This window comes from Halomarina oriensis (assembly GCF_009791395.1).
In the GTDB taxonomy this organism is placed as follows: domain Archaea; phylum Halobacteriota; class Halobacteria; order Halobacteriales; family Haloarculaceae; genus Halomarina; species Halomarina oriensis.
Genome location: NZ_WSZK01000015.1, coordinates 1 through 54713, shown reverse-complemented (window position 1 = coordinate 54713; position 54713 = coordinate 1). Strand labels below are relative to the sequence as shown.

Sequence of the window (54713 nt, the reverse complement as noted above, 5' to 3'; positions counted from 1 at the left end):
GAGAAGGGGAACTGACGAGGGCGTCGACAGTCGGTCTCGAAACCCCGGACACGAGTTCTCGTGGACGGCCATCGCGCCGGAACCACTCCCGTCGCGGGGTGCCGGCGTCGTCAGACGGAGTGCGTAGGTCTACCGAGAGAGGACGCAACCAGACAACCACTGACGACGTGCTCCGAGACTGTTCGTATTGTCTGACACCCTCGATGTTCGGTTGCTTACCTGACACTATAACACGTCGTTCGGTGTCGAAGGGAGCGACTATCTGTCGGACGGGTGTTGTCGTATTTACTCGCTCACGAAGGTGGATGAGTTGTAGAGTGCGTTCTCGCAACGCTCCGAGCGAGGAACCGCGTCGGTGCTGTTCAGCAGCAGGTGGGGAACCGTGCCTCTGACATGTCTCGGTGGGGACCCCGACGCGACCCCCCATTCTCAACCCACTCGAATCAACCCGTGAGCGACTGATGTTGCCAGACAAAAAGCGCGTTCCGGTGGGGAGGAACGCATACGCCCCGACCATCGACCGTCGGGACGGCTAGCAGGTGGGTGAGTACCGCCCAGTAGTGGCGGTTCCTGACGACGGTCGTGTCTCGGGTGCCTCCGACGTACTTCCGAAGGAGTGAGCCGTCGTCACGTTCGACGACGAAGTGGCTACTGGTCTAACTTTCCCACGCCAGCCCTGACAGTCAGGTATCGGGAGTAGCCGTGACTGGGCTCTACGAGCGGTTCCGACTTGCGTCAGTCGTCGTCACCAGCCGGTTCGTCGTACAGGAACCCGACGACGATGATGGCGTTCTCCATCGCAGCAGTGATGCGAGCGTTGTTCGTGAGAATCGCCTCACGCTCGGACTGGTACTCGATGAACCCCAGTTCGTCCAGTTTCGGCAGGTGAGTCCTGTGCAACGCCGTTCGGACGGCTTCGACCTCTACCTCGGCGGGAACTGCTGTGGGGGTCTGTTCCCAGCGGGCGATTCGCTCGGCGAGGTCGTCGAGTTCGATGGGGTTCTCGTACTGCTTGAAGTACTGGAGCGCGAGCCGTCGTCGGTTGTGACTCAGCCCCTCGAAGATATCGTCGACCGACACGTGTTCGTCGGACTCCATAGGAGAGAGTCACCACCCTAGCCGTACATAGCTTACCTTCGGTAGCAAGCAATCAGTGGGGTTCCAAACTTCAACTGCGAAGTGAACCCTGGCTGACGGTCAGCGATTGTCGGTGTCGACGTTCCACGACACTGGATCGGCGCGCTGGCCACGGTGGCCGAACTCGGGCATGAGCGTCTCGGCGATGAGCGAGGAGATGCCCCGGCGGATGCGCTGGGAGAACGCGCTGTCGCTCACTCCGAACCCGGCCGCGAGGTCGCTCATCTTGCTCGCGCGGGGAACCTCGAAGTATCCTGCCCTGAACGCGGTCACGAGCGCCTCGTACTGTTCGTTGGAGAGCGCGCCACTCTCCTCGGGGAGCATCGGGTTGTAGAGTCGCCGGAGCGTGAGCGAGATCTCCGCGTCGGTGCACAGCCTGCGAAAGTGTGCCATGTCCGCCCGTGTGTCGAACTGGATCCGGAAGTCCCAGATATCGGCGGTCCCTTCGGCGGCCAGCAAGCGCGCGTCGGAGCGCAAGAGCGCCTGCACGAGCCCGTTCACCTCTGGCCCCCACTCGACTTCGAACAGCACTCTGGAGTTGGTCTGAGTGAGCCGAGTGACGGAGTTCGTCAGCGGGTCGTCTCTGAGCGTCTCCTCGATAGCCGCCGAGTCGCCGTCGGAGACCCAGAACAACGGGATGATGCCGTCTTGCAGCGGGACCAAGCGTTCCAGTTCGATTTCGACGGACGGGTAGGCCTCGAGAATCCGACCGAGGGGAAACTGGTCCGCCGAGACGCTGATGTCGGCGATAACTATCATACTACGATACTCGGTCACGGACCGGCTAAAGTGAACTGGTAGGCGAACTGATATCGCCGGAAGCGGTCGGTACGGTTCGTAGTCGACGATACTCCTGAACGTGTGTATGCTACCTCATTGCAAATAAGTCGCTTCGGGACCGAAGGAATCAGTTATGCAGGCTCCGTGAGTCGGACGGATTGCTTACGGATGGGCTGAGGAGTGGGGACTGTCTCAGTCTCGCGTAAGCGGAGTGCGAGAGCCTGCGATGTGCCATCGTCGTGCCTCTGACAGCCTCCGCGGCTCTCTACTTCTCACTACCCTCTGGGCGGCTACAGTGTTTGATCGGCAACCACACGACGATGGCCGGGTCCAGTGACACACACGCGGCACGCGGCACACGTAACAGCTGAACCGGAGTGACCCCGCGTGAGAGACGTTGTGTGCCGGTCGTGGCTGTCGTGAGACACGGCGTCTGTGTTGGTCGACGCTGCGAGTGCCGGTCAGAAGACGACGCCCAGCGCGAGGAACCCGCCCAGCGTGAGCGCCCCGACGGCGAGCGTCCCGACGAACAGCAGGACGTCGTCCCGCGCCGTCGCGTGCTGCCGGAACCGACGACGTCCCACGGGCGAGAGCGCGAGCGCACCGCCGAGGAGGCCCACGCCACCGACCGCGGGGAGGAAGGCGGTAGGGACGCCCATGAGCGCGTGGACGGCGGCGATGCCGAGCAGGCCGAGGGCGAGCGTCAGTTCGAGCGCGCTGACCGTGTAGCGGGCGGCGGAGACGACAGCCATAGCCGTCGATAGACCTGCCGCCGTTAACTTCGTTCCGATTGTTCGGGTCAGCGATAAAATGCGTCGCGCGTGTGGTCGCGGTTCGACTTACAGTTCGTTCAGTTTGCGGAGCAGTTGACCCTTGTACTCCTCGTCGGAGCGCATCCCCTTCATCTGGACGACGTTGCGTTCGAGTTTGTCGAGGGCGACACGGAACGCCGACTCCGCGCCGTAGCCCTCGCCGGACCCGGCGACCTGGCCGTGGGTGGTGCGCAGGCGAATCTGACACTGGATGAGCGGGGTGCCACGGAGCTTCTCGCGGTGCTGGTGGAAGCGGACGTGAGCGTGCTGGACGCTCATCTCCTGGTACTTCTCTGCGACCTGCTCGATGGACTGGCGGATGTCGTCACGGGTGATGGTGTCCAGCACTTCGACGTTCGTGATCTGGACGTCCATATGCTCCTCCTCGGTGTAGGTGAGCGCACGGAGTACGTCGGTCTTGGTGAGGATGCCCGCGACCAGCGAGTCGTCGTACTCCGGCGTGACGACGAGGCCGGCGTAGTCGTACTCGAACATCATCTCGACGGCGTCCTTGACGGAGTCTTCGAGGTCGATGGTGCTGACGGGACTCGACATCTCGTCGTACACCGGCAGGTCGAGGATGCGCTCGATGTCGCCCGCACGGTCGCCCTGGGTAGCCTTGTCCATGTTGCGGACGGCCACGTCGACGATGTCGTGGGTCGTCACCATCCCGGTGAGCTGGCCGTCCTCGTTGACGACCGGCAGTCGCGAGACGCTGTTCTCGCGCAGGAGGTTGATGACACGGCCGAGGTGGGTGTCCTCGGTGATGCTCACGACGTTGTCCGTGTATATCTGGTCGACCGTCAGCACGTCGAGGTTGTCGAGGACGGCGCGGAGGATGGCGTCGGCGTCGATGATACCCCAGAGGTCGCCCGCCTCGAAGACGGGCGCGACCTTGGTGTCGCCCTCGACGAGCATCCGGGCGACGTCACGGACGTCGGCGTTTCGCTCTATCTTGGGCGCGGACTTCACCATCGCGCCGGCTTTCGTGTCGTCCTCGATGTGCGACTGGAGCAACTGCTGCTGGGTGATGACCCCGCTGTAGTCGCCGTCGTCGGTGACGATGACGCCCTTCGGGTTCTCCCGCTCGAAGATGGAGCGGACCTTCGAGAGGCGCTGGTCGGCGTCGACCTCGACGAACTCCTGAGTCGCGATATCTGCGATGTCCATTGTGCTCTCCCGATATGTTCACCACCCGCGGTTATGAAGCTAGGCCGACGACGTGGCAAGCACGCAGGACTTTCCCGTCGGAAGGCCAACACGACACATGGACATCACGGTCTTCGGCCCGTACACCTACCTCGTCACGGAGGTGGCGTGGGCCGTCGTCGCGGTGGCGTTCGTCACCTACGCCGACGCGTGGCGTGCGGCCGCCCGGACGACGCTCGTGCTCTACCCGTTCGCGTACGTCTGGGACTGGTACACCCTCGAGGTCGGCGTCTTCGAGATACCGCTCAGAACGGGCGTCGAACTGCTCGGCATCCCCATCGAAGAACATCTCTTCATGCTGTTGATTCCGACGATGGTCGTCGGCGTCCACGAGACCTTGCGAAAACGCGACCGCACGCGGGAGTCGTCGAGCGTCGAGAACGCGCCGCAGTGACGGCGGCGGCCCGCGACGGTCACCCGTCGGTCAGTCGGTCACCCGTCGGCCCGTCGGTCAGTCGTGGTGTGTCGGAACCGTCTCGTCGACACCGACGCGGTCCTCGCCCGCCCGCGTGAGGCCGAGGACGCTGTTGACGAGACCGGCGTGTGCGAACGCCAGCGGGTAGTTCCCGAGCTGTTCACCGTTCATCGGGTCGATCTCCTCGGCGAACAGGCCCAGCGAGGAGCCACGGTCGAGGATGTCCGAGAGCACCGTCGCAGCCGCGTCTCGCCGCCCCGCCGCCGCCATGGCGTCGACGAGCCAGAACGTACAGAGGACGAACGCGTGGTCCCGGCCCGGCAGTCCGTCCGGCCCCTCGTAGCGCTGGACGAGGCCGTCGTCGACGAGCAGGCGGTCGACGATGGCGTCGATGGTCCCCTGGACGCGGGGGTCGTCGGCCGGGAGGAACCCGACCAGCGGGATTCGTAGACAGGCGGCGTCGAGCGCCTCGTCGGCCTCGAACGAGCGAACGAAGGCGTTCTGCTCCTCGCGGAACCCCCGCTCACAGACCGTCTCGTGTATCTCCTCGCGGGTCCGCACCCAGTGCTCGGGGACGGACTCGCCGCGCCCGGTGGCGAGTTCGATGCCCCGGTCGACGGCCGCCCAGCACATCACCTTCGAGTTGACGAACTGTTCGGGCTGGCTGCGGACCTCCCAGATGCCGTAGTCCGGCTCCTGCCAGACCTCACAGACGTGTTCGACGATACGGTGAAGCCCCGCCCACTCCTCGTCGGAGAGCGTCACGCCCGCCCCGACGAGTTCGCTCGCGCTCAGCAGCAGCTCCCCGTAGATGTCGAGCTGTTTCTGGTCGTAGGCGGCGTTGCCGATACGGACCGGTGCGGAGTCACGGTAGCCCGAGAGGTGGTCGAGCGTGATCTCGGTCGTCCGGACCGTGTCGTCGTCCGGATAGAGGTCGTACAGCGGGTGGAACAGGACCTCCTCGCTGGCCGGGCCGTACTCGTTGAGGTGGTCGAGCCACCAGTCGAGGTTCGCGCGGGCGGCCTCCGTCGCACCCAACCGCGAGAGCGCCCGCGAGACGATGGAGGAGTCGCGCATCCAGTGGAACCGGTAGTCCCAGTTGCGGACGCCGCCGATATCCTCGGGGAGCGACGTGGTCGGGGCGGCCGCGATGGCTCCCGTTCGCGCGTTCGAGAGCAGGCGCATCGTCACCGCCGAGCGAGCCAGCAGGTCGCGGTGTTCGCCGCCGACACCGGGTAACGACCCGACCCACCCGCGCCAGTGGTCGAGGGTCGCTTCGAGACTCCGCTGGCAGTCCCCGTACGTCGGCCGCGGTCCGTCGCCCTCCGTGAGGACGAACCACCGCGACTCGCCCTCGGTCAGCGTGACACTGCCCGTCGCGTCGCGTCGGGTCAAGTCGAGGTCCGCGTCGGTCCACAGCGAGAGGGTCCGCTCGCCGCCGGTGACCCGGTAGCCGACGATGCCGCCGTCGTCGGTGCGGCCGTCGCCCGCGTGTGACTCGGCGATGCTCTCGATGGTCGTCTCGCCGCGCGCGTAGTCGAACCGCGGTCGGAACGACACGTCGAGCGTCTCCTCGTCCTCGACGCAGGTGACGCGCCGGACGAGCGACCGTTCGGTCACCGTCTCGGGGTGGGTGATGCCGTGTGGCGGCATGAAGTCGGTGAGCGTCAGCGTCCCGTCGCCGCCGTGGAACGTCGTCCGGAGGACGGACGTGTCGTCGAGATACTCGTGGGTGGACTCGAAGTCGCCGATGGGACGCAGACAGAACCACCCGCCGATGTCGACGTCGAGGACGCGGGCGAAGACGCTCGGGGAACAGAGGCGGGGAAACGGCAACCAGTCGACGCTGCCGTCGGGGCCGACGAGCGCACCCGTCTCGCGGTTCCCGACGAGGCCGTAGGCCGCTATCGAACGGTACTCCATTGTCCCCGTTACGCGACGACGCGACAAAGGAGTGTTCGTCCGTGCAGACCTGGCCGCCGTGACTGTAACGGTCGTACACGACGGTCGTCGCTCGTCTGACTCGTCGTGACGGCTGTACTCCGCGTCCCGTGACTGGCCGGTCCAGCGTAGTGTCCCCGACAGCAAGACCGCAGGTGCCAGTCCGTTGGCGGGCCGGCTGCCACGGGGTCGGCAGAGACTGGGAAACCGCTGTCTCGACCCCGTGACGACGAGGTGCGTCGTCGTCGTTGAGCACGCGTGAGCCGCCCCTTCGCGTTCTCGGGTCGGCTGACGTTCGACGGCGCGCCTCACACGCCAGGTTTCCCCATATCCACTTATAGATTCGGTTCAGTGCAACAGTTGTTCTGGTATCTTCGCACTTCAGTCACAAAACTCACTGTATGCGGCTGATTTCTTTAGATTCGGTGGGTAGTGCTGCCCGGCGTCCTCCGAAAAGGGTCGACAGGCGTGTTCGATGCCGGGCACAGGACTCGACGTCGTGAGGAATCGGAGACGAGTCGGGGCAGACCCGAACTCCGGTCGCTCGCTCCCTGCTTCGAATCCCCGTGACCATCTCGCGTCGCTCGGAGTCGTGGTGACGCGAAGGATGGATCGAGGACGATTCGAACTTCGGTCACTTCGCTCCCGAGTTCGAACCGACCGTTTCGCCGTTCGGTGGCGCTGGCTCCTCGCTCCGCTCGTCGCGTTGCGCCACCAGAGATGGGTTGGGGCAGATTTGAACTGCCGACCTCCTCCATGTCAAGGAGGTGTCATAACCAGCCTAGACCACCAACCCTCGCACTCGTTCGTATCCGGCGATGGTACTTGAACCTTTCCGAACGGCACGGCGGTGCGCCCCCCGTGCCGTGGGACGGTTTCCCGCTCGAAGCGTCGAGAAATCGACCCACCGCGTCCCCGAGCCGACGACAACAAGGTTAAGTCTGTGTACACACTTGTACATCACAGACCAACAACGCTCATCACCAATCTATGATGGACCACATCGAGCGCGTCACGGACGGCGCGGACCTGACACAGGCGGAGGCACGCGAGGTATCGACGGCCGTGTTCGACGGCGCGACGGACGCACAGATCGGTGCGCTGCTGGCGGCGCTCCGGGCGAAAGGCGAGACGGAAGCGGAGATCGCCGGGTTCGCCGAGGGGATGCGCGACGCCGCGCGGACAATCGATCCCGACCGGACACCCCTGGTCGACACCTGCGGGACCGGCGGCGACGACTACGACACGATCAACGTCTCGACGACCAGCGCCGTCGTCGCCGCCGGGGCGGACATCGCCGTCGCCAAGCACGGCAACTACTCGGTCTCCTCGAACTCCGGCAGTGCGGACGTGCTCGACGAGGTGGGCGTCGACATCGCCGCCGAACCGCCGGCCGTCGAACAGGCTATCGAGGAGCAGGGTATCGGCTTCCTGCTCGCCCCCGTGTTCCACCCCGCGATGAAGGCCGTCATCGGCCCGCGCCGCGAACTCGGGATGCGGACGTTGTTCAACGTCCTCGGGCCGCTGACGAACCCCGCCGGCGCGGACGCGCAGGTCGTCGGCGTCTACGACGCGGACCTCGTCCCCGTCCTCGCCCGTGCGCTGGCGAACCTCCCGGTCGACCGTGCGCTCGTCGTCCACGGCGACGGGATGGACGAGATCTGTCTCCACGGCGAGACCGTCGCCGCCGAGGTCCGCGGCGAGTCCGTCGAGGAGTTCACCGTCACGCCCACCGACCTCGGGCTCGACCACGCCCCCGTCTCCGCCGTCGCCGGGGGGACGCCCGAGGAGAACGCCGCGGACCTCCGGGGAATCGTCGCCGGCGAGGTGACCGGCGCGAAACGGGACATCATCCTCGCCAACGCCGGAGCGGCCATCTACGTCGCGGGCGAGGCCGCCTCGCTCGCCGACGGTGTCGACCGCGCCCGCGAGTCCATCGACTCGGGGGCCGCCAGCGAGAAACTCGACGCCCTCCGTGGCGTCACGGTCTCCGTGTGACCCTGCGATGACGCGAACGAAACTCTGTGGCATCACCTCGGCCAGCGACCGCGACGCGGCGGTCGCCGCCGGGGCCGACGCCCTCGGGTTCGTCGTAGACGTGCCGGTCGAGACGCCCCGTGAACTCACCGCCACGGACGCCGCCACCCTGGTCGCGGACGTGCCGCCGTTCGTGACGACGGTGCTCGTGACGATGCCCGAGACACCCGACGACGCCGCCACACTCGTCGAGGAGGTCAACACCGACGTCGTCCAGGTCCACGGTCTCGACCCCGCTGCCGTCTCGGACCTCGCCGCTTCGACCGACGCACGGGTCGTCGCCGCGACGGACCTCGCGGGCGACCACGCGGCCTACGCGGCCGCGGCCGACGCCGTCCTCGTCGACTCGACGGACGCCGACGGGGCGGGCGGCACCGGCGAGACTCACGACTGGACGCGGACCCGCGAACTGGTCGAGACGCTCGACGTGCCCGTCGTCCTCGCCGGCGGACTGACCCCCGAAAACGTCGCCGAGGCGGTCGGCACGGTCGGCCCGTTCGCCGTCGACGTCGCCAGCGGCATCGAGGCGACCCCCGGCGAGAAGGACCACGACGCGATGGCCGCGTTCGTCAGTGCCACACGAGGTGGCGAACCGTGACGGGGTCGCCCGGCGAGACGGGCGTCACGCTCGACTGCTCGCGCGAGCGCTTCCGTGACCTGGTCACCGACGGACCGGCCGTCGTCCACGCGACGGCGACACTCGACACCGACGTCGAACCGCTCACCGCCTACGCGACGCTGCGTGCGGCCAGCGACCGCGAGTACGGGTTCTTGCTCGAGAGCGCCGAGAAGGTCGCCTCCTCGGATCCGGACGGCGCGTTCGCCCCCGCCGCCGACCTCGCGGACACCGCCGACGAGAGCGCCGAACGACACGCGCGATACTCCTACCTCTGCGTCGACCCGGCAGCCGTGGCGACCGTGGGTCACGCGAGTGAACGCGCGGGGGGGCAGCGGGCGACCGGAGAGAGCGACCGTGGTCCCGACGAGCAGGGCGAGTCGGAACCAGGGAGCGACAGCGACCGTGGACCGTCGAGCGACGTCGCGGTGTTCGACGACCGCTACGCCGACCTCGGACTCGCCGAGGGCGACACGCTCGACGCCCTCCGCGGGGCGCTCCCGGACGTGCCGACGCGCGGGTTCCCGGACGGCGACCGCCAGCGGTTGACCGGCGGTCTCGTCGGCTTCCTCGCCTACGAGGCCGTCTACGACCTCCACCTCGCCGAGGTGGGTGTCGAGCGGCCCGACACGGGGACGCCCGACGCGCAGTTCGTCCTCGCCGACCGGGTGCTCGCGTTCGACCACGCCACCGATACGCTCGAACTCGTGTTCACGCCGCTCGTCCGGGCCGACGAGGACGCGGACGCGCTGTACGACGAACTCCTCGCCGAGGCCGAACGCGTCCGGGACGTGCTCGCCGACGCCGACGCCCCCGAACTGGGTGGGTTCGTCCGCGAGGCCGAACGTGCGGGGCCGCGCGAGGAGTACGAGGACGCCGTCCGGGCGGCCAAGGAACACGTCCTCGACGGCGACGTCTACCAGGCGGTCGTCTCCCGCGAGCGCGAACTGACGGGGGAGTTGGACCCGCTGGGTCTCTACGCCTCGCTGCGCGAGGTCAACCCCTCGCCGTACATGTTCGCACTCGACTTCGGCGACCGGCGACTGGTCGGTGCGAGTCCCGAGACGCTCGTCTCGGTCGGCGGCGACCGGGTGGTCGCCAACCCCATCGCGGGCACCTGCCCTCGGGGCGCGTCGCCGGTCGAGGACCGCCGGCTCGCGGGCGAGTTGCTCGCCGACGAGAAGGAACGCGCCGAGCACACGATGCTCGTCGACCTCGCGCGAAACGACGTGCGCGTGGTGTCCGAACAGGGGAGCGTCCGCGTCGAGGAGTTCATGAACGTCCTCAAGTACAGCCACGTCCAGCACATCGAGTCGACGGTGACGGGGCGACTCGCTCCCGACGCGGACGCGTTCGACGCGACCCGCGCCTCGTTCCCCGCGGGGACGCTCTCGGGTGCACCCAAGGTCCGGGCGATGGAGGTCATCGACGACCTGGAGATGTCGCCGCGAGGACTCTACGGCGGCGGCGTCGGCTACTACTCGTGGACCGGCGACGCCGACGTCGCCATCGTCATCCGGTCGGCGACGGTCGAGGAGACCGACGCGGGCGACGAACGCGTCACCGTCCGTGCGGGTGCGGGCGTCGTCGCCGACTCGGACCCGACCAGCGAGTACGACGAGACCGAATCGAAGATGCGCGGCGTCCTCGCCGCTCTGGAGGCCATCGAGGAGGTGCCGTCGTCACCCACCGACGAACGCCGTCGCGGGAGTGACGAGGCCGCCGCGGGCGACACGGCCGCCGACGCCCCGGAGGCGTCACGATGAGCGCCCCGACCGTCGAACCGACCACCGCCGACCGCCCGCGCGTGCTGTTCGTCGACAACTTCGACTCGTTCACGTACAACCTCGTGGAGTACGTCGGTGACTACGCCGACACCCACGTCGTCCGTAACACCGCCTCGCTCGCCGACGTGCGCGAGTACGCCCCCGACGCGGTGGTCGTCTCGCCGGGACCGGGCCACCCCGAGAACGACCGCGACGTGGGCGTCACGATGGACGTCCTCCGTGAGGTGAGTCCCGACGTGCCGACGCTAGGGGTCTGTCTCGGCCTGGAGGCGGCCGTCTACGCCTACGGCGGGTCGGTGGGCCGTGCGCCCGACCCGGTCCACGGCAAGGCCCACGCCGTCGACCACGACTGCGAGGGGGTGTTCGAGGGCCTCCCCTCGCCGCTCCGGGCGGGGCGGTACCACTCGCTGGTGGCGACGGAGGTTCCGGACTGCTTCGAGGTGAGCGCACGCACCGACGACGGCCTCGTGATGGGCGTCCGGCACCGCGAGTTCCCCATCGAGTGCGTGCAGTTCCACCCCGAGAGCGTGCTCACCGAACGCGGTCACGACGTGGTGGCGAACTTCCTGCGGCTAGCGACGGCCTGAGTCGCCGATGTCGGGGCGGGAGACGGCGGCCACTACAGCAGCGCTGGCAGCTGAGGGAGGACGTCCGTCATCCCCGTGACCCACAGGCCGGCGAGGACGACGAGCGCGAGGACCGCCACCTTCCAGGCGACACGGAGGACCAGTCGGGCGACGAACAGGACGACGACCAGCGCGACCAGCGCCAAGAGGACGTCGGGGAGCGGGACCTGTCCGAGCTGCGAGACGACCATGGTAGCGTTTCACCCACGACGGGAATAAATCCGTCGGCTGTCGGGACCGACAGCCCCCGTCAACACCCTCTCCTTTCGACTCGAACCGGCCTCACTGCGGGCGATTTCTCGCTCGCCGGGGCACTTTCACTCCGGTCCGCCAACGGTTAATATCGGACCGTCCAATCCCTCGAACGGACACCGTGAGACGGCTGGAACCGTCTGACGGTTCGAGAATCAGACACTACACCGGGCAGCAAAATCTCCGGACCCGATGGGTTGAACTTGCTGGACGGTAAGCACTCGTCGTTACCGATGACTGGACACCACACTACTCCGACGCCAGAACCGACCGCCGTGGGGGGCCTATGAGCGAGGCCGACCTCTCCGCGGACGAACTCGTCTTGCCCGTCAAGCGCACCGACGGGGAGACGCTCGCCGACCGTATGACGAGCAACGCCTACGACAACATCCTGCCCGCGCGCTACCTCCAGCGCGACGCCGACGGCGAACTCACCGAGACGCAGGAGGAACTGTTCGTCCGGGTCGCCAAGAACGTCGCCCTCGCCGAAGTCGTCTTCGAGGCGGGCAAGCGCGACGAGACGGTGACCGTCACGCCCGAACAGCTCAAACCCGACCACCCACGGCGCGACGAACTCGCCGCCGACGTGTTCGGGGCCGGCACCACCGCCGACACCGACACCGAGACCGAACTCTCCGTCTACAACGTCTCGAAGTTCGCCTACGACACCGTCGTCCCGGAACTCGACGCCGACCTCCGTTCGCACGTCGAGAGCGTGCGCGAGGACTTCCAGGAGACGATGGAGCGCCTCTCTTTCATCCCGAACTCGCCGACGCTGATGAACGCGGGCGGCGAACTCCAGCAGCTCTCGGCGTGTTTCGTCGACTCGCCCGAGGACGACCTGACCGACATCCACCAGACCGCCAAGGAGGCCGCCGAGGTGTTCCAGTCCGGCGGCGGGATGGGCTACGCGTTCTGGCGACTCCGACCGTTCGGCGACGCCGTCGGCTCCACGGGGGGTATCGCGTCCGGCCCCATCACGTTCATGCGAACGTTCGACCAGATGTGCGAGACCATCGCGCAGGGCGGCACCCGCCGGGGCGCACAGATGGGCGTCATGCGCATCTCTCACCCGGACGTCATCGAGTTCATCCACGCGAAGAACAAGGACGTGAGCCTGGCGCACTGCCTGCGACTCAACGACCCCGACGACTACACCTACACGACGTTCTCAGAGGCGCTGGAGGAGGCACGCGGCCTCATCGACGAGGACGGCCGCGTCCCCAAACACCTCCGGAACGCCGTCGAAGGCCACCTCTCGAACTTCAACATCTCCGTCGGCGTCACGGACGAGTTCATGGACGCGCTGTACGCGGGTGAGGAGTACGTCTTCGAGAACCCGCGCACCGAGGAACCGCACGTCGCCACCGAGGAGACCAGGGAGATGTACTCCCGCTACGGGCTGGGCGAGTACATCGAACCGGGCGAAGAGATGTCGATTCCCGCCGACGTGCTCTGGGACCGCATCGTCTCGGGCGCACACGAGAACGGCGAACCCGGCGTCGTCTACCTCGAACGCATCAACAAGGAGCACTCCTTCGACGTCGAGGAGCACCCCGACCACCGCATCCTCGCCACGAACCCCTGCGGGGAGCAACCGCTGGAGGAGTACGAGGCGTGTAACCTCGGCCACATCAACCTCTCGACCATCGTCGCCGAGGACGCTCCCGACTGGCGCGTCTTCCGCGAGAACTACGACGGTGACCTCGAATCGGCCGTCGACGCGTTCCTCGAAGAGGCCATCGACACCGAGGCGTTCGAGGGGCGCATCGAACTCGGGACGCGGTTCTTGGAGAACGTCGTCACGATGAGCGACTTCCCGGTGCCGAAGATCGAGGAGAAGGTCCGCGAGATGCGGAAGATCGGACTGGGCGTCATGGGGCTCGCTCAACTCTACATCCAGCTGGGCATCCGCTACGGGAGCGAGGAGGGCAACGAGGTCGCCCGTCAGCTGATGATGCAGATCAACCACGGCTCGAAGGCCGCCTCCCACGACCTCGCCGAGGAGCGTGGCTCGTTCGACGACTGGGCCGACTCGAAGTACGCGAACCCCACCGAGTACCGCGAGTGGTTCGAGCACCAGACCGGCGAGTCCGCCGACGACTGGGCCGAGGGCTACCCCATCCGCAACCATAACACGACCACCATCGCCCCGACCGGCACGACGAGTATGGTCGGCAACACGACGGGTGGCTGTGAACCCATCTTCAACGTCGCGTACTACAAGAACGTCTCCGACGACGTGCAGGGCGACGAGATGCTCGTCGAGTTCGACGACTACTTCCTGCGCACGCTGGAGGCCAACGACATCGACGTCGAGGCCGCCAAGCGCGAGGCTCAAGAACAGATGGCGAACAACGAGTTCGACGGCGTGACCGGACTGGAGACGGTGCCGAACGCTATCGGCGAACTGTTCGTCGTCACGTCGGACCTCTCGGGTATCGACCACGCGAGCGTCCAGACGGCGTGTCAGCAGGGCGTCGACTCCGCCATCTCGAAGACGTGTAACTTCCCGAACAGTGCCTCGAAGGAGGACATGGACGAGGTGTACCGCTACATCTACGACCACGGTGGGAAGGGCGTCACCGTCTACCGCGACGGTACTCGCTCGAAGCAGGTGCTGACGACGCGCGCGGACAACGCCGAGTTCGCCGACGAGGAGGAGGCCGCGGCGGCCATCGTCTCCCAGATCGAGGAGATGTTCGGTGGGCTCGACGGGTTCCTCGACGACGAGAACGTCCGCGCGGCGCTCGACACCGAGATCGACGCCGTCATCGGCGGCGCGGCGGCCCCGGACTACGCCGAGAAGCAGGTCCGTCCGGACGTGCTCCACGGCGTCACCCAGCGCATCGACACCGGCTACGGCAAGATATACGTCAACATCAACGAGGACGACCACGGTCGCCCGTTCGAGCTGTTCGCCAACATCGGCCACTCCGGCGGGTTCACCAACTCCTTCACCGAGGCGCTGGCGAAGGTCATCTCGACGGCACTGCGCTCGGGCGTCGACCCCGAGGAGATCGTCGACGAACTGCAGGGCACCCGTTCGCCGAAGGTCGCGTGGGACAAGGGCGAGCAGATCCAGTCCATCCCCGACGCCATCGGGACGGCGATGCGTCGCTACCTCGACGACGAGATAGACAAGCCCTACCCCAAACAGCAGAACCTCACGGAACTCGCCGAGGGCGACGTCGACAGTGCGCCCGAGACCGACGGCGGACTGGCCGCCGAGGCCGACACCCCGCCCGAAGGCGTGCAGAACGGGGCCGCGACCGACGAGAACGCCGACATCACCCAGGACCTCATCGCGGCGGGCGAGAGCCCCGAGTGTCCGACCTGTGGCTCGATGTCGCTGTACATGAGCGAGGGCTGTAAGACCTGCCAGTCGTGTGGCTGGTCCGAGTGCTCGTAATCTGAACTGTCGCGGTTCTCTCCGCTTTTCGACCCCGTCGAGCGGCGAGGCTTCGCACTCCTGTCGACGAACTCGGCACGAATTCTAGAACCACTCGTGACACATCCTATAGGATGTTTGAAAAATCCTCATGCCCCCCTCCGGCGCAGGTCCGGGTGCAGACCATGACCGACGACACACTCGACGGGACGGAGACGGACAGTACAGTATCACGCCGACGGTTCCTCGGCGCGACGGCGCTCGCGGCGGGCGGACTGGCGCTCGGTGCGAGCGTCACCGGATTCGGGGCGGCCAGCGAGGGAACGATGTTCACGCTCCGTATCGAGAACGTCTCGACGGGGTTGACGCTGACGACGACCGACGAGGAGGCCGCCGAACAGCCAGTACCGCTCTCGCCGGGTGCGTGGGCGGTCCACCGCGACGGCGAACCGCTCTTCACCCCCGGGGAGATGGAGCGAAACAACGGCCTCGAAGAGATCGCGGAGGACGGCTCGCCGATGCGACTCGCAGAGGCGCTGGGCCACGACGAACACGTCAGGCACAGCGGTGCGTTCACGACACCGGTGGGTGCGGACGGGCCGGCACCTATCGGCCCCGGCGGGGTCTACGAGGTCGAGTTCGAGGCGGGAGCGGGCGACTACCTCTCCTTTGCGACGATGTTCGTCCCCTCGAACGACCTGTTCTACGCGCCCGACCCCGAGGGCATCGCGCTGTTCGCACGCGACGGTGACGCCGTCTCGGGGAACGTGACCGACCTCGTCGCGCTGTGGGACGCGGGGACCGAGATCAACGAGGAACCGGGCGTCGGTGAGAATCAGGTCCAGCGCCAGCGTGGGGCGGGGGTCGGCCTCGTCGAACGCGGCACCGTGGCGGCCGTCGAGGACGTGAACGGCTACGAGTACCCCGCCGTCGCCGACGTGATTCGGGTGACGCTCTCGACGGAGTAATCGGAAACGCTTCGGCCCTCACTCTTCGTCCGATGGCGAGAACTGCCGTCGGCGGCATCCTCCGACTACTTCACCGTGACGTAGGTGAGGAACGCCAGTGCGAGCGCCTGCAACCCGCGCAGCAGTGCGACCACCTGCTGGACGCCGGGGTCCATCGAGTAGAGCGACTGCATGCTGAAGAAGAAGTAGATGGCGACGGCGTTCTCGACCAGCATCACCGCGCCGAAGGCGACGAGGCCGGCGACCATCCCCGACCGGAACGTCCGGTAGTTGCGCACCCAGACGGCGGTCAACACGCCCAGAAGGACGAGGTTGACCGTTGCGAGGGCGCTGGCGACCATCACCCAGGTTCCCATCGTGGTCATCAGATGTGCTCCGTTATCTCCTCGAACCGTTCGCGGTGGTACTCGAAGCGGTCGGTGAGGAAGTAGAGTTTCCCGTAGTCACCGCCGCCGGTCTCGACGACGTCGTGTTCCAGTAGCATGTCCAGGTGGTGTCGCACGGTGTTGTAGTCCACGTTCAGGCACTCCGAAAGCTGGTTGGCGTTCCGGGGGCGCTCGGAGAGCGCACGGATGATACGTGCCCGGTTCGCGCCGCCGCGGGTCCCCGCGAGCAGGTACCAGAGTGCCTTCTCCATCCGTCAGTAGGGGGTTCGTGTGTGGTGGTAACTCCATCGGTCGCTACGGCGAGGACCGGAGTCCGCGGTCGGACGGCCCGCCACGTCACGGCGACACCGTCCGCGACACCCACCCCGACGCGCCGCTGGGGAAGGCGTCGGCCTCCTCGCGTGGCTGCATCCTCCCGTCGCCGTCGTACGCACGGACGACCACCTCGTGTTCGGCGTCGGGAGCGTCGTACTCGTAGGCCCACTGTCGCCAGGCGTCCTCGGCCGGTTCGCCGTCGGCCCCCGACAGCGGGTCGGAGAGGTCGGCGTCGGTCCAGGTCTCCCCGCCGTCCGTCGAGACTTCGACCCGGGAGATGCCACGGGTCCCCGCGTAGGCGTGGCCCGCCACCTCGACGGTCCCCTCGTTCCGGTTGAGGACGTGGAGTTTGGCGACGGTGTTGACCGGACCGGTACCGTGCCAGCCTCGCTCCTCCCAGTAGCCCGTCGCCTCCTCTTCTAAGAGTTCGAGTTCGGTGAGCCACTTGACGTTGATCTCGCCCCAGTGACCGGGAACGAGTAGGCGGGCGGGTGCGCCGTGACCGCGGGGGAGGGTCTCGCCGTTCATCGCGTAGGCGATGCGGGCGTTCCGGAGGGCCGACAGCGGGAACTCCTCGTAGAAGCCGTCCGCGGCGCGGGCCATCACACAGCAGTTCTCCTCGCCGACGCCGGCCTCGTCGAGCAGCGGTGCGACCGGAACGACCTCCCAGAGCGCGGTGTCCATCTGCGTGCCGTTGAGCGGTTCGCCGACACACCGGAGCGTGACGAACTCGGGGGTGGACTCGCGGGCCGTCAGGTCGTCGTAGTCGATTTCGAGGTCGTTCTCGACGGCCCCGGTGACGCGCATCGACCACTGCTCGGCGTCGAGGTCGGGGTCGACCGCGTTGATGTCGACCTGGTAGAACGCGTCGCTCACGAGCGGTTCGAGTCCATCGACGCCGAGCGACCGCTGGCGGGCCTGGTCGAGCAGGCTGGCGGTGTCGGCGCTCCCCACCTGGACCGTGGGGCCGGCATCGTCGCTCGCGCTCCCGAGGCGGTTGCCGACGTTCAGGCCCAGTGCGCCGAACGCGAAGGCAGCGGCCAGTGCGCCCAGCGCGCTCCGGCGGTCGGGGTCGACCGTCGTGTCGGTCGTGCGCCGACCGAACAGGTCGACCGCAGCCACCGCCACGGCGACCGGGAGTCCCGTTCCGACGCCTGCGAGGGGCGTCCCCGTCACGAGCGCCGCGGCGACACCGACGACGAGGCCGGCCGCGAGCGCCCCGACCAGCGGCGGCGCACGTCGACCGACGACCACGCCGCCGAACGCGACGGCCGCGATAGCTCCGACGACGAGTAGCGTCGCCGCGAGGAGGTTCAACTGCTGGCCGAGACTGCCGAACGTCGTGATGGCGAACGTCACCACCTCGCCGGGCATCGCCCGGGACAGCGCCCCCTCGACGGGCGCGACGACGTAGCCCGGTGTCGCTCCCGTGACGGCGTAGGACCCGGCGACGCCGGCGACCCCGGCGGCCAGTGCGACACCGACGGCAGGGAGTGTCGCTCGCACTCTCGCTTCGTACGCGCTCATGAGTTCACGGAGGGACGGCCGACGTAAACGGGTTGTCCGAACTCGTTCTAGAATTCCCCCCGAATCCCAACGGCCTAAGTCTCGCGCGACGAACGACGCACCATGACCGAGCGCAGTGGTCGGCCCTGTCCGTTCTGTGAGGCCCCGATGTACAAGCGCCACTGCAAGTACGTCTGCCCGAACCACGGCGTCGTGGTCGACTGCTCGGACCCGTTCGTCTGAAACGTCCGGCAGCAGTCCCTCTCCCCGCCTACTCCGGCGTCCCCGCCGAGAGTCGGCGGTAGACCGGGCCGCCGAGCAACAGCGTGCCGACGGCGAGGCCGCCGAACACGAGCGGGAGACCTCCGGAGAGACCGTCGGTACTCAGCGTCTCCATCGAGTGGCCGGCGAGGAGGGCGGCGACGACCCACGGCGACTCGCCGAGTGCCGTCCCCAGCAGGTACGGGCGGACGGGGACCCGCGAGAGGCCCGCGCCGTAGGAGACGACGTCCGTCGGGAGGGGGGCGAGGCGAGCGGCGACGACCCCACGGGTGTCGCCGGCCGTCTCGAAACAGTCCGCGCCGGCCGTCCCGACCCAGCCGAGCAGGCCCTCGGTGGGGCGGTAGCGTCGCGCGAGGAGGTACGGGAGGACGGCCGTCCCCGTGGCGACGGTGAGGCCGAGCGTCAGCGCGGGGAGGGTCACGCCGAAGACGTAGCCGACGACGCCGACGAGCGGGGTCATCGGCCACGCGACCACGGGTCGGCAGAGGGCGAGGACGAGGACGACCAGCGTGAACGCGGCCGGGTCGGCGGCGACGGCGACGACGCGTTCGAGCACGCGCTGTGGCGACACCGCCAGTGACGCGACGACGACGACACCCACGGCCAGGGCCAGCCCCGATAGCTGTCGTCGCGTCGCGCCGTCCATACGCCTCGATTCCACGGGCCGGGTAAGTTCCTTCTGGTCGTCGGAGGGTCGACACGGCCCGCTCGTGGCCGTCGTCCGTCGCCCGCCGGCCAACGCCGGGCGGACCGTTTAAGCTACCCGACCATCTATCGGCCGACGTGACCGACGAGACGGTCGAACTCGGCGTCCAACTGCTCGAACGCCTCGAACACGAGGAGCTCTCGCTCGCCGAGTGTGTCGACCGTCTCGAAACCATCACCAGCAACCCGACGACGACGCGGACCATCCTCGACACCGCCGAGATGCGCGGCGTCATCTCGCGTGAGGACGGCATCGTCCGCCCGACGGGTGGCCGGTTCCTGCAGTTCCAGAGCGAGGTGATCGAGAAGCAGGGCGAGTTCACCTGCAAGCGCTGTGGTGCGTCCATCTCCACGGGCTACTTCATGCGCCTCCAGGCGGGCGAGCACGGCCCGTTCGGGTCGTCGTGCATCCGGAAGGTGACCGGGCGGGAGTCCTGACCCCGCGAGACCCCACCCGTGAGCCGTGTCGTAGCTGGTGTTGCGTCTGACTCCCCCGAGAGCGCCGACCCAACGCTGTTGACGCTCGGACCGTCACGCCGTGTATGGACATCGGCCGGGCCGTAGAGTCGTGGTTCCGAGAGCACGTGGCCGTCTGGTTCCTGGCGCTCGCGCTCCTCACGGGCGCACTCTACGGTGGTGGTCAGTTCCTGCTCGGCGGTTCGACGACGGTCGCACTCGCCAGTGGCGTGGGCTGGGGGGTGCTCTGGGCTGGAGGGTTCCTCGTCGTCCGGGGCCTGCTCTCGGAGTAGCGTCCGTCAGCGACCCTGCCGAAGTTCCTCGATGAGCGTCTCGATAGTCTCCTGCTGGCGCTCGATGAGGTCGGTCTGGTGGTCGACCGTCGCCTCCAGCGCGTCGAGGCGGTCGAGCACCTCGTCGCTGTGGATCGTCGCCGTTCGCTCGTCGATAGTCGTCGTGGTCCCGTTCGCCGCCGCGTGCTCGGTCCGCTCCTCGCTCGCCCCTCCGTCGGTGACGTCACCGAGCAGCGGTTCGACGGTCCGGGTCGGAGCCTCCTCCTCGTCGGTGGCGGCGGTATCGTCGGTGTCGTCGGTCCCACCGGTGTCCCCGTCGGCCTCCTCGTCGTCGGCCGTGGTCTTCGTCCGGAGTGCGACCAGCGAGTCGACGCCGTGGTAGTCGAACAGTGCACGCTGGAGGGTCTGACGGACCGCACCCGCTCGTTCGCTCGGGGCCTTGATTCGCTGTGGCCGGCCGTCGACGGTCAACACGAGTTGGGTGGCGACGCTCCCCTCTTCGACGCTGAAGTCGGTGACGGCCTCGAACGGGAACGACTCGGCGTCCGTGTCCCAAAGCGCGGTCCCAACGTGTTTGACGACCCGTCCCTCCGTGACGACGAGCGTGAGTTCGCTGAAGCGGTAGACCGCGAGGACGGCCTCCTCGTCGCTGGTCTCGCCGGTGGTACGGAGGACGCCGCTGAGGAAGGGCGTGAGGACGTCGTCGAGACGCTTGGTCGGGACGGTGAACTCCTGGTCGCCAGCCATCGCCGTCGTGGCGATGGTCGTCTTGCGTCGGCCCTCGGTGACCTCGACCCGGTCGACGTCGTGGGTGACCGTCTCGACCGTCTCGTCGCGCAGCAGGCCCTCGGAGCGATAGACGAGCGTTCGAGCGGGGGTGACGACGAGCAGGTCGTCGCCGCCGAGCGGGACCTTCGCGTCGACGGCGTCGTCGCCGAGTTCGGTCGAAAGCAGGCTGGGGGTGTCCATGCCACGCGGTCTGTCTATCGTCTCATAAAACCCTGGGAGAAGATGGGAAGAGTCAAGTGCGAAACGGCGATATTCGGAGACAGGCCGGGTGGCTTAGCTGGACATAGCGCCGCACTCATAGGGTTCACACTCGCGCGGCAACTGCCCGCATCCCGTGGAGTCCCGCCGGACTCCACACCTGGGACATGCGGAGATCGTGGGTTCGGAGCCCACCCCGGCCACTTCTCGTTCAGAACCGCTTCGGAGAGCGACGCGACCGTCCGTCCGGTCGCCTCACGCGCCGGGGACGCCGAGTGCCTGGAACCCGACGAGGTCGAACGTCGCCAGTACCCACAGCAGGCCGACGGCGACCAGCCACGCCACGATACCGATAGCGGCGGCCGTGACCCACCCGCCGGGGTACTGCCAGTTGATGAGCGTCACGAAGATGACCAGTCCGAGTATCGGTCCCAGCACCGGCACGCCCGGTAGGAAGAAGACGACGAGCGCCCACACGACGGCACCCACGAGCGCGGTGATACCCGCCCTGACGTAGCCCGTGTCCCGGTCGACGACGAGCATCGCGCCGAGGTGGATGGCCCCCGTTCCGACGATGAGGTTGATGGCGAACACCAGAATCGTCGCCGCCAGATCACCGTCACCGGTCGCCTGAAGGACGCTCATCGGGACACCTCGTGGGTGCTGGTCGTGCCGCTCACCGTATCGAGTCCGTCGTGGCCTTCCGGCACTGTCGAAAGCATCATCACCGTGCCACCACGAACGTGCGCTACACTTATCGTGTTACTGCCGGCGGGGGCACTCCCGGCCACACCGACCCTGCCGGCGGTAAAACGACGCGACAGCGGCTCTGCGGCCCGGTTGTTCGAGCTGGGTGTGACTTTCACACTTAATTTAGTGTTTAATTTCTAAAATCTATTTAGTAAAATTGATTGGTTCATGGCGCATCGTACCATCTGTCATGTCCGACACGAACGTCTCGACGTACATCGCAGAGCACCCGAAGATGGCCGGCGTCCTGTTCACGATGCTGTTGTTGCTGTCGCAGGCCGGTTCTGCGGCGGCCAGCGCCGGCGCAATCCGCGGTCCATAATCAATCGCGCTCGTTTTGAAGGCAACTGAGCAACTCGTCGCTCCAACTGAGTCGCTGTTCGACGAACACTGGTAGCTGACTCTGTGAGAGATACTCCTCCAGTTCGTCCTTGGTAACGAGGAAATCGCCAGCCGGTCCCGAGTTGAAGTAGCAGTCGTCGTTGTCGCCGATATAAGGCACGCAGAGCGCTCCGAGTCTGGTTCGTGCCGTGGGATACGCGAAGACCGACGCCAGATACTGGTCTTCGCGTCGCTCTATCTCCGTATACAACGGCACTCCCCCTCGACTATCTGCTATCTGTAACTGCGCGTCGCCGACGACGGTGTACTGCCGGCCGGTAATCGTCTCGCTCCGGAGGACGTCCATCGCGCCCGCCATCGAGAACCCGGCGTTCAGGAGTCGAGCGAGCGTCCGGCCGACACGCGTCGCCGGTTCGTTACCGACCTCGGCCAGCGTGACGATGCCCGCGATGGCTCCCTTCTCGACGAGTTCCATCCCCTGTTCGTAGGAGCGACAGGCGTTGAGGACGAACGCGCGTGCCCCGACGTAGTCGAGCGTGGTCGCGTCGAGCGGACCGTCGGCACACTGCATCCCGTCGTCGTCGACGTGGCCGACGTAGTGGACGAAGTCGTAGTCGTCCGCGAGGACACGCGTGAGTTCCGTGCCGGTGAGGTCCTCGAAGATGTCGATGTCGAACGCGACGAGTTCACGGAGACCGTACAGGTCACGGACGTCCATCTCGGCACGCATCTCCGGAGAGTTCGAGACGACGGCGACTTCGATGGCACCGCTCGGTCGGGCTTCGAGGCGGCGCTTGCACGCCTCCAGCGTCGGTTTCGACGCCCCCATCGGTACCCCGTCGCCGACCCACGCGTGCTCGATGGTGTCGGTCGGTTCCGGCTGGACGACTCTGACGTCCTCGCCGAAGGGGGTCTCGTTCGGGCCGGGGCGTCTGACGACGCCACGAACGAGGCCGCCGTCGCTGCGGTAGAAGTCCTCGATGGCCTTCGACTCCTCGTCGTTCGACGGTGAGAGCGCGGGTTGCGGACACCGGACTCGCGCGAGGTCGGCGACGGCGAACGGGAGGTGGACGAGGTGTTCGGCGGCCGGTGCGAGGTCGACCGTCGACTTCCAGGTGGGGATGGCCGGTTCGACCGTCTCGTGGGGAGTGTCGAGGTAGGCGCGAAGCTGTTCGACGAGCGAGGCGTCGTACATCGCCGCCGGGTCGAACGACAGGTCGTCCTCCACGACGCGCCGTGCGTGGAGGTCGACCGGGTACAGCCCCTCGGTTCTGACGACACAGTCGAGCGTGAACAGTCGCTCGAGCGTCCGGTGGACGGTCCGCTCGAACCCGCCCGGTCCGTCCAGCGGGTACTCCTCGCCGTCGACGAGCAGTCGCGGCCCGCCGCCGACACGCACGGTAGCGTCGGTGTAGTACGCAAGCGGTGCGACCGGGAACAGCGAGGAGACGGTGGGCGGCACCTCGATACCGACGGGGGTGTCCGTCCGCTCGAACTCGGGCGGCGCGTCGAAGCTATCGCCGAGTTCGAACAGCGGCGGGTGGCCACGGAGCGTCGGCCAGGACCGTTCGGAACTGGTCGTCTTGAGCGCCGACCCGAGACAGGAGAGTGCCCGTGCGAGGTCGGCGGGGTCGTCCGTCGTCGTCACCGTCGTCGCGGGGAACTCGTGCATCGAGCGGATGCCCAGGCGAAGGTCGTCGGCGTCGTCGACCAGCAGTCGTCGACCCACGTCGTCGGTCGTCGACCGGAGGCGTCCGTCGATGGCGAGGTAGGTCTTGACCGCGAGGGAGGTGACTTCGACGACGTACTCGCCGTCGGGCAACGAGAGTTCGTTGCGGTTCGCTGCCTCCGCGACGACGCGGCCGTCCATCTCCCGGACGATGAGGTTGACGTGCTGTGGGATGCGGAGCGCGGTCGTGTCGAGTCGAACCGCGGCGTCGACGGGGAAGACGAACCCGCTCGGCTCACACGGTTCGGGACTGACCGCCGTCGCCGTCTCCAGGCGGGTCGTCACTCCCTGGATGTCGTCGGCGAGTTCGACACCGACCGGGTCGTCGGTGGCGGCGATGGTCAGATAACGCGCGCTCACACTGGCACTTCGACTCGGCACCTATAACAACATCCACTCGGTCCGTTCGTCGGTCTCCGGGAACGACCAGCGCTGTTCCGGTGGGAGCCCCTCGCGGTGGCGGAGTTCGACGTGCACGTCGAACGACGGCAGCAGGGCGTCCACGACGGCGGCGTCCGACGCGGCGGCGACGTGGCAGTGGAACATCCCCCGGTCGGCGACGACCGTATCTCCCAGCGAGCGGAGCATCCGTTCGCTCCGGTCCAGTCCGTGCCGGTCGACGAGCGCCCCGCCACCGACGACCCCGACACGGAGCGTCGCGGGCGCTGGCGCTCCGTTCGCCCGTCGGTCGGCGGCGACGGCCGCGAGGACGTCCTCGTAGAACGCCGCCATCGAGTCCGTCGCGGTCTCTCGGGGTGGTAGCGGTTCGGCACGGGCGACCGTGGCCGACCGAACGTCGCCGCGGTGTTCGACGACGGCCACCCGGTCGGCGGCCGTGGGAGGTCCCTCGGGGAGATGTGCCGACGGCGAGGAGTCGTCGGCGAGCGCGAGGATTCGAGCACGGTCCTCCTCGGGCGACCCGAGCAGGTGGCGCGTCTGCTGGGCCCGGACCGCGGCGCTGACGGACCCGGTCACGAGCAGTCGGGAGCCCGCACGCTTGAGGCGTTGGAGGGTCTCGACGACCGTCGAGGCGTCCTCACCGTCGTCTCGCGTCGATTCGTCCACAGTCTCGATTCGACATAAAATGATAAATAACTAACGTCAGACGGGGAACAAACGCTCGCACATCGGGTATCAGTGGCCCGGTCTGGGTTCGGATTTATTAGTGCCCCGTGAGTGGCCGGTGTCGTATGCACGTATCACGGTCTGCCGACGGTCGGCCGGTTCGAGCAGTGCGGTTCCGTCGTGTGGCGGAGGGACGTGAATGACGCTGCTCCAGCAAGGTGACGGCGGTGGTGACTTCGTGATTCCCGAGACGACGGAGGGGTGGCTCGACCTGCTCAGCGGCGTCATCGGCGGCGCGGCGAAGTTCGTCGTCGCGTTCGTCGTGGTCTACCTCGTCGGTCGGCTCGTCGCCGTTCCGCTGCTCAAACGTGCGCTGAAGGCGCGCGGGTTCAACGAGAGCATCCGGAGTCTCGCAGACGACGTCTTCGGCATCCTGGTGCTGTTCGCGGCACTGGCCATCTCGTTGGCGCTGGCCGGGTTCGGGTCGTTCCTCGCCGCGTTCGCCACGCTCGGTGGTGCGCTCGCCCTCGCAGTCGGGTTCGCCGCACAGGACCTGATAGGCAACTTCGTCGCGGGTATCTTCATCCTCAAGGACAAGCCCTTCGAGGTCGGTGACTGGATCGAACAGGACGACGTCGTCGGCCGGGTCGTCGACATCGACCTGCGGGTGACGACGATCAAGACGTTCGACAACGAGAAGATAACCGTCCCGAACTCCGAACTCGCGGACAACCCGGTCAAGAACCCGGTCGCGTACGACAAACTCCGCCAGAAGTTCGTCTTCGGCATCGGCTACGAGGACGACATCGACCACGCCAAGGAGGTCATCCTCGACGAGGCGAGCCAACAGGAGGAGATTCTCGCCGACCCCGCCCCCGACGTTCGTGTGACCGAACTCGCCGACTCCTACGTCGGTCTCCAGACCCGGTTCTGGATGACCAACCCTTCGCGCTCTGACTTCATGGCGGTTCGTTCCGACTTCGTCCAGGCGGTCAAAGAACGCTGTGACGCCGAAGGTATCGACATGCCGTACCCCTACCTGAAGGTCATCGGTGGCCTCGACGTGGACATGGACGGCGAACTCGCCACGCGCGAACTCCAGCAGTCGGCCGACGACTGAGGCGAGAACGACTCCCCCGGACGACGACCCGGCGACCGACGGCTAGCGCTCTCGTCGTGTGGTGCCGGGACTGAAACCCACTTTGCGGTTCGGCCCGTCCCTCCCGTGTGGACAGCGCCCTCGCTCGCCGCGTCCTTACGACGACGTTCCCGGAGCGTCGGGTCTCGGACCCCTCGGCGCTTCGAGCGGGCAACGTCAAACGGACGTTCACCGCGACGGTCGACGGCGACGCCGTCGTCGTCCAACTCCACTCCGACCCCGCCCGTCTGCACGTCGAGGCGACGCTGACCCGTGCGGTCGGCGACCGGACGTCGCTTCGCGTGCCGACGGTTCGAGCGACCGGAACGCTCGACGGCCACGGCTACCTCCTCACCGACCGCGCGCCGGGCGAGGACCTGCACGAACGGTTCACGGCCCTCGACCGGTCGGAGCGGCGGTCCGTCGTCGCCACGTTCGGTCGCGCACTCGGTGAACTCCACGAGGTGTTCCGCTTCGACGGACACGGCCCGGTCGGTGTCGACGGCGACGACCTCGTGGTCGAGACGTCCCGGTCGTGGGCAGCGTGGTTCGACCACCTGACCGCGACGGGCCTCGACGCGTTCCCGGAGGCGCTGGCGGACCTCCGGCCGCGAATCGAGCGTGCGCTGGCGGACCGACCGGCCGCCGACCACCGCTCGACGCTGTTCCCGTGGGACCTCAGACCCGGCAACGCCCGGTACGACGGGTCGGTGACGTTCCTCGACTGGGGCGGGCCGATGACCGCCACCGCGGAGTGCTCGCTGGCGAAGACGGAGTACGTCGTGGTCGACTGGTACACGCCCTCGCCGGCCCTCCGCGAGGCGTTCCACGACGGCTACCGTCGGTCGACGACGCTCGCGGCCGACTACTGGGGCGAACGACGACCGTACTACCGACTCGCGGCCGTCGTCCGGACGGCCGTCGACTCACGGGGCGTCGTCACGCGACCGGGCTACCCGGAGCGAGACGGTGACGCGGCGGTCCGGTTCCACCGCGACCACCTCGAAGCGACGCTGGCGGCCGTCGAGTCCCGAACGGAGTAACGGGTGTCTGCGGTGTGGTTCTCGCCGGTTCAGTCCCGACGGAGCAGCAGTGCGCTCGCGCCGAACGCGACGAGTGCGGCGAAGACGCCGAAGCCGGGACCGAACCCGCTGGACGTGGTGGTCTCGCCACCGCCGATGACGCGTGCGGTCTGGTTCCCACCGTCCGTATCGGTCGTCTCGGTCCCGTTGACGGGTGCGCTCGGCCCGGCGGGCGCGTCGGTCCCGCTCTCGCTCGTCGTGGTCGTCGACTGCTGTCCGTCCACGGCCGTCGTCGGTTCGTCCGTCCGTTCGACGGTCGTCTCGCTCGGCTCCTCGGCCGCTTCGGTCGTGGTGTCGTCGCCGGCCGAGTCGTCGGTGTCGGTGTCCTCGCCGGTGTCGTCGTCGTCGTCACCGCCGTCGGCCCCACCGGCCGAGTCGTCACCGTCACCGGCCGGGTCGTCGCTTCCCGCGTCACCGTCGTCGGCCGGTTCGTCCGTCGGCTGGTCGACCGTCGGTTCCTCGGTCGGCTGCTCCGCGGTCGGCTCTTCCGTCGGTGGTTCCTCGGTCGGGTCGCTGGTCGGCGTCTCCGTCGGGTCGTCGCCGACGAGTTCACCGCTCCCGGTTCGCGGGTCGGTCACGTAGTAGGGGTCGAAGCGGACGCCCTGACTGACGCTGTCGCCGTCACCGTCGGCGAGTCGCCCCGTCGCGGGGTCCTCGACGCCACCGGACGGGCCGTTCTCCGCGCCCCACCAGTTCTCGCGGGCGTCGACCTGCCCGCCCTGCGCGGTGACACCCGCGCCGTTCCCCGAGATGATGGAGTATCGGACGGTCGCCGAATCCGGCGAGGCGACGCGGATACCGGTGTTGCCGTTGTTCTCGACCGCGCTCCGCTCGACGGTCAGGCTCCCCGAACTGACGCGGATGCCGTGGTCGTCGTTGTTCGAGACCGTGCTCCGCTGGACCGTGTAGGCGACGTAGAGGCCGTCGAGGCCGATGGCGTTGTCCGTCACGTCCACGTCGGTGAGCGTCACCTGACTGTCCTCGGCGACGACGCCGACGTCGTTCCCGGTCAGTGTGCCACCGGAGATGCTCGCGCTCCCGGTTCGCTGGACGTTGACGCCGTACTGGTTGCCGCTGAGAGTCGCTCCCTCGATGGTGGTGCCCTCGGCGTCCACGACCCGGACACCGTCCTGCCACCCGGTCGCTGTGAGGTCACGAACGACCGCGTTCCCGCCCTGGACGAGGACGCCCGTCGTCGCTCCCCCGCCCGTGTTGTCGATACTGTTCCCGTTCCCGTCGATGGTCACGCCGCTGGCAGCGACGGTGAGACACGCGCCTCCGGAGCGTTCGCGCCGATGTCGGCTGCGAGCGTGTACTCGCCGGACTGCTCGATGGTCGTACAGCTAGCGATGGTCGACTGTGCAGTACCCGGCGTCGCCGCGACGGACGCGACGGGGACTGCAACGAGGGCGGCGACGAGTGCCACGACGGCGACTCGTTGCCCGTGCGATGCTGTCATCGACGAGAACTCCACTACCGAGGTGCTTCGTTACCCGCGCGTTTATATCGGAAGAACGGTCGACGCGATACCGGAACCGACGGTGAGGCAGTGGCTACAGTCGGTCTCTCGTCGGGCGGTTGCAACCGGAAACGGTTGCCGGTGTGATGCGTCCGCCTATCGTCGACGTGTGGCGAGGAGCGCCGTCCCCACGAGTGCGAGTAGTGCGGCCAGGACGCCGACCCCGAGACCGGACCCGCTGGACGTCGTGGCCCCGCTTCCACGATGACACGCGCCGTCTGTCGGTCGGTCTCCGTCGCTGTCGTTCGCGCCGCCGTCTCCGGTCAGGCGGTCCTCGCCGGACGCACCGACGGTCGGACACGACCGGACCCCGGTGACGGACGGGACGCTCGCTACCGTGGGACCCACTCCTGTAGAGGCGACGACCATGGCCACGACCGGGACACGTCGTCGTGACCGACCGGCCGTATCTCCCGGCGCTCGTGTCGCGCTGTCGGGTGCCCGTCGATCGGCGAGGGGCGAACGGTGTCTCCTGTGACGAAACGGTGCTTTTCGGTCGTTAACGACCCGTGAACCGTCGGGTTAGGTGAACCGTATCGTCCCCTCGTTCGGGTCGACGTCGACGCGGCCGCCGACGGGGAGGGGGACCGTCGGGTTCGTGTGCCCGAAGTCGAGGTCGAAGACGACGGGAGCCTCGGGGTTGTATCGCGCCAGTTGACTCAGAACCGCCTCGCGCTGGTCGCGGCGGAACCGTTCGCGCGTCTCGCGGGACGGGCGCTCGAAGCGGTTGCGCGTCTGCGGTCGGCCCACGAGGACGGCGTCGAACCGTTCGAGCAGTCCCCGTTCACCCATGCACATCAGCGACCAGCGCACTTCGGCGGCGCTCGGCAGGTCCTCGGCCGTCTCGATGGCGAGCACCTGCCCGTCGAGTCGTTCGAGGGCGGGGAGATACCGGTCGCTGGCGAGGTGCCAGTCGACGATGGCGAGACAGCCACCCCAGACGCGGCCCTCGACCCGTTCGTCGCCACCGGCCCACGTCCAGTCCGGTGCGGGTTCGTACTCCGGGGTCGTCTCGGCGTAGTCGGGGTCGGCCCACTCGACGGTGTCGTCGGTCCACCGGGGTGCGCTGTCGAGGTCGCCGAGCGACTCCTCGAACAGCGCTCGGCGGAGGTAGCGCTCGCTGAACGCCGGGAACCGACCGGGCGTGCCGACCTGGTTCAGCAGTTGCCCGCCGTTGTACGAGACGACGCCCTCGCGCCAGAGATAGAGGTTCAGGTTGGTGTTGTCGCTCATTCCGAAGAAGCGCGTGGGGTGCTCGCGCAGGACCGCGGGGTCGAGGTAGCGGAGGACGCGCAACTGGTCGTCGCCCCCGATAGTGGCGAACACAGCCCGTATCTCGGGGTCACGGAACGCCTCGTGGACGGCGGCCGCCCGCCCACGGGGGTGGGCGGCGAGGAAGTCGTCGCCCTGTCGGGCCGTCGGGTGGACGACCGGGTCGAGGTCGAACCGGTCACGGAGGCGGTCGAGTGCCAGCGAGAGGACGTGCGGGGCGGAGCGTGCGCCACCGCTGGAGGGGGCGACGACGGCGACACGGTCGCCCGACGCGAGCGGCGGTGGTGTGACGAACGCCATGTGGAAGTGTGGAAATCGACCGGCAAAGCCGTTCGGGGGCCGTGAGAGTCGGTGCCGAGGGGCCGCCCGTGCCGCACCGCCCCGGCGACCCGTCGTGATTAAGCCGTTCCCGCTCGCGCGGTCACTGCGTGGACCCGACCGCCGTCCGGACGCTCGTGGTGACGGCCGACGACGTGGTGAGCGCCGCGGAGGCCCGACGGAACGGCCGTCCGGTGGTGCTGCGGGCGACGCCACCGTTCCACGGCCGGATGCGTGCACGACTGCACGTCGCCTCTCCCGCCCGGTCTGCCCCACCCGACGGGGCCGACGAGTCGGTCGACGCGTGGACGGTCGTCGACCCGGCCGCCCTCCACGTCGACCCGTGGGGACTGTTCGACGCCGACGCGCCACCGTATCCGACGCCCGCGGCGACCGAGGACCGACTGCGTGCGAGCGGTCGCCCCTTCTCGACCGAGTCACACCGCGAGTACCACGCGACGGCCGTCGCGGCGTGGCGTCGCGCCGTCGCTCGTCACGTCCGCGGGGAACTCACGCTGCTGACCGACGCCGGGCCGCGACAGGTGGACGTCGGTCTGCTCGGCTGAGCCCGACAGCCGCCCATCCTGACCGTTGCCGAACGACGACACTCGCTACGAACTGACTGTCAATAGAACGGAGCATAGCGCTCGATAAAACTTCTAAGCGTTCGTGAACTCGTCGTGAAACGTCGTTCACCGTCTGTTAACACACGATGAACGGTCACAAAATACGACGAAAGCTCTGCTGGCTATAAGCCCCCGGAGGATGCAGTGAGACTGTCGCCCGCCAATGTCGACCGAAACGCTCCGTTCCGACCGAACGCACGCCCCCTCCATCCCCGAACGACTCGTCCAGACGACCCTCCAGACGGTCTCCGCCGCCGCGTTCTGGCTCGCGGTGGCGCTCCCGTTCTGTTACCTCCCGCTGCTCGTGACGGGACTCGACTCGACGACGACACAGACCGCTTTCGGCGTCCTCCTCTCGCTGAACGCCGTCTGTCTCGTGTTCGGTCACGCCCACCACCGCGACTGAAGGCCCCGCTCGCCCCACCCACCCGTCGTTCCCTACCCTCCACGCTCGCCCTCCCGACTCCCCTCCTCCGAGTCACCCGTCGTGTGACACCGTCGGGCCTAAGACCCGTCCACGCGACGCCGGCGGTATGGAACTCGACACGGTACCGCTGGGCCGGACCGGGACGTCCGTCTCAAGCATCCCCTTCGGAACGTGGCGGTTCGGCCGCGAGACGGACGCCGGCAGCGTCGAAGTCGACAAGGACCAGGCGTTCACGCTCCTCGACGCCTACGCCGAGCACGGCGGCAACTTCATCGACACCGCCGACATGTACGGCGACGGTCTGAGCGAGGAGTGGATCGGCGACTGGCTGGCGACCCGTGACCGCGAGGACTTCGTCGTCGCCTCGAAGGTGTTCTGGCCGACGCGCGAGGACGACCCGAACGGCCGTGGTATCGGCCGCAAACACCTCCGCCGTCAGATTCGCCTCATCTGCCAGCGTCTCGGGACGGACTACGTCGACCTGCTCTACTGTCACCGCTTCGACGACCGGACGCCGCCCGAGGAGTTCATGCGGACGCTCGACGGGTTCGTCGACGACGGCCGGGTCAACTACCTCGGCGCGTCGACGTTCGAGCCGAACGCCTGGGAGGTCGCTCGTGCCAACGAAATCGCGGATCGACGGGGCTACGAACCGTTCACCGTCGCTCAGCCACGCTACAACCTCGCCAACCGTGAGATAGAGTACGATTACGTCGACATGTGCGAGGCCTACGACGTCGGCATCTGCCCGTGGTCGCCGCTCGCCGGCGGGTTCCTGACCGGGAAGTACTCGCGCCAGGCGGACCTGCCCGAGGGAACGCGTGGCGCGGAGTCGAGTCAGTTCGCCGACCGCTATCTGACCGAGGAGAACTTCGCGGTACTGGACGTGGTTCGTGCGGTCGCCGAGGAGGTCGACGCCACGCCCGCGCAGGTGAGCCTCGCGTACCTCCAGCGCCACCCGCAGGTGACCGCGCCCATCGTCGGTGCACGGACCGTCGAACAACTGGAGGAGAACCTCGCCGCGGACGACGTCTCGCTATCGGACGACCAGTTCCGACGTCTCGCCGACTCGAAGACCGTCTCGTTCATGGAGTAGCCGCGGTCCCGACCGGTCGCGGCCGAACCGCAGCACGGCCGAACCGTCCTCTCACTGGACCGTCCCGCGTCGCTACACGGTCCGGATGTTCGACCGGACCATCTCGACCGTCTCGTCGTCGAGGTCGAGGTCCGGATGTTCCTGCTGGACGTGCGTCTCCACCTGCGCCATCACGTCGTCTTCCGATTCCGCTTCGATACTGGCGGCACAGCCGTCGACCACACAGTCGAGGTGTTTGGTCATGGTCCGCCCGAACTATGGTCCTCGTTGACATCAGACTGTCGTGAGTCGGTGTCCGTGGTCCTCACGAGACCAGTACGGTCGGGAGAGCGGAACGGTAGCCCCGCCCCCGACGGTGGCCGGTCGGAGACCCCCGTCTGTTATGCTCCACGGTGCCCCAGCACCACGCATGGAGCTAGGCATCGTCGCACAGCGGGACAACCCCCGAGCAGCGTCGCTCGCGGGCGACATCCGTGATGCCGTCGACGCCGACGTGGTGGTCGACGACGCGACGGCCGACGCCGTCGAGGCGGCCGGTGTCCCGGTCGACGAGATGAGCACGCGTGATCTCGTTGTCAGTATCGGCGGCGACGGGACGTTCCTGTTCACCGCCCGTGGTGCGGGCGCGACCCCCGTCATGGGCGTCAACCTCGGCGAAGTGGGCTTTCTGAACGTCACCGCACCCGAGGACGCCGTCGACGCCGTCGGCCGAGCGGTCGAGCAGTACGAACGCGACGCCCTCCCGATTCAGGACCTGCCGCGGGTCGGGGCGACCGGTGACGACTGGGCGTTGCCGCCGTCGCTCAACGAAGTGGTCGTGATGGGCGAGCAGCGTGGTCACGGCGGTGGCGTCGAGATAGAGGTCCGCGTCGACGGGTCGCTCTACACCGGCGGCCGGGCCGACGGCGTCCTCGTCGCCACCCCGACGGGCAGTACCGCCTACAACCTCAGCGAAGGGGGGCCGCTCGTCCACCCGGACACGGCCGGCCTGGTCGTCACCGAGATGTGCGCCGCGGAGGGGATGCCGCCGCTGGTGGTCGGTCCCGACAGCGAGGTCGTCGTCCGGGTCGACGGCCCCGAGAGCGCCGTCGTCGTCGGCGACGGTCGGCGTGTCCAGACGGTCGAGACGCCGACGGACGTGACGATTCGCCGCTCGGAGACGCCGATGCGCATCGCCGGCCCCGACCTGGACTTCTTCGCGGCGCTGGGAAAACTCGACTGAGTCGGCTCACGGATTCCGACGTTTCAGCGCCGACAACCCGTAATTCTCGGGAGTTCCGGAACGCATAACCGACTGGCAAGCCTGTCGTTTATCGATGAGCAAACAGCTGCCGGACGTTCAGGCATCCAGCCCGGACGTCACGGTCGGGCTCAACCGAGTCGGTGTCACCGGCGTCGAGAAACTCGTGAAGTTGGACCGCGCTGACCAGCGTCCCATCGTGCTGATGGCGGAGTTCGAGGTGTACGTCGACCTGCCGTCGTGGCGCAAGGGCGCGGACATGAGTCGGAACATGGAGGTCATCGACGAGACGCTCGAACAGGCCGTCAGCCAGACGGCCTACCGTCCCGAGGACGTCTGTGGCGACGCCGCCGAACGCCTGCTGGAGAAACACGACTACACGAGCGAGGCCGAGGTGCGGATGGAGGCGACCTACGTCACCCACGACCGGACGCCCGAGTCCGACCGCGTCACGCAGTCGACCGCCGACATCATCGCCGCGGCGACGGCCACCGATGAGGGCACCCGCGAGACCATCGGCGCACGCGTCGTCGGCATGACCGTCTGCCCGTGTTCGCAGGGGATGTCGGAGACCCGCGCTCGGACGACGCTGGAGGACCTCGGCGTCGAACGCGAGACCATCGACGAGTTCCTCGAACGCGTCCCGCAACCGGGCCACTCCCAGCGCGGCCACGCAACCGTCACCATCGAGTCCTCCGGGTCGCCGGACGTCGAACTCACCGACCTCATCGGGGTCGCCCGCGACTCGATGAGCGCACGCATCTACAACCTCGCCAAGCGCCCCGACGAGGACCACATGACCTACCAGAGCCACGCCGACGCGAAGTTCGTCGAGGACTGCGTCCGGGCGATGGCCGACGGCGTCGTCGAGCAGTTCGACCACCTCCCGGACGACGCCGTCGTCACGATGAAGCAGTCGAACGACGAGTCCATCCACCAGCACAACGCCCACGCCGAACGCGTCGCCGAGATGGCGACGCTCCGCGGCGAGGTCAACGGCGACGACGAGTAGACACGGCGCGCTCACCTTCTCAGATCACTCGAATCGCACAGTACGCATCGAGTGGCTGAGAGTGGGTCGTCCGCCCCGGTGCTCACGTGCGATACCGCAGAGAAGCCACAGCCGAAGTGGATTGCCGGTTTTGTTAGACACGTGCCACGAGTATATCGTTCTCCACAGAAGATATTTACCACCCGTTGACCGAACCGTGATATGAAGCGCCGTGCCCTCCTCTCCACTGTCGGGACTGGCCTCACCCTCGGACTTAGTGGGTGTACATCGACAGCCGACCCTCGGTCAGCCTCGACCAATTCGACTCAGACCTCATCGCCCACAACCAGTGACTCGCTCGCAGTCACGGACGCTGGTACGCAGTCGTGGGTCGTCGGGAACGACTTTCCCGATTCAAAGGCCGTGTTCGGTGAGCAAGGGAAGCAATTCCTCGTATTCAAGATGGGTGTCGATGGCGAATCGATGGTCGCCTACGACGAGTTCGAAATCGATGCGGGCACGACGTACACGCCAACAGAGTATATCGGTATCGCGGAGACCAGTCCATCGCTACCGTACGGACCACAGTACACTCCCTCGGCAGGCGGGTGGGTTGCGTTTCACATCCCGGAACCACTCGATGCAGACGCAGTAACGCTTCGGTGGCCCGAGGGTGAGTACAGAGTCGAACGCGCACTTCTCGACGAATTAGCGACCCCACCAGCAGAGTTCGCGGTCCGTGAGTTCAGTTTCCCGGAGACGTACGAAGCAGAGATGACGGCAACGCTGACGGTCGAAAACACTGGGGACGTGGACGGAACGTTCATCGGTGCCATCAATCAGATTGGTATTGATGTGGATATCACCCCCGTCGCCGAAATCTCGTTGGACGTTCCAGCCGGGGCGAGCGAGTCGTGGACGTACTCAACGACCGTTACTGGAAGTCCCGGCGAGGAGATGACGCTCGACCTACGATGGTCGGGAGGCGAACGTGAGGCAACCGTCACCGTAGAGTAATCGACGACCCACGTTTCATGCCGACTGATAGACCCACGCTCTCTGTCTATCAGTACCGGCAAACGATGAACAAGGATTGTTTTCACGCAGGTTCGTGATGACGCAGCTGTTAGACGTGTGCCGCGTGTCTATCACATACCTCAGGAACAACGGTCCTCTGTCAGTGGTTGAGAGAGTGCGCTGCGCGGCCATCTTGGTACTGGCTGCGGATGAAATAGGCGGATAGCACCACCAGCTCAATCACTAACGTGTTCACCAGTCCGACACCGAAGAACGCGAGGGCGAATGGTAGTACAATCGCCGCGAGAGCGGCCAGTAGTGCCATGTTCCATCCGTAATCCCGGACGCTCACGTAGACCAAACCGGCAATTGCCACGTGAGCGACGAGGAATTGGACCTGTGAAAGACCGAGTGAGACCATATCTTGGTGATTGCTGTGTGTTTGAATATACTTTCGGGAAGATACGTTAGACTCACGCTCTCTATCTAACAGCTGTTCCAAGCGAAGACTGACTGAAAAATCGCGTCGACGCGATTTTGGGCCGCTAAAACGACAGCGGCGTCGCGGCCGCCCAGCGCGGTTCGAACTCGTCGCGGATTTCGCCGGCGAACTCGCGGTCCTTCAGGTCGATCATGGCGAACGTCCCCACGTCGTGGAGCGGGTGGGGGACCTCGATACAGACCTCGGTGCCGTCGACGACGGTGAAACTGCCCGTCACGTCGTCGCTGGTGCGACACGCGAACCGCTCGTGTGGCGAGAGGGACTCGCGGTAGCGCTGGCCGACGGACTCGGGGAGTTCGTCGACGAGTTGCGGGCGCATCAGGAGCGACACCTCGACGCCGCGGTCGAGTGCGCGTTCGAGTTCGAGCGCGACCCGTTCGCCGAGGTCGTCGACGTCGAACCCCTGTGAGAACGTCGAGGCGACGACCTGTACTCGCTCGTCGGCGGCGGCGATGCGCTCGACGAGGAGGTCGGCGGTCTCGACCGGGCCGACCGCCGCGGTCCAGAACCGCTCCTCGACGGCGTCGCTCGTGTCGAGACTGCCGACGAGTTCGTCGACGATACCCTCGTACTGGGTCTCCTTCTCGGCGAGTTCGCGCTTCTTGTCCTGGAGCAGACGGTCGAGCGCCGTCTCGGGTTCGACGGCGACGTACTTCTTCGGGCGGGAGGCGCTCTGTGAGCGGACGAGGTTGTACTGCTCGATACTGTTGAGCACGTCGTAGATACGCCCCATCGGCACGTCACTGACCTGTGACAACTCCTTTGCCGTTGTCGGACCGGTCGTCAGGAGTGCACGGTACGCCCGTGCCTCGTACTCCGACAGGCCGAGGTCTCGGAGGCTAGCCATTACCCGGTCGTAGACCCGACCGGACAAAAACCATTCGGGAGTTTAGTTCAGTTCGGAGACACGACGCTGTAACTCGGCTGGAGTGTCGGCCAGCGCGCGCTCACCGTGGAGGGTGACGCAGGCGAGCGGACCGTCGTCGTCGCCCGTCTCGCCGTCGAGCGTCGCGTTCGGGACGACGACCTTCTCGTGGTCGGCGATTCGCAGGGCAGCACGGTGGAGGTCGCTCCCCGCCTCGCTCGTCACTTCGACGGTGAGCGGCCGGGAGACGACGCGACTGACCGCGCTGGCGTACCCCGCGACGTCGACGCCCATCCGGTCGCGTGCGCCGGCGAACGCTTCGAGGCTCTCCCGAGCGACCTCACGGTAACGCTCCTCGCCGGTCAGCCCCGCCAGGTCGACCAGCGCGTCTGCCACCTCGACGGTGGTGTCGATGGGGCGGAGCGGCCGGTCGAGGAGACCGAGCGCCTCGTCGTCCGCAGGCCCGTCGAGGAACGTCCCGCCGACGAACAGCGTGTCGAGCGTCCGGTCGGCGACTCGGACGGCGGCGTCGACGTACCGACCGCCGCCCAGCACCTGCGCGGCGGTCGTGAGTGCCCGGAAGAGGCGTGCCTGGTCGGTCAGTAGCCCTTCGGGGCCGCCCTCGTGGTGGGCGACGGTCCCCTCGCGTTCGAGCGTGTCGAGGACGGTGTGGAGTGCCGTCCGCGCGTACTCGCGGGCGACGGCGTCGTCGGTGTACGCGTGGTACCACAGGAGGGCTTCGACGGTCAGTCCGTTCCGGTCGGCGAACACCGTCTCGTCGACGCCGGGACTGCCGTCCGGGCGGTCCTCGGGTGGCTGCTCGAAGTACGACTCCTCGCCCGCCTGACTACCGGCGAACGCGCCGGCGAGGTCGGTGGTCCCACCGACGTCCGTGTCGCGTGCCCAGAGCGTCGTCGTCAGGTACGAGATGGCGTCGTCGGCGACGTCGCGGTACCGTTCGTCGCCGGTGTGTAGGTAGGCGTTGGCGAACGCCCGGACGAGCGCGGCGTTCTCGTCGAGCAGTCGCTCGTAGTGTGGCTCCGACCAGTCGCGGTTGGTGGCGTAGCGGTAGAAGCCGCCATCGGGGTCGGCGAGGTGTCCGGCGACGGCGTCGAGCGTCTGGAGCGCCCGTGTGCGGTCACGTTTGAGCGCGAACTCGACGGTCCGGGCGAGCGGGAACTTCGCTTCGGTCCCCCACCCGCCGTACTGCTCGTCGAAAGAGACCTCCAGTTGGCCGGCCATGTGGGACTCGATACGGTCGTCGAGTGCCCCTCGCGGCGGGTCGGGGTCACGCAGCGCTCGTGGGACTCGGCCGGCGTCCGACCCGCGTTCCTCCCACATCTCCCGGACCCGTTCGACCACCGAGCGCAGCCCCTCGGGGTCGAGGTAGGTCGCCCCGCTCAGGAGGCGGCCGTCGGGGGTGAGAAAGACCGTCGACGGGAACCCGCCCATCTGGTAGCGCTCCCTGACGGCCGGGTGACGGTCGGCGTCGACCCGAACCGGCACGAACCCCTCGGCGACGTTCGCGGCGATCATCGGACTGCCGAAGCCCTCCGTCTCCATCCGGTCACACCACGTACACCACGGTGCGGTCAGGAAGCCCAACAGCGGCACGTCGCGGTCCTGGGCCTCCGCGAACGCCGCCGTCCCCCACTCACGCCACTCCACTAGCGACTCGTCGGTCATACCCCGCCGTCGGGCGGCGGCGGTTCAAAGGGTTCTGATTCGGGGGCGTTCGAGCCGACCGGGTCTCACTCGTGGCCGCCGCGAACTCACGGGAGTCGCTCGTCCCGAGCGCCGGGCCGGAACACGTTTGCGTTCGGACGAACTACGAATCCCCATGAGTATGCTGCGTATCATCGGACTGCTGCTCCTCATCCCCCTGATGGACGTGGTGGTCCTGCTCCTCCTCGCCGTCCCCAACATCGGGGCGACGGCGACGATTCTCCTCGTCGTGCTGACGGGACTCGTCGGGATGCTGCTCGTCCGCGCCGAGGGGAGACACACGCTCAGGCGCATCCAGCGCAAACTCGCCCGTGGGACGCTGCCGGAGGACGAACTCATCGACGGCGCACTCCTCGTCGCCGCGGGGGCGTTTCTGCTGACGCCGGGGCTGGTGACGGACCTCCTCGGGTTCCTGTTGGTCCTGCCGCCGACGCGTTACCCGGTCCGGGTCGCGGTCCGACGCTGGGTCGTTCGCCCGTACGTCGACGCCAAGACCGGCGGCTTCGCCACCGGGCGGGTCTACACCGGCGGATTCCCGAACGACGACGACGATCCGTACGACCTCGACGACGACGACTACGAGATGAGTCGAGGCAGCGGCAGCGACAACTGACGACGCGGCTGGGACGGGGTGACAATCGACAGCCGGCGGTGCCGAAGCGACACGCTTAATTGTATCTCGCCGGTACTCGCAGATGCGCCCTGACGGGTCGATAGCTCAGTTAGGTTGAGCGCTCGGCTGATAACCGGGAGGTCCGCGGTTCAAATCCGTGTCGACCCATCAGGAAACAACTCGTTTCCTGTCCGAAATAAAAACGGGGCGTTACCTCCCCAGCCACCTACTCTCGGACGATACAACTTCTCAGGAGCACCCGCTCAATGTTGAGTTCGATAGGTTTCCTAACGGACCCCTTCGCAGTCTGGTGGCTACCGTAGCCGAAACCGGGGGTGCAGCATGAGACATTGCCCGAGCTGTGGCTCCCGGCTGGTCCGAACCACCCCTCGGTTCGGTAGTATCCCCCGTGACCTCTGTCCGAGTTGTGACGACCAGGAGGTGACTGCGTGACCCCGCTCGACTTCGAGGGCGAGCGCGACGACGCTACCACGTCGTTCGAGCGTGCCGACCCGCGCCGAGCAGCCATCTGGCGCGAGGCGTGGGACACGTGGCGGGTTGCGCTCCCGGACGGCGAAGAAGTCCACACGGCGCGTCTCAGGACGGACCACGGACGCTACGAAGGTGAGTGCGACTGCGCAGGCTTCGAGCACCACACGGGAGCCTGTGCGCACCTCTGCGCGCTCCGGAAGGCCACGACGGTCGACTACCCCGACATGGATGGCGAGCCCGTCCGCGTCTTCGACGTCGAGCACGTCGCCGACGATCGGGCCAGCAACCACGTCGAGCGCATCATGGCCGACGGTGGCCGTCGTCTCCGAGGTGAGTGGCGGTGATGGCCTCTCGTGCGCGCACCCGCGCCCTCGCGCGCGAGTCTCGCGCGAGAGGGGGAGGGGGTGGTACCACTACTGTCTTCGTCCGTACCACACCCGCCACGTCTGGCGGTTTTTGGGTGGTACCACTAGCCGACAGAATGGTACCATTCACGGGGTGGTTGGCGTGAGTACCGAAGGCATCCCCGGAAGCGAGGGCGAGCCACGCGGGACGAAGCAGGTGAAGGTCCGCGTTCGTGAGGACGTCGCCGACGCCTACGACGCGGTGTGTGAGCGTGACGGGAAGAGCCGCGCACAGAGCCTCCGCGAGCACATGACCGCGACGGTCGAAGCGGACACCGACGACCGAGAGGACGAGGACGGCCGCCAGCCGCCGAGCGACCCGGAGCTCGCCGAGGCGTGGGACCATCTGAAACGGCTCTCGCGTGGCCGCCACCTCCGACGCAGTCGGGCGTGTGCGTATCTCGCAGTGCGGATGCAGGACATGGACGCGGACGAAGCATGGCGACTCATCAGTCTGCTTCGTGACCGTGGCTACGCCCGCTTCTCGACGGACCCTGGACTGTCCACGACCTACGTGACGGTGCGAGCATGACCTCGTGGGAGCGTCGGCAGGCGAGACTCCGCCGTGCCGAGCGCGCGTTCATCGACCCACTCCAGATGTTCCTCGACGATCGGGACGCCGAGTGGGAGTGTGCCCTGCCTTACCTGTAGAGCCCTCTTGTCATCTCTTGTGAGTGGTGCTAATACACCGGGTCGTCGTTGAGATTCGACTGCTTGACGTCGTCCTTGCTGAGTTCGCTCAGCGATTCAGTAACTGTCTTGACTACAGACTCCTGCCAACAGTCCATGCCCGGCGATATGTATACTTCGTTTATCATTTCATCAATGTCAATCGGAACGTAATCTACCTCGACAATTTCTCTTGAGGTTTGACCATAATTTTCTATATCTGTCTTCAAAATATCGGAATTTCTGTGGTATTCTGCAGCTTTGAGGAATCTGGGTACTTCTTGAATGGCGCCCCGAAATTCATTCTCGTGCTCGTAGCTTTTGCGTTTGTGGAATGCAGGAGAGAGACTGCTGTACCTAGGGGCAGATTCATTTCTGTAGTCAATGTAATTCAGGGCGCCAGCATACGTTTCGTATCCACTATTTTCGAGACTATTCATATACTGCTCTACTGTCGTGGTGATTGCAATTCCATTTCCTCTTGTCGTATAGAGGTCCCACATCGCTACCGATTCTAGCTCATTGATGTGCCAACAGTCAACGAATGTGTAGTAACGAAGCTCCTCATTCAGTAACTTCCTGTACTGTCCGATTGAGTCGGTATCTGAGTTATCTCCTTTGCGTAGATCCCGAAACGTGAGGTTTTCCGAGGGTATTGAACCCTCAAAGGCGTCGCTGAGACCTGCGACTTGACTGAAAAAGAGTGCTTCTTTCTCCAAGAGTGATACGAACTTCGTGAGGTCCATATACTTCCATAGTACGGATTCGCCTTCGGGAGCCTCCTGAAATTCCATCATCCTGCATGACATGTCGTCTACTCTGGCATCTGCCCAGTTAGCTTTAGGGGGTTGGAATGCCAGTGAGGGCTCAACTCATAAGAACCGCATACTACGCGTACGCCTCCGGCACGGGCGCGTACAACGTCAAGTCCTCGTCGCGGGTGCCTTCCATCAAGAAGAGGTGGTACGGGGCACGTGCCTCGGCAATCGTCTCGTAGTGGTTGCTCATGCCGTTGGCGCGGAACCAGTGACGGTAGTCCTCGCTCGTCGGCCCGACCCAGAGTTTCGCCGGACACTGCTTGATGACGGACTTCTCTTTGATGTCCGTGGGCGACTGGGCGATGACGAGACTCTTGCAGTTCACCCCGTCCTCCTGGCCGTAGATCCGGACGAACCGAAGGAGGGAGTCGCCGAGTTCCGGTGCCTCGTCGTGGACGACGAGTTTCGACATGCTGCGGGGGAGCTCGGCGACGAACTGTGCGAGGCGGTCGTGATGAGCTTCCCAGTCCGCGGTCGCCGGCACGAAATCGAAGTGGCGCACGCCCTCGCGCATCTTCTGTGCGAGGTCTTGCACGGTGCTCACGCGCTCGCCACGGACCGCACTACTGCCTTTGGCGTTGAAGAACACGCGGAGGTCGAACGCCTTCCCCGGTTCACAGAGCCACCAGTTGGCCGTACTGGTCTTCCCACCCATGTCCGAGGCAGAGCCGGTGATGCCGCTGATGAACACGTGCGTTCGGTCGGTCCACACGCCCCGGCGGTTGGGGTCACTCACGGCCGGGCACCCCGCTGGGACGATCGCCGTCGCTCGACGTGCTCGACGACCCGGCCGTCGCCCGCGACCGGAGCGTGAGCGCCGTTCCACCGATGATGTCGAACAGCGGTGGAATACCGCCCGTGTCCGCGACGCGAAGCGTTCCGCGGAGGGCCATCGTCAGTCCCCGCGGGAGGTCGTACTGTTGCCGGAGTTCGCCCATGCTCGGTCCCTGTGCCGTCCCGTCGAACAGGCGGGCGAACACGTTCGGGACGTCGGGGGGGCTCGACGGCGCGGCCGCCTCCCCGTGCTCGGCCGCGAGGTCCTCAACGGGATCGCTCGTCGCTTCAGCTGCCAGCGCGGTGGCGTCGAAGCTCTCGCTCTCGCTCATCGCTGGTAGTCCTCCCGGGCACGCTCGGCGAGTGCGTCCGCGACGACCACCTTCTCGCCGTCCGTGAGGTCATTCCGGTCGGCGAGGTCGTCCAGGTGCTCCCGAACGGACTCCGCCACGTCGGTCATCGCCTCGGCGTCGATCACGCCTGCACCTCCCCGCCACAGTCACCACAGGTGCCAGTCTCGCCCGCCAGGTGCTCGGCCGCCTCCTCCGGGGTCATCCCGAACCCAGAGCCACAGTGCGGGCACGTTGCCTCGTCCTGCTCGCCGTCATCCTCGTCCGCGTTCTCCTGGAGGTCGTCGAAGTTGGGGACGTCCTCGACGCTCCCACCGTCGGGGAGGACCACAGCCCCCTCTTCGTTCGGAGTGTCGGGGGCTAGTGGGATGGGACTAGCATCGTCCGTGTCAGCCACTTCCTCGGAAGTGTCGGGGGCTCGGTCGTCACGCTCGTCTTCGACCGCGAGGCCATCCTCCCGAACGACCGTCACACCGTCTGGGAGCTCCGATACCGGGCAGTGCGCTTCGTGGTTGTGGATGCCCGTCTTACTGAACCAGAGCGTGCAGTGCTCGCACTGCTGGTCGCTCGGATGTTCCCGCGAGAGACTCGCTCCCGCCATCAGAGGAGTCCCCCCACACTCGCAATCGTATCGCCCACGACACTCCCTGCGGGGAGTCCCGAGGAGACGATAACGTACACTGCCCACGCTCTGACGGTGAATTTCGCCTTTGCGCCGTCGGCAAGGAGCCGCGCCAGAATCGCCACGACCGTCACCCCGGCCAGTCCGATAAGTGCCATAGTTCTGTCGCGGTACTGTCTAGACTTAAATACAACACTAGTGGTGGGGGACTAGAAGGTGAGGGCGAGCCGGTGGTGTCCCACTACACTTCGAGTTTTTACGAAACGGGCCAGAGCGAGAGTCGCACACGAACTATGGCAAACCTGGACAAAGCAACCACCGCGCAGATGCCCTACGGACTCGGCACGGTCGACCTCGCCAGTCTCTCTGGGCTGATGACCGTCTTCGCGATCATCCTCGGCTTCGTCGTCTTCCACGCGACGAGCGCTGTGGGCGCGAACATCGGTAATAGCGCACTCGACACGGCTGGACAGTACCTTCCGAACGGCAACCCTGCACAGGCCGGCGACGGCCCGGAGGGCGTCTGATGCGATTCGATCCACAGCTCGCCCAGGCGGGGACGAAGCGCGTCATCAAGGCCGGCGACTTCGAACAGACCACGCTCAAATCGGGCAACGAGGTGACCGTGTACGCCGAGCAGGTGAAGCAGGACAAGGTTCTGTGGCACGGCCACGGCAACATGAATCGGACTACCGGGAACGTCGCACACATCTACGCGGCTCTAGTGGCGTCTGGCAACGGTTCGGGGACGGCCGGCGACGCGATTGAGGGCGAACTCGTCGCGGCCATCACCGACTCCGACCAGCGTCGGGTGCTGGCGTCGACGACCATCGACGATCTCGGCGAACTCGCAGACGCCGAGGCCTCCGAGCGCACCGAGCGCCCGATGCATCCCGCACTCGAACCGTTCGCCAAGCCCGGTCGACACCTCGAGCTGCGTATCCTCGCCGCTCCGGAGAGCGACGGGGTCGAAGTCGACCCGGCGAACAGCAACGCCCGGCTGTACTACAGCGAGGCGTAACCCCCATGTCGATTTTTGACGGCAGCAACGGCCGCTACAGCGTTCGCTTCGCCGAGACCGTCGAACCGGGCGAGACTGTCGAACTCACCGAGGAGGTTAGTCGTGACGCCACCGTCGAGCGCGTCACCGTCCGCATCTATCTCGGTGCGGAGTTGGACCTTCGCGTGCGTCCGTTTGTGACCGAATCGCAGTCGCGCCGGCCGCTCGTCGTCTATCAGGGCAAGCAGTACATCGACGGCGACAACGACGTCTACGAGTTCGCACTCTCCGAACCAGTTGCGGGCGGTGAGAGCATCGGTGTTGAGGTGGAGAACCGCGATGGGACGAACAGCTACGACTTCAGCATGACCGCGACGGTCGACCACGACGGCGGTCTCAACAGAGCGGTGAGCGCCCTGTTCGGAGGTGCCTGAGATGGGAAGCAGGCAGTTCCAGCAGACGATTCGGACGGATACGGACGTCTCTGTCAACGTCAACCGCGCGACGATCAACGAGGCAGTCGGTGTCGAGGAGGACGGCAGCGCCTACCCCTACTCGGTCGACCCGAGCGGCGACATCCGCGAAATCGTCGTCACCGACTGTGGTGATGTCGTGATGCACTGCGTCGGAACTGGTGGGACCGAGTGGGACGTCCCGCTCAACGGCGGGACCGGGTCGTTCGACCAGTGGGAGCTCGAGCGCATCGAGTTCCGTGACCCCAGCGGCACAGGGGCGGCACTCTCGGCGGTGGTGAGCCATGAGTGACTGGTCCGGTCCGACGTCGTCGAGCGGCGACGGTGGCGGCGGCGATGGTGGTTCGACATCCGTCACCCACCCGCCGACGAACACGCACCCGCGAGAGGGAGCGATTAGCCCGCGAGAGGTGGCGACGGTCACCGACGCGACGAATCTCCCCGACCCGAAGTCGGTGGCCGTCTACGGCAACTACGCGGTCGTCGGGAACAGTAGCGGTGGGTACTCGACGTGGGACGTCTCTGATCCGACCGCTCCGACGAACCTCGGCTTCCTGTCGGGGTACACCGGCGGGACGCATTGGGCCGGCGGCGGTGTCCTGCTCGGTGGCGGGGGCAACATTGAAGCTATCGACGTCTCCGATATGGCCGCTCCGGCGGTCATCAACTCCTACTCGTCGGGACTCGACGACGAGTATTCGGTCGGGCATCCCCACCCGCAGAAGCCCTACTGGTTCATCGGAACCACGTCGGCACTGTACGCCTTCGACGTCTCGGACCCATCCTCGCCCACCCAGATTGGTTCGCTCACTGGGTTGAACAACTCGTATCCGGACGGTGCGGCCATCACATCGAACGACCTGCTGGTGATGACGCCGGGCAACACCGACCCCGGTGAACTGGTAGCGTACGACGTTTCGGACCCGACCGCGATGAGCGAGGTGAGTCGGATTGCTTGCCCGCCGCAGTACGGCGGGAGCAACTTCACCGCCCGAGGGACGCGCGTCGCCGTCAACGACGCCGACACGCAGGTCGGTGTGGTGGATTTCGCCGATCCCGCGAATCCCGTCAGCTACGGGGCCGTGACGGTCCCGAACGTGACGGGAATCACACCGATGGTGTTCGGCGAGCAGTGTCTCTACGTCGGCGAAGAGTACACGCCACCGTACATCACGGCCTATCGGTTCGACGGCCAGTCGCTCACCCAGGAGTGGCAGACGCAGGCCAGTACCGGCGAGTACATCTACGACATGGCGCTCAATCCGACCGACCAGTCGCTGTACGTCGCGGTGAACAGCACGAGTCCCAACTTGGCGGTGTTCCGATGAGCAGCTTCGAGAAGGACCTCAACGAGCGCCGCGTCGAGCGCGGTCTGTCGCCGGTCGACACCGACCGCGACGGTCGTGTCGAGACGTGGGGACGCACCGACCAGCAGCACAGACGCGAGCAGCGAGCGGACGACTACGGCCTCCCGACCGACACCGGGACTGACACAGACGACATGAGCAACTACGACCCACGCAGAGACCCGAGGAACTGGGACGGCGATAGCACGAACGCACCCGAGGAGGGAAGCGAGTACATGGAGTGGCCCGACGGGTTCGTCGGCGTCGAGGACGGCGACGGCGGTGTCTTCGTCCCTGGGAGCGGACCCACCGAATCGACGAACCCCGGCGGCGATGATACGATGAACGACTGGGACGACGTCCGCGAGAGTGTGACCCCCGGCGATGGGTCGGACCCATCCGGTGGGATGGCCGTCCTGGCTGTCTTGGCGTCCGCACTTGTGGCTGTCGCCGCGCTCGTGGGGAACTGAGATGGGGAGCTGGCTACGAGCCGGCTACGACCTCGTGGCCGGCACTGGCGACCACCTCGCGGGCGACGTCGACGAATCGATCGGCCGGCAGTTCGACGACCGGCCGGGTGGTGGGTTCGCCGACCTCGCGCCAGAAGGCCACGACCCGGAGGCGGACGGTGCTGGGAACCGGTTTCTGTTCGGGCCGACGCGCGATGTCTACGACACGATCGTCGACTACGACGGTCGGCTCAACGGCTCGGAGGACAGCGCGGACGTCCTAGGGCCGTCGATCGACGAGGCGACCGACCCGTTCATCTACCAGCCCGGAGAGGACGTCGGCGCGCTGGAGGGCACGCTCCGCTCGCTGTTCGCCTCTCCGGGGCGTATCCTGGTGCTAGTGGTCATCGTGGGAGGGTTGTGGTTGGTCCGACCACTCCTCGAGCTGGCGAGCGAGGTGAGCGACACGTGAGCGTCTTTCTCGACGCGCTGTTCACGCTCGCACAACCCGCGGCCGCTGCTATCCTCGGCTATGCGGCGTACGAACTTCGCGACGTTGCGCAGCGGTTAGAACAAGTCGAGGACCACGACCGCGCACTCTATGGGTCACGAGCGACGCCAGGACTGGTGAAACGGGTAACGAGATTAGAAGACCGGGACGAGTAGTTTCGCTGGTCGGCTGCTGGTTTACAGAGTTGTAGGACTGTAAACCTCGCCGAAGCAGGCGCTCGCTCGCTTATGTACCCCAAAGATTCTAGGTCAACTACGGTTTACACCGCGACATGGCGTGGAAACGCGAGCCGCTTGAAGAGACCGAGTTGGACGAGCTGTTGACCGCTGCCGAACGCCACAGCCTTCGCCACGAGATGACCTGCCGGACGCTTGCCTACACTGGCCTAAGAGCGAACGAGTTCGCCCATATGACCGAGGAGTGGGTTGACTGGCAGAACGAACAGATTCGGGTTCCACCCGAGCAGTCGGGATGGACACCAAAGACTGCTCACGCAGTGAGAACGATTCCGGTTCGAGAGCCTGCTGCACTCCGCACACTTCGCGACTACTTCAAACGCCACGAGAAGATTGGCGTCTCACGACAGGCCATTACGAAGCGTGTGAAGGCTGTCGCCGCTGACACCGAATTACGCAAGAAAGTGACGCCGCACGTCCTCCGGCATACCTACGGAACACTCATCGCTGCTCGAGGCGCAACGCCACAGTATATTCGTCAGACGATGGGTCACGCCGACTTGTCGAGTGCGAATGCTTATATTCAATTCACTGGGTCCCAATTGAATGAAGAGGCCAATGTCATTTGGAAAGTATAATAGCCATGTTTTCCCTAGTGAGAGTAAGATATCTGAATGGATAATCTAACAGACATCCAACAGTCAATAGTTGATTACGCCTCGACCCACAACGAGGCTCCTCCATCAGAAATTGCGGATGTTGTTGGGTGTTCACCGTCTTATGCCGGAACAATTCGCAGTCGATATCTTCCCGCAATATTGGGCGATATTGATTTGTACGAGTCAAATATTATACCAAGCTATTCTAATCCATACTCAATTTTTGCCGACAAGTGCATACTGAGCAACTCTTCACTCGAGATTGGGGATTTAGCAGAAATCGTAATGGAGAACGAGACCGATGAACTCACCTATGCATTTCCATTGCAGGATATAGAGGAACTAGATTCGCTAACTGAGTCACATCCTTTATTGATTGCATTGGAGCGAGATTCTTCAATATGGATAGATGGCCTGAATCAACGGTTAGAGAAATTCCAATCTGACGATGGCTATAATATATACGACTCCGGGGACTTTTCTGATTTCGTCGATGAGGTACTGGAATTCGTAGAATCATCCTTGAAAAACGCGGATTTAGTGATCGGCTGGCAAATATTCAGAAATTTGGCTGACAATGAGTATGACCACTTTAATAGAATTAATATCCCAGAAGGGCTGGTCCCCCCCGAGTATTTTGAAGCCAGTTATGCTGGCGACTATAATCGGATTCTTGATTTAAAAACGTATACTGGTGACATCTCCGAGCCCGATGAGGCATACTTCACCACTCACCGGCCGATCAACAATATGGACTCCAAAGCAATTGCGGACATGGTGAAGAATAGGCGATATTTTGATACAAATATACTTCACCATTTTGAAACAGAGGACATCCATGGGCCAATCGTGAGGGGAATTCCCTCAAGAGTTGTGGATTTGAAAGATACGGGTATTCACATTAACAAACACTTGATAAGAACCGACAGCGAGGATGGCCTATCCGTAGAATATGCCGACATCAAACAAATAGTTGAAGACACCGATTTTTACATCCAGAGTGAATCCGACGATGAAGACGATGTTCTTTTGCAACCTTATTATTTCCCTAATACCAACTCCATCGCATTCTCGTTCGGTAACGTAACAGTACGAATTGCATCTGTTTCAGATGGGATAATCACATCCTATCCCAATATCAACGGATACCCACATATTGCCGAGTCGATCATTGAAGTTGTAAGAGAAAGACTTGAGATAGCCTCTGACCCCGAGTTCAACACCTCAAAAGCGTCGGATAAGAGTACTGATGAGTGGATTTGGGATACCAATGCCCTGTATCATGAAATTATAGATGAACGCGGTTCGTGCGTCTTGAAGTCGGTCTTCACAAATGATACCTTCTTTTACTCAAATATTGTTATACCTTGGATTTCATTGTACGAGATTAACAAGCATAAGGATCGAGGAGGACCAAGCACTACTGTACAAAAAAAGGGTATCGACAACATTGATGTCTTCCGTAAGCTAGCCGAAATTGGTCTAATTCAACTAGAAATTGATGGAAAGATTGGCAAGAATGCAGGTCCGGTTGACGAGGCTGATATTGCTGATATGCTTATTCTCGATGAGGCCTGTGAACGCGAGAGCGCTGGTATTGTGAGCGGTGATGATCGCCTTCGTAAGTTGGGCGAATTTGCTGGAATTGCCTCTATGAACATTCGAGATATTGCAGATGTTACAAATACCCCTGATTTAGATGATGCTATCAAAAACGAAATCCTCCCTAAAATTGGTGATATACTTTCTTCCGAGACAGATTTGAGGGGGGCAATAAATGAAGAAGTTGAGCAACAAATCCAGCAAAAGATGCCACGGGAGAAAACAGATGCCCCCGAGAGTGCGAGTGCATACATTAATCGGTGGTTGGATGACAAGGAGATTATTGCATTTCCTGATGGTGATTCATTGAGGTATGATCACGGTGTTCCTAATGACCTTGTTATTACACCGACTGCTGCTGTAGAACTGGGGAAGCATATCGAAGAAGGACCGGATGGGCGGTATTTATCTGAAGAGTGTATTCTGCACTTGGTCCCCAAACTGCGAATCAACCAAAGGGGAGTGCCATGGATCACGTTCCATGTTCCTATTTCCGCTATCATCGCATCTCAATCAGCCGCAATCGGTGGCATCAGCACAGAAGCAAGGCATCTTCACCAACTAAACCAGTTAAAGAATGCTGACTACGAGACCGCAGAACTCTCTGAGGCAATATCGAGACAAGAAACTGTTCACGATTCTGTACTACTCGCACGTGAAAAGAGTCTCCCTCTGTTATGTGCAGACGCAGACGATTATTTAACAACTATATCGCAGCTACTGGACGTCAAAATTTTAGAATTCGAGATGTAGGTTGTTTCTATGAGAGCTCTCTCGTGTACTCTTTGTCTTTGGTCCGAACAATGATTCTGCAGCCTTCCAGGTTTTCGGGGAGCGGCTGCTCAAGTGCGCTCTCTGAAACCTGTTCTATTCGGTTCATTGTTTAGGCTGGCTGGTTCTATGTGACTCTCAATTATAACGTCTTTGATGGAGCCGTTCCCTTGTCACAACTGCTGGAATATTCTAATTTGGATGGCAAATGAACAGACATCTGTGTTTGCACCTATCAAACCTGATATTTCGATGGTCGATTGAGTGGTACCAAATTAGCGTTGAGATCTTCATCTAAGTACCGTAGTCCCTTCCTAGATATCTCAAATACTTCACCCCATAAGTGGGAAATCAATTCTGCCTCAGCCAACGCTCTTAGCCTCTCACGCAACCGACCTATCGACACCTGTAGTCCTTGGAATGGTCTCCGCGACACCATCATACGCGGTGATGACCAGGGTTCTTCTGCTAAGTACTCGAGGATTCGCTCGTCCAACAACACCATCCACGTCGCCGACTTTCGCATATTCGACAGACAGTGGGTTGACCTCATAACCGCTAGAGTGTCCGTTCCGATAATTCTGATTGTGAGGAAATCTGCTTTAGATGAACTAACACACTCTAACGCTGGCGATAAGTCGATTTCCGATACCCCCCCAGTGAGGGTAACGAATCTGCTCAGGTGCCATTAGTTCCCGACTCTTTCCCTTCAGTCGCCGGCTCGCTGTCCATCTTTGGTATCTGGTCTGGCTGATTTTCCGCCGCGTTGAGTTCACCAGCCAAGTACGACTTGCCACGCTCGGTGATTACGTACACCCCATTCCCAACCCTAGCGGTGAACCCATGCTCGGCCAGTCTTTGGCATCGTCGAGAGACCGTGGGCTGAGAGACGTGGATGTACTCGTTCTCCGCGATCTCGCCGACTGGAGATGGACCGTTTTCTTGGAGATATTCAAGAATTCGGTCATCCCAAATCGACATCCAGGCGGCAGAGTGCCTCATCTAAATGCGAATTTGAAACATAGGCTCGTTAGTTGTACGATATATGCACTCTAGAATGTCCAATACATATTTGTATAGGTCATACATTGTAGCTACTGGAACCCCCGGAGCACGAGACACAGTAGGCACACAACGAGCGTTGTAGGACATACAGGGGCGCTGGCACGCCCCTGCGGGTGGTTCCACTGCCAATATGCAAGCGGACACCTTCGCGGGGCTGGAACCCCGCGCACGGCAAGAGGCATCGCCTACTCTAAAACCCGACGACGCAACCCCGTGCCACTCGTGCGAGGCGAAGGCCGTCGGTCACGACGCCCAGACGGGCCACGCGACCTGTCGCAACTGCGCACGGAGCGAACGGTGAGCCTCGACTGGCCGCCGGAGTTGGAGCGAACCCCTCTACGGGACCGAAAGCGACGATCGAGCTTTCGTGTCTCACTCGGTCAGACGACCGAGGAACTCACGATCGAGATAGACCGCCTCGACCCCGATGAGTGGCGTGCCTCGACCGGCTCGGGCGGCGCGCACACGAAGGCGAACGGGCTGCCGAAGTACTCGGCAAACCCGGACGACCCCGGATTCGTACTCCGCTGGTCGAAGGACGGCGAGCAGTTCGCCGTCGCCTGTGATCGTTACAGCAGTCTCCGCGACAACGTTCGCACCGTCTACCTGTGGGTCCACGAGACGCGGATGCGTGGACAGCGCCCGGTGGTGACCGGCGGCGCGGACTTCGCTGCCGCTCGGCTCCCGGCGGGTGACGTCGACGTGGGGACCGACATTCCGCCGCACCAGATACTCGACGTTCCTCGAGACGCTGACGATGCGACGGTACGAAGCGCTGCCCGCGACCTGGCGAAAGAGACGCATCCGGACGCCGGGGGCGACCGTGAAGCGTTCCAGCGCGTGCAGTCCGCGAAGGAGGCGATGCTCGATGGGTGACGAACTCGACCCCATCGCGCCGGAGGCGGCGCTGGACCTCTACCTTAGCCAGCGAGCGAGCGAAGTGAGCGACCAGACGCTCCAGACACACCACTACCGGCTGGAGCGGTTCATCGACTGGTGCCAGCGCGAGGACATCACGAACCTCAACGTCCTGACCGGGCGCGACCTGCACGCCTATCGCGTCTTTCGGAGCGAGGAGGACGGACTGAAGCCTGTGACGCTACAGGGGCAACTCTCCACACTCCGGGTGTTCATGGGCTTCTGCGCATCCATCGATGCCGTGCCAGAGGGCTTACGGTCAAAGATTCTGCTCCCCACGGTTTCCGGTGCAGAACAGGCCAGGGAGACGACTATCGACCCAGCACGGGCAGAGGCCGCGATCGAGTATCTCGACCGCTACCAGTACGCGAGCCGCCAGCACGTGGTGATGCTTCTGCTGTGGCGGACGGGGATGCGAACCGGCGCGATTCGGTCACTCGACCTCGAGGACATCGACCTGGAGGACGACTCGCTGGAACTGAAGCACCGACCGGAGACGGATACACCGCTGAAGAACCAGGAACGTGGGGAGCGCTGGGTCGCTCTCGCGCCACACGTCTCGCGGGTGGTCGAGGACCACATCAACGGCCCGCGAATCGACCGCGAGGACAAACACGGGCGTGAGCCGCTGCTGACGACACGAGAGGGTCGCGTTCACTCGACGACTATCCGGCAGACCATCTACGGCGTGACGCGCCCCTGCAAGTACGGCGAGGGGTGTCCGCACGACCGCGACGTCGGCGAGTGCGAGGCGACGAGCTACGATTCGTCCAGCAAGTGCCCCTCGTCACGGTCGCCGCACGAGATACGCTCGGGGGCCATTACGGCCCACCTGCTCGACGACGTGCCGACCGAGATTGTGAGCGACCGCATGGACGTATCCGCGACGGTGCTGGATCGACACTACGACCGGCGTACGAAGCGTGAGAAGATGGAGCAGCGGCGGAGGTATCTGAGAGAATGAACCCAGCGACTACAGTCCGAACTAACGAGACGCACTGCACACTGTTTACCGAGAAGCGGAGAACCGTGTCGACCCATCCGGATACCACTCGCTCGGTATCCGACACCGAAACGGGGCGTACCTCCCCAGCCAACTCACTTCGGACGTCACCTTTCGAGCCACGGCGTCGCCTCGTCGCCCCTCCGACCGAGGAGTCGCCGCCGGGTCTCGGCCTCGAGGTTCTCTCGGGCCGTCTCCGACCCGTTCATGTTAGGTGGCAAGGCTATATGGTTGACAGCTCTCCGTCAGGACGGCGGCAAACGGGGTACTGTCAGAGGCACCCGCCGTCTCTCTTCGCCGGCCTGTAGTTCACTCGGGGAACAGTTCCCGCTCGGTCTCGACCGACTCGACGCTGGCCCGGTCGTCGTCGTCCAGTTCGAGCGTCGCGGCCGCGAGGTTCGCTTCGAGGTGGGCACGCGAGGACGCTTTCGGGACCGTGACCACGCCCGTCGTTCCCGTCAGCCACGCGATAGCGACGGCTTCGGGCGTCGTGTCGTGACGGTCGGCGACGGCCTGGAGTTCGGGCAGGTCCCGGACCTGCCCGCCGGCCAGCGGCGAGTACGCGACCAGCGGGTAGCCGTGTTCGCGGGCGTCCGCGAGCAGGTCGTCACGGACGAACAGCGGGTGGCGCTCGACCTGATGGGCCGCGAGCGGCGCGTCGAGGTGGTCGCGGGCCGTCCGGAGCTGGTCCACGGTGAAGTTCGAGGCGCCGACGTGGTCGACCAGCCCGTCGTCGACGAGTGTGTCGAGCGCCGGCAGGGTCTCGGTCGGTTCGTACGGGCCACGCGGTCGGTGGACGTACAGCAGGTCGACGGTGTCGACGCCGAGTCGGGCGGCGCTCTCCTCGGTCGCGGCGCGGACGTCCGTGGCGGCGAGGTCGTCGACCCACAGTTTCGTGGCGACCGTCACCGACTCGCGGGAGACGTCGCTCGCGGCCAGTCCGGCCCCGACGACGGCCTCGTTGTCGTAGATGCGTGCGGTGTCGAGGTGGCGGTAGCCGACGTCGAGAGCCGTCTCGACGACGGCGGAATCGTCGACAGCCATCGTCCCGAGCCCGACCGGTGGGAGGTCCATACTGTCGGTGGGCGTGCGTGACGCATAGGGCTCACGGAGCGGGTAGACCACCGGTGACCGGCGGCCGTGGGCGACGGACGGTTCGCCGCGAGCACGTCGACCTCCTCGATGGTGGGGTCCTCGACCAGCAGTCCGTCGGCCCGCTCCAGTGACGCCCCGGCGAGGCGGCCCGTGGTGTCTCGGTCCGTGAACACTATCTCGCCGAGTGAGTCAGTGAATCGGCTGAAATCTACGGTGTCTGTGTCGGTCGAAGCGGTTCGGGGGAAAGGTATAAGTTCGTTACTGTCAGTCGTAGCTGTATGATTCGCCCCGAGTGGGC

The 54713-nt window shown here is 65.2% G+C and carries 65 protein-coding genes and 3 tRNA genes (1 of these 68 running past the window's edge); 38 read left to right on the top strand and 30 right to left on the bottom strand.

Going from position 1 to position 54713, the window contains the following annotated elements; genetic code table 11:
- Window positions 1-15, top strand: partial view of an NADP-dependent malic enzyme gene (locus tag GQS65_RS06850; protein WP_158203921.1) — the 3' end only. Its footprint begins 2256 nt before the window's first position; the window shows 15 of its 2271 coding nt (coding positions 2257-2271); its start codon lies off the left edge, out of view; its stop codon occupies window positions 13-15.
- Window positions 16-735: 720 nt separating this feature from the next.
- Here GQS65_RS06850 and GQS65_RS06845 read toward each other — a convergent pair.
- The 4 genes from GQS65_RS06845 to GQS65_RS06830 form a co-directional block, all read right to left on the bottom strand.
- Window positions 736-1098: a DUF7344 domain-containing protein gene (locus tag GQS65_RS06845; protein ID WP_158203920.1), complete on the bottom strand. Its 363-nt coding sequence runs from the start codon at window positions 1096-1098 to the stop codon at window positions 736-738.
- 99 nt (window positions 1099-1197) lie between these two features.
- Window positions 1198-1896, bottom strand: a complete 699-nt coding sequence (locus GQS65_RS06840) for a helix-turn-helix domain-containing protein (RefSeq protein WP_158203919.1) — start codon at window positions 1894-1896, stop codon at window positions 1198-1200.
- A 482-nt stretch (window positions 1897-2378) separates the two neighbouring features.
- A complete protein-coding gene (locus GQS65_RS06835) occupies window positions 2379-2669 on the bottom strand; it encodes a hypothetical protein (protein ID WP_158203918.1) in 291 nt (96 codons plus the stop codon).
- A gap of 87 nt (window positions 2670-2756) precedes the next feature.
- Window positions 2757-3899 (bottom strand): CBS domain-containing protein, encoded by a 1143-nt coding sequence (locus tag GQS65_RS06830; RefSeq protein WP_158203917.1) that lies wholly within the window; start codon window positions 3897-3899, stop codon window positions 2757-2759.
- A 97-nt stretch (window positions 3900-3996) separates the two neighbouring features.
- Here GQS65_RS06830 and GQS65_RS06825 point away from each other — a divergent pair, with 97 nt between their 5' ends.
- Window positions 3997-4332 (top strand): lycopene cyclase domain-containing protein, encoded by a 336-nt coding sequence (locus tag GQS65_RS06825; protein ID WP_158203916.1) that lies wholly within the window; start codon window positions 3997-3999, stop codon window positions 4330-4332.
- A 57-nt stretch (window positions 4333-4389) separates the two neighbouring features.
- On the opposite strand, the gene GQS65_RS06820 is transcribed toward GQS65_RS06825, so the two are convergent.
- Entirely contained in the window at window positions 4390-6276 is a 1887-nt protein-coding gene (locus GQS65_RS06820; RefSeq protein ID WP_158203915.1) for a glycoside hydrolase family 15 protein, read from the bottom strand.
- 739 nt (window positions 6277-7015) lie between these two features.
- Window positions 7016-7090: transfer RNA gene (locus GQS65_RS06815), tRNA-Val, on the bottom strand.
- Between the two features lie 194 nt (window positions 7091-7284).
- Here GQS65_RS06815 and trpD point away from each other — a divergent pair.
- The 4 genes from trpD to trpG are packed head-to-tail and all read left to right on the top strand — an operon-like array spanning window position 7285 to window position 11321.
- Complete coding sequence (gene trpD / locus GQS65_RS06810; RefSeq protein WP_158203914.1) at window positions 7285-8292, top strand: anthranilate phosphoribosyltransferase; 1008 nt, start codon at window positions 7285-7287, stop codon at window positions 8290-8292.
- 7 nt (window positions 8293-8299) lie between these two features.
- The gene (locus tag GQS65_RS06805) at window positions 8300-8929 is read left to right on the top strand and encodes a phosphoribosylanthranilate isomerase (RefSeq protein WP_158203913.1); all 630 of its coding nucleotides are present in this window, start codon (window positions 8300-8302) and stop codon (window positions 8927-8929) included.
- Window positions 8926-10713 carry an anthranilate synthase component I gene (trpE, locus tag GQS65_RS06800; protein ID WP_394351429.1) on the top strand — a complete coding sequence of 596 codons (1788 nt, stop codon included), beginning with the start codon at window positions 8926-8928 and terminating at the stop codon, window positions 10711-10713. The genes GQS65_RS06805 and trpE overlap by 4 nt, the downstream gene beginning before the upstream one ends.
- Window positions 10710-11321, top strand: a complete 612-nt coding sequence (trpG, locus tag GQS65_RS06795) for an anthranilate synthase component II (protein ID WP_158203912.1) — start codon at window positions 10710-10712, stop codon at window positions 11319-11321. The genes trpE and trpG overlap by 4 nt, the downstream gene beginning before the upstream one ends.
- A 32-nt stretch (window positions 11322-11353) precedes the next feature.
- On the opposite strand, the gene GQS65_RS06790 is transcribed toward trpG, so the two are convergent.
- Entirely contained in the window at window positions 11354-11551 is a 198-nt protein-coding gene (locus GQS65_RS06790) for a hypothetical protein (protein ID WP_158203911.1), read from the bottom strand.
- Window positions 11552-11898: 347 nt separating this feature from the next.
- Between GQS65_RS06790 and GQS65_RS06785 the strand changes: the two genes are divergently transcribed.
- Window positions 11899-15024 carry an adenosylcobalamin-dependent ribonucleoside-diphosphate reductase gene (locus GQS65_RS06785; protein ID WP_158203910.1) on the top strand — a complete coding sequence of 1042 codons (3126 nt, stop codon included), beginning with the start codon at window positions 11899-11901 and terminating at the stop codon, window positions 15022-15024.
- Between the two features lie 164 nt (window positions 15025-15188).
- Entirely contained in the window at window positions 15189-15971 is a 783-nt protein-coding gene (locus GQS65_RS06780) for a spondin domain-containing protein (protein WP_158203909.1), read from the top strand.
- Window positions 15972-16036: 65 nt separating this feature from the next.
- Here the strand turns inward: GQS65_RS06780 and GQS65_RS06775 are convergent, their stop codons facing one another.
- The 3 genes from GQS65_RS06775 to GQS65_RS06765 all read right to left on the bottom strand — a co-directional run bounded on the left by GQS65_RS06775 (window position 16037) and on the right by GQS65_RS06765 (window position 18199).
- Window positions 16037-16327 carry a hypothetical protein gene (locus tag GQS65_RS06775; RefSeq protein WP_158204613.1) on the bottom strand — a complete coding sequence of 97 codons (291 nt, stop codon included), beginning with the start codon at window positions 16325-16327 and terminating at the stop codon, window positions 16037-16039.
- 8 nt (window positions 16328-16335) lie between these two features.
- Window positions 16336-16608, bottom strand: a complete 273-nt coding sequence (locus tag GQS65_RS06770; RefSeq protein ID WP_158203908.1) for a winged helix-turn-helix domain-containing protein — start codon at window positions 16606-16608, stop codon at window positions 16336-16338.
- Between the two features lie 85 nt (window positions 16609-16693).
- A complete protein-coding gene (locus GQS65_RS06765; protein WP_158203907.1) occupies window positions 16694-18199 on the bottom strand; it encodes a molybdopterin-dependent oxidoreductase in 1506 nt (501 codons plus the stop codon).
- Between the two features lie 102 nt (window positions 18200-18301).
- Between GQS65_RS06765 and GQS65_RS22020 the strand changes: the two genes are divergently transcribed.
- Entirely contained in the window at window positions 18302-18421 is a 120-nt protein-coding gene (locus tag GQS65_RS22020; protein ID WP_303646294.1) for an HVO_2523 family zinc finger protein, read from the top strand.
- A gap of 28 nt (window positions 18422-18449) precedes the next feature.
- Here GQS65_RS22020 and GQS65_RS06760 read toward each other — a convergent pair whose 3' ends face one another.
- Entirely contained in the window at window positions 18450-19106 is a 657-nt protein-coding gene (locus tag GQS65_RS06760) for a VTT domain-containing protein (protein WP_158203906.1), read from the bottom strand.
- A gap of 137 nt (window positions 19107-19243) precedes the next feature.
- On the opposite strand from GQS65_RS06760, the gene GQS65_RS06755 reads away from it, so the two are divergent.
- The gene (locus tag GQS65_RS06755; protein WP_368279908.1) at window positions 19244-19603 is read left to right on the top strand and encodes a DUF5830 family protein; all 360 of its coding nucleotides are present in this window, start codon (window positions 19244-19246) and stop codon (window positions 19601-19603) included.
- A gap of 104 nt (window positions 19604-19707) precedes the next feature.
- On the top strand, window positions 19708-19914 hold the full coding sequence (locus GQS65_RS06750; protein ID WP_158203905.1) for a hypothetical protein: 207 nt from the start codon (window positions 19708-19710) through the stop codon (window positions 19912-19914).
- A 6-nt stretch (window positions 19915-19920) separates the two neighbouring features.
- On the opposite strand, the gene GQS65_RS06745 is transcribed toward GQS65_RS06750, so the two are convergent.
- Window positions 19921-20883: a DUF7115 domain-containing protein gene (locus GQS65_RS06745; protein ID WP_158203904.1), complete on the bottom strand. Its 963-nt coding sequence runs from the start codon at window positions 20881-20883 to the stop codon at window positions 19921-19923.
- A gap of 82 nt (window positions 20884-20965) precedes the next feature.
- Between GQS65_RS06745 and GQS65_RS06740 the strand changes: the two genes are divergently transcribed.
- Window positions 20966-21104 (top strand) — tRNA-Met (locus tag GQS65_RS06740).
- A gap of 52 nt (window positions 21105-21156) precedes the next feature.
- Here GQS65_RS06740 and GQS65_RS06735 read toward each other — a convergent pair.
- Window positions 21157-21546 (bottom strand): hypothetical protein, encoded by a 390-nt coding sequence (locus tag GQS65_RS06735; protein WP_199268414.1) that lies wholly within the window; start codon window positions 21544-21546, stop codon window positions 21157-21159.
- A gap of 295 nt (window positions 21547-21841) precedes the next feature.
- On the opposite strand from GQS65_RS06735, the gene GQS65_RS21860 reads away from it, so the two are divergent.
- A complete protein-coding gene (locus GQS65_RS21860) occupies window positions 21842-21973 on the top strand; it encodes a DUF7503 family protein (RefSeq protein ID WP_267902892.1) in 132 nt (43 codons plus the stop codon).
- Here the strand turns inward: GQS65_RS21860 and GQS65_RS06730 are convergent, their stop codons facing one another.
- Both GQS65_RS06730 and GQS65_RS06725 read right to left on the bottom strand, forming a co-directional pair.
- The gene (locus tag GQS65_RS06730) at window positions 21974-24082 is read right to left on the bottom strand and encodes a hypothetical protein (protein ID WP_158203903.1); all 2109 of its coding nucleotides are present in this window, start codon (window positions 24080-24082) and stop codon (window positions 21974-21976) included. It lies immediately after the preceding gene.
- A 21-nt stretch (window positions 24083-24103) separates the two neighbouring features.
- Entirely contained in the window at window positions 24104-24787 is a 684-nt protein-coding gene (locus tag GQS65_RS06725; RefSeq protein WP_158203902.1) for a DUF7504 family protein, read from the bottom strand.
- A gap of 199 nt (window positions 24788-24986) precedes the next feature.
- Here GQS65_RS06725 and GQS65_RS06720 point away from each other — a divergent pair, with 199 nt between their 5' ends.
- Both GQS65_RS06720 and GQS65_RS06715 read left to right on the top strand, forming a co-directional pair.
- On the top strand, window positions 24987-25907 hold the full coding sequence (locus GQS65_RS06720; protein WP_158203901.1) for a mechanosensitive ion channel family protein: 921 nt from the start codon (window positions 24987-24989) through the stop codon (window positions 25905-25907).
- A 107-nt stretch (window positions 25908-26014) separates the two neighbouring features.
- Complete coding sequence (locus GQS65_RS06715; protein WP_199268413.1) at window positions 26015-26968, top strand: phosphotransferase family protein; 954 nt, start codon at window positions 26015-26017, stop codon at window positions 26966-26968.
- Between the two features lie 29 nt (window positions 26969-26997).
- Here the strand turns inward: GQS65_RS06715 and GQS65_RS06710 are convergent, their stop codons facing one another.
- From GQS65_RS06710 to GQS65_RS06700, 3 genes are all read right to left on the bottom strand, one after another.
- Window positions 26998-28254: a right-handed parallel beta-helix repeat-containing protein gene (locus tag GQS65_RS06710; RefSeq protein WP_158203900.1), complete on the bottom strand. Its 1257-nt coding sequence runs from the start codon at window positions 28252-28254 to the stop codon at window positions 26998-27000.
- A complete protein-coding gene (locus GQS65_RS06705; RefSeq protein ID WP_158203899.1) occupies window positions 28251-28466 on the bottom strand; it encodes a hypothetical protein in 216 nt (71 codons plus the stop codon). The genes GQS65_RS06710 and GQS65_RS06705 overlap by 4 nt, the downstream gene beginning before the upstream one ends.
- 582 nt (window positions 28467-29048) lie before the next feature.
- Complete coding sequence (locus tag GQS65_RS06700) at window positions 29049-30098, bottom strand: S66 family peptidase (protein ID WP_158203898.1); 1050 nt, start codon at window positions 30096-30098, stop codon at window positions 29049-29051.
- 128 nt (window positions 30099-30226) lie between these two features.
- Here GQS65_RS06700 and GQS65_RS06695 point away from each other — a divergent pair, with 128 nt between their 5' ends.
- From GQS65_RS06695 to GQS65_RS06685, 3 genes are all read left to right on the top strand, one after another.
- On the top strand, window positions 30227-30682 hold the full coding sequence (locus tag GQS65_RS06695) for a hypothetical protein (protein WP_199268412.1): 456 nt from the start codon (window positions 30227-30229) through the stop codon (window positions 30680-30682).
- A 223-nt stretch (window positions 30683-30905) separates the two neighbouring features.
- Window positions 30906-31148, top strand: coding sequence for a hypothetical protein (locus GQS65_RS06690; RefSeq protein WP_158203897.1), 243 nt, complete (start codon window positions 30906-30908; stop codon window positions 31146-31148).
- A 127-nt stretch (window positions 31149-31275) separates the two neighbouring features.
- Window positions 31276-32265 carry an aldo/keto reductase gene (locus GQS65_RS06685; RefSeq protein WP_158203896.1) on the top strand — a complete coding sequence of 330 codons (990 nt, stop codon included), beginning with the start codon at window positions 31276-31278 and terminating at the stop codon, window positions 32263-32265.
- 72 nt (window positions 32266-32337) lie between these two features.
- On the opposite strand, the gene GQS65_RS06680 is transcribed toward GQS65_RS06685, so the two are convergent.
- The gene (locus GQS65_RS06680) at window positions 32338-32508 is read right to left on the bottom strand and encodes a DUF1059 domain-containing protein (protein ID WP_158203895.1); all 171 of its coding nucleotides are present in this window, start codon (window positions 32506-32508) and stop codon (window positions 32338-32340) included.
- Window positions 32509-32674: 166 nt separating this feature from the next.
- Here GQS65_RS06680 and GQS65_RS06675 point away from each other — a divergent pair, with 166 nt between their 5' ends.
- The 3 genes from GQS65_RS06675 (at window position 32675) to GQS65_RS06665 (ending at window position 35513) form a co-directional block, all read left to right on the top strand.
- The gene (locus tag GQS65_RS06675; protein ID WP_158203894.1) at window positions 32675-33487 is read left to right on the top strand and encodes an NAD(+)/NADH kinase; all 813 of its coding nucleotides are present in this window, start codon (window positions 32675-32677) and stop codon (window positions 33485-33487) included.
- A 94-nt stretch (window positions 33488-33581) separates the two neighbouring features.
- Window positions 33582-34517, top strand: coding sequence for a GTP cyclohydrolase MptA (gene mptA / locus GQS65_RS06670; RefSeq protein WP_158203893.1), 936 nt, complete (start codon window positions 33582-33584; stop codon window positions 34515-34517).
- 201 nt (window positions 34518-34718) lie between these two features.
- The gene (locus GQS65_RS06665; RefSeq protein WP_158203892.1) at window positions 34719-35513 is read left to right on the top strand and encodes a hypothetical protein; all 795 of its coding nucleotides are present in this window, start codon (window positions 34719-34721) and stop codon (window positions 35511-35513) included.
- Window positions 35514-35673: 160 nt separating this feature from the next.
- On the opposite strand, the gene GQS65_RS06660 is transcribed toward GQS65_RS06665, so the two are convergent.
- The 3 genes from GQS65_RS06660 to GQS65_RS06650 all read right to left on the bottom strand — a co-directional run bounded on the left by GQS65_RS06660 (window position 35674) and on the right by GQS65_RS06650 (window position 38566).
- Entirely contained in the window at window positions 35674-35934 is a 261-nt protein-coding gene (locus GQS65_RS06660; protein ID WP_158203891.1) for a hypothetical protein, read from the bottom strand.
- A 124-nt stretch (window positions 35935-36058) separates the two neighbouring features.
- Complete coding sequence (locus GQS65_RS06655; RefSeq protein WP_158203890.1) at window positions 36059-36862, bottom strand: TrmB family transcriptional regulator; 804 nt, start codon at window positions 36860-36862, stop codon at window positions 36059-36061.
- Between the two features lie 42 nt (window positions 36863-36904).
- Complete coding sequence (locus GQS65_RS06650; protein WP_158203889.1) at window positions 36905-38566, bottom strand: DUF255 domain-containing protein; 1662 nt, start codon at window positions 38564-38566, stop codon at window positions 36905-36907.
- A 160-nt stretch (window positions 38567-38726) separates the two neighbouring features.
- Here GQS65_RS06650 and GQS65_RS06645 point away from each other — a divergent pair, with 160 nt between their 5' ends.
- The 5 genes from GQS65_RS06645 (at window position 38727) to GQS65_RS21855 (ending at window position 40765) form a co-directional block, all read left to right on the top strand.
- Window positions 38727-39218, top strand: a complete 492-nt coding sequence (locus tag GQS65_RS06645) for an FxsA family protein (protein WP_158204610.1) — start codon at window positions 38727-38729, stop codon at window positions 39216-39218.
- Window positions 39219-39312: 94 nt separating this feature from the next.
- Window positions 39313-39386 (top strand) — tRNA-Ile (locus GQS65_RS06640).
- A gap of 281 nt (window positions 39387-39667) precedes the next feature.
- Complete coding sequence (locus GQS65_RS06630; RefSeq protein ID WP_158203887.1) at window positions 39668-40054, top strand: hypothetical protein; 387 nt, start codon at window positions 39668-39670, stop codon at window positions 40052-40054.
- Between the two features lie 163 nt (window positions 40055-40217).
- Window positions 40218-40646, top strand: coding sequence for a hypothetical protein (locus tag GQS65_RS06625; protein ID WP_158203886.1), 429 nt, complete (start codon window positions 40218-40220; stop codon window positions 40644-40646).
- A complete protein-coding gene (locus tag GQS65_RS21855; protein ID WP_267902891.1) occupies window positions 40643-40765 on the top strand; it encodes a hypothetical protein in 123 nt (40 codons plus the stop codon). Before GQS65_RS06625 ends, GQS65_RS21855 begins: the two co-directional genes overlap by 4 nt.
- Before the next feature lie 29 nt (window positions 40766-40794).
- Here the strand turns inward: GQS65_RS21855 and GQS65_RS06620 are convergent, their stop codons facing one another.
- From GQS65_RS06620 to GQS65_RS06595, 6 genes are all read right to left on the bottom strand, one after another.
- A complete protein-coding gene (locus tag GQS65_RS06620; protein ID WP_158203885.1) occupies window positions 40795-41577 on the bottom strand; it encodes a hypothetical protein in 783 nt (260 codons plus the stop codon).
- A 94-nt stretch (window positions 41578-41671) separates the two neighbouring features.
- The gene (locus GQS65_RS06615; protein ID WP_158203884.1) at window positions 41672-42337 is read right to left on the bottom strand and encodes a hypothetical protein; all 666 of its coding nucleotides are present in this window, start codon (window positions 42335-42337) and stop codon (window positions 41672-41674) included.
- Window positions 42330-42707 carry a hypothetical protein gene (locus GQS65_RS06610; protein ID WP_158203883.1) on the bottom strand — a complete coding sequence of 126 codons (378 nt, stop codon included), beginning with the start codon at window positions 42705-42707 and terminating at the stop codon, window positions 42330-42332. The genes GQS65_RS06615 and GQS65_RS06610 overlap by 8 nt, the downstream gene beginning before the upstream one ends.
- Window positions 42704-42853 (bottom strand): hypothetical protein, encoded by a 150-nt coding sequence (locus GQS65_RS06605; RefSeq protein WP_158203882.1) that lies wholly within the window; start codon window positions 42851-42853, stop codon window positions 42704-42706. The genes GQS65_RS06610 and GQS65_RS06605 overlap by 4 nt, the downstream gene beginning before the upstream one ends.
- Complete coding sequence (locus GQS65_RS06600) at window positions 42850-43326, bottom strand: hypothetical protein (RefSeq protein WP_158203881.1); 477 nt, start codon at window positions 43324-43326, stop codon at window positions 42850-42852. The genes GQS65_RS06605 and GQS65_RS06600 overlap by 4 nt, the downstream gene beginning before the upstream one ends.
- Window positions 43326-43505: a hypothetical protein gene (locus tag GQS65_RS06595; RefSeq protein ID WP_158203880.1), complete on the bottom strand. Its 180-nt coding sequence runs from the start codon at window positions 43503-43505 to the stop codon at window positions 43326-43328. Before GQS65_RS06595 ends, GQS65_RS06600 begins: the two co-directional genes overlap by 1 nt.
- Before the next feature lie 135 nt (window positions 43506-43640).
- Between GQS65_RS06595 and GQS65_RS06590 the strand changes: the two genes are divergently transcribed.
- From GQS65_RS06590 to GQS65_RS06545, 10 genes are all read left to right on the top strand, one after another.
- A complete protein-coding gene (locus GQS65_RS06590) occupies window positions 43641-43874 on the top strand; it encodes a hypothetical protein (protein ID WP_158203879.1) in 234 nt (77 codons plus the stop codon).
- A complete protein-coding gene (locus GQS65_RS06585; RefSeq protein WP_158203878.1) occupies window positions 43874-44368 on the top strand; it encodes a hypothetical protein in 495 nt (164 codons plus the stop codon). Before GQS65_RS06590 ends, GQS65_RS06585 begins: the two co-directional genes overlap by 1 nt.
- Window positions 44369-44373: 5 nt before the next feature.
- A complete protein-coding gene (locus GQS65_RS06580) occupies window positions 44374-44781 on the top strand; it encodes a hypothetical protein (protein ID WP_158203877.1) in 408 nt (135 codons plus the stop codon).
- 1 nt (window position 44782) lies between these two features.
- Complete coding sequence (locus tag GQS65_RS06575; protein WP_158203876.1) at window positions 44783-45112, top strand: hypothetical protein; 330 nt, start codon at window positions 44783-44785, stop codon at window positions 45110-45112.
- On the top strand, window positions 45105-46148 hold the full coding sequence (locus GQS65_RS06570; protein ID WP_158203875.1) for an LVIVD repeat-containing protein: 1044 nt from the start codon (window positions 45105-45107) through the stop codon (window positions 46146-46148). Before GQS65_RS06575 ends, GQS65_RS06570 begins: the two co-directional genes overlap by 8 nt.
- On the top strand, window positions 46145-46636 hold the full coding sequence (locus GQS65_RS06565) for a hypothetical protein (protein WP_158203874.1): 492 nt from the start codon (window positions 46145-46147) through the stop codon (window positions 46634-46636). Before GQS65_RS06570 ends, GQS65_RS06565 begins: the two co-directional genes overlap by 4 nt.
- 1 nt (window position 46637) lies before the next feature.
- Window positions 46638-47087: a hypothetical protein gene (locus GQS65_RS06560; protein ID WP_158203873.1), complete on the top strand. Its 450-nt coding sequence runs from the start codon at window positions 46638-46640 to the stop codon at window positions 47085-47087.
- Entirely contained in the window at window positions 47084-47281 is a 198-nt protein-coding gene (locus GQS65_RS06555; RefSeq protein WP_158203872.1) for a hypothetical protein, read from the top strand. The genes GQS65_RS06560 and GQS65_RS06555 overlap by 4 nt, the downstream gene beginning before the upstream one ends.
- A gap of 116 nt (window positions 47282-47397) precedes the next feature.
- The gene (locus GQS65_RS06550) at window positions 47398-47940 is read left to right on the top strand and encodes a tyrosine-type recombinase/integrase (protein ID WP_158203871.1); all 543 of its coding nucleotides are present in this window, start codon (window positions 47398-47400) and stop codon (window positions 47938-47940) included.
- Between the two features lie 36 nt (window positions 47941-47976).
- Window positions 47977-50316: a hypothetical protein gene (locus GQS65_RS06545; RefSeq protein ID WP_158203870.1), complete on the top strand. Its 2340-nt coding sequence runs from the start codon at window positions 47977-47979 to the stop codon at window positions 50314-50316.
- A 696-nt stretch (window positions 50317-51012) separates the two neighbouring features.
- Here the strand turns inward: GQS65_RS06545 and GQS65_RS06540 are convergent.
- On the bottom strand, window positions 51013-51336 hold the full coding sequence (locus GQS65_RS06540; protein ID WP_158203869.1) for an Lrp/AsnC family transcriptional regulator: 324 nt from the start codon (window positions 51334-51336) through the stop codon (window positions 51013-51015).
- 360 nt (window positions 51337-51696) lie between these two features.
- Between GQS65_RS06540 and GQS65_RS06535 the strand changes: the two genes are divergently transcribed.
- Window positions 51697-52275, top strand: coding sequence for a DnaJ domain-containing protein (locus GQS65_RS06535; RefSeq protein ID WP_368279902.1), 579 nt, complete (start codon window positions 51697-51699; stop codon window positions 52273-52275).
- Complete coding sequence (locus GQS65_RS06530; protein WP_158203868.1) at window positions 52268-53281, top strand: site-specific integrase; 1014 nt, start codon at window positions 52268-52270, stop codon at window positions 53279-53281. The genes GQS65_RS06535 and GQS65_RS06530 overlap by 8 nt, the downstream gene beginning before the upstream one ends.
- Before the next feature lie 348 nt (window positions 53282-53629).
- Here the strand turns inward: GQS65_RS06530 and GQS65_RS06525 are convergent, their stop codons facing one another.
- On the bottom strand, window positions 53630-54394 hold the full coding sequence (locus GQS65_RS06525; RefSeq protein WP_158203867.1) for an aldo/keto reductase: 765 nt from the start codon (window positions 54392-54394) through the stop codon (window positions 53630-53632).
- Window positions 54395-54713 lie beyond the last annotated feature (319 nt).

Coding starts and splice junctions, on each gene's coding strand:
- GQS65_RS06845 (WP_158203920.1), bottom strand. CDS start 1,098: ATGGAGTCCGACGAACACGTGTCGGTCGACGATATCTTCGAGGGGCTG.
- GQS65_RS06840 (WP_158203919.1), bottom strand. CDS start 1,896: ATGATAGTTATCGCCGACATCAGCGTCTCGGCGGACCAGTTTCCCCTC.
- GQS65_RS06835 (WP_158203918.1), bottom strand. CDS start 2,669: ATGGCTGTCGTCTCCGCCGCCCGCTACACGGTCAGCGCGCTCGAACTG.
- GQS65_RS06830 (WP_158203917.1), bottom strand. CDS start 3,899: ATGGACATCGCAGATATCGCGACTCAGGAGTTCGTCGAGGTCGACGCC.
- GQS65_RS06825 (WP_158203916.1), top strand. CDS start 3,997: ATGGACATCACGGTCTTCGGCCCGTACACCTACCTCGTCACGGAGGTG.
- GQS65_RS06820 (WP_158203915.1), bottom strand. CDS start 6,276: ATGGAGTACCGTTCGATAGCGGCCTACGGCCTCGTCGGGAACCGCGAG.
- trpD (WP_158203914.1), top strand. CDS start 7,285: ATGATGGACCACATCGAGCGCGTCACGGACGGCGCGGACCTGACACAG.
- GQS65_RS06805 (WP_158203913.1), top strand. CDS start 8,300: ATGACGCGAACGAAACTCTGTGGCATCACCTCGGCCAGCGACCGCGAC.
- trpG (WP_158203912.1), top strand. CDS start 10,710: ATGAGCGCCCCGACCGTCGAACCGACCACCGCCGACCGCCCGCGCGTG.
- GQS65_RS06790 (WP_158203911.1), bottom strand. CDS start 11,551: ATGGTCGTCTCGCAGCTCGGACAGGTCCCGCTCCCCGACGTCCTCTTG.
- GQS65_RS06785 (WP_158203910.1), top strand. CDS start 11,899: ATGAGCGAGGCCGACCTCTCCGCGGACGAACTCGTCTTGCCCGTCAAG.
- GQS65_RS06780 (WP_158203909.1), top strand. CDS start 15,189: ATGACCGACGACACACTCGACGGGACGGAGACGGACAGTACAGTATCA.
- GQS65_RS06775 (WP_158204613.1), bottom strand. CDS start 16,327: ATGGGAACCTGGGTGATGGTCGCCAGCGCCCTCGCAACGGTCAACCTC.
- GQS65_RS06770 (WP_158203908.1), bottom strand. CDS start 16,608: ATGGAGAAGGCACTCTGGTACCTGCTCGCGGGGACCCGCGGCGGCGCG.
- GQS65_RS06765 (WP_158203907.1), bottom strand. CDS start 18,199: ATGAGCGCGTACGAAGCGAGAGTGCGAGCGACACTCCCTGCCGTCGGT.
- GQS65_RS22020 (WP_303646294.1), top strand. CDS start 18,302: ATGACCGAGCGCAGTGGTCGGCCCTGTCCGTTCTGTGAGGCCCCGATG.
- GQS65_RS06760 (WP_158203906.1), bottom strand. CDS start 19,106: ATGGACGGCGCGACGCGACGACAGCTATCGGGGCTGGCCCTGGCCGTG.
- GQS65_RS06750 (WP_158203905.1), top strand. CDS start 19,708: ATGGACATCGGCCGGGCCGTAGAGTCGTGGTTCCGAGAGCACGTGGCC.
- GQS65_RS06745 (WP_158203904.1), bottom strand. CDS start 20,883: ATGGACACCCCCAGCCTGCTTTCGACCGAACTCGGCGACGACGCCGTC.
- GQS65_RS06735 (WP_199268414.1), bottom strand. CDS start 21,546: ATGAGCGTCCTTCAGGCGACCGGTGACGGTGATCTGGCGGCGACGATT.
- GQS65_RS21860 (WP_267902892.1), top strand. CDS start 21,842: ATGTCCGACACGAACGTCTCGACGTACATCGCAGAGCACCCGAAGATG.
- GQS65_RS06720 (WP_158203901.1), top strand. CDS start 24,987: ATGACGCTGCTCCAGCAAGGTGACGGCGGTGGTGACTTCGTGATTCCC.
- GQS65_RS06705 (WP_158203899.1), bottom strand. CDS start 28,466: ATGACAGCATCGCACGGGCAACGAGTCGCCGTCGTGGCACTCGTCGCC.
- GQS65_RS06700 (WP_158203898.1), bottom strand. CDS start 30,098: ATGGCGTTCGTCACACCACCGCCGCTCGCGTCGGGCGACCGTGTCGCC.
- GQS65_RS06690 (WP_158203897.1), top strand. CDS start 30,906: ATGTCGACCGAAACGCTCCGTTCCGACCGAACGCACGCCCCCTCCATC.
- GQS65_RS06685 (WP_158203896.1), top strand. CDS start 31,276: ATGGAACTCGACACGGTACCGCTGGGCCGGACCGGGACGTCCGTCTCA.
- GQS65_RS06680 (WP_158203895.1), bottom strand. CDS start 32,508: ATGACCAAACACCTCGACTGTGTGGTCGACGGCTGTGCCGCCAGTATC.
- GQS65_RS06675 (WP_158203894.1), top strand. CDS start 32,675: ATGGAGCTAGGCATCGTCGCACAGCGGGACAACCCCCGAGCAGCGTCG.
- mptA (WP_158203893.1), top strand. CDS start 33,582: ATGAGCAAACAGCTGCCGGACGTTCAGGCATCCAGCCCGGACGTCACG.
- GQS65_RS06665 (WP_158203892.1), top strand. CDS start 34,719: ATGAAGCGCCGTGCCCTCCTCTCCACTGTCGGGACTGGCCTCACCCTC.
- GQS65_RS06660 (WP_158203891.1), bottom strand. CDS start 35,934: ATGGTCTCACTCGGTCTTTCACAGGTCCAATTCCTCGTCGCTCACGTG.
- GQS65_RS06655 (WP_158203890.1), bottom strand. CDS start 36,862: ATGGCTAGCCTCCGAGACCTCGGCCTGTCGGAGTACGAGGCACGGGCG.
- GQS65_RS06650 (WP_158203889.1), bottom strand. CDS start 38,566: ATGACCGACGAGTCGCTAGTGGAGTGGCGTGAGTGGGGGACGGCGGCG.
- GQS65_RS06645 (WP_158204610.1), top strand. CDS start 38,727: ATGCTGCGTATCATCGGACTGCTGCTCCTCATCCCCCTGATGGACGTG.
- GQS65_RS21855 (WP_267902891.1), top strand. CDS start 40,643: ATGACCTCGTGGGAGCGTCGGCAGGCGAGACTCCGCCGTGCCGAGCGC.
- GQS65_RS06620 (WP_158203885.1), bottom strand. CDS start 41,577: ATGGAATTTCAGGAGGCTCCCGAAGGCGAATCCGTACTATGGAAGTAT.
- GQS65_RS06610 (WP_158203883.1), bottom strand. CDS start 42,707: ATGAGCGAGAGCGAGAGCTTCGACGCCACCGCGCTGGCAGCTGAAGCG.
- GQS65_RS06600 (WP_158203881.1), bottom strand. CDS start 43,326: ATGGCGGGAGCGAGTCTCTCGCGGGAACATCCGAGCGACCAGCAGTGC.
- GQS65_RS06595 (WP_158203880.1), bottom strand. CDS start 43,505: ATGGCACTTATCGGACTGGCCGGGGTGACGGTCGTGGCGATTCTGGCG.
- GQS65_RS06590 (WP_158203879.1), top strand. CDS start 43,641: ATGGCAAACCTGGACAAAGCAACCACCGCGCAGATGCCCTACGGACTC.
- GQS65_RS06585 (WP_158203878.1), top strand. CDS start 43,874: ATGCGATTCGATCCACAGCTCGCCCAGGCGGGGACGAAGCGCGTCATC.
- GQS65_RS06580 (WP_158203877.1), top strand. CDS start 44,374: ATGTCGATTTTTGACGGCAGCAACGGCCGCTACAGCGTTCGCTTCGCC.
- GQS65_RS06575 (WP_158203876.1), top strand. CDS start 44,783: ATGGGAAGCAGGCAGTTCCAGCAGACGATTCGGACGGATACGGACGTC.
- GQS65_RS06570 (WP_158203875.1), top strand. CDS start 45,105: ATGAGTGACTGGTCCGGTCCGACGTCGTCGAGCGGCGACGGTGGCGGC.
- GQS65_RS06565 (WP_158203874.1), top strand. CDS start 46,145: ATGAGCAGCTTCGAGAAGGACCTCAACGAGCGCCGCGTCGAGCGCGGT.
- GQS65_RS06560 (WP_158203873.1), top strand. CDS start 46,638: ATGGGGAGCTGGCTACGAGCCGGCTACGACCTCGTGGCCGGCACTGGC.
- GQS65_RS06550 (WP_158203871.1), top strand. CDS start 47,398: ATGGCGTGGAAACGCGAGCCGCTTGAAGAGACCGAGTTGGACGAGCTG.
- GQS65_RS06545 (WP_158203870.1), top strand. CDS start 47,977: ATGGATAATCTAACAGACATCCAACAGTCAATAGTTGATTACGCCTCG.
- GQS65_RS06540 (WP_158203869.1), bottom strand. CDS start 51,336: ATGAGGCACTCTGCCGCCTGGATGTCGATTTGGGATGACCGAATTCTT.
- GQS65_RS06530 (WP_158203868.1), top strand. CDS start 52,268: ATGGGTGACGAACTCGACCCCATCGCGCCGGAGGCGGCGCTGGACCTC.
- GQS65_RS06525 (WP_158203867.1), bottom strand. CDS start 54,394: ATGGACCTCCCACCGGTCGGGCTCGGGACGATGGCTGTCGACGATTCC.